General features: G+C 65.3%; 52 protein-coding genes and 1 pseudogene (1 of these 53 only partly in view). 22 read left to right on the plus strand and 31 right to left on the minus strand.

Annotated elements, in window-relative coordinates:
- Positions 1-343: 343 nt before the first annotated feature.
- Entirely contained in the window at positions 344-1768 is a 1425-nt protein-coding gene (gene zwf, locus BLS61_RS22480) for a glucose-6-phosphate dehydrogenase (RefSeq protein WP_244157999.1), read from the minus strand.
- A gap of 331 nt (positions 1769-2099) precedes the next feature.
- Here zwf and hexR point away from each other — a divergent pair, with 331 nt between their 5' ends.
- From hexR to BLS61_RS22500, 4 genes are all read left to right on the plus strand, one after another.
- Positions 2100-2966, plus strand: a complete 867-nt coding sequence (gene hexR / locus BLS61_RS22485) for a transcriptional regulator HexR (protein WP_090435027.1) — start codon at positions 2100-2102, stop codon at positions 2964-2966.
- A 98-nt stretch (positions 2967-3064) separates the two neighbouring features.
- Complete coding sequence (locus BLS61_RS22490) at positions 3065-3277, plus strand: PA3496 family putative envelope integrity protein (RefSeq protein WP_090435030.1); 213 nt, start codon at positions 3065-3067, stop codon at positions 3275-3277.
- Between the two features lie 211 nt (positions 3278-3488).
- The gene (locus tag BLS61_RS22495) at positions 3489-3947 is read left to right on the plus strand and encodes a (2Fe-2S)-binding protein (protein ID WP_090435032.1); all 459 of its coding nucleotides are present in this window, start codon (positions 3489-3491) and stop codon (positions 3945-3947) included.
- 14 nt (positions 3948-3961) lie between these two features.
- Entirely contained in the window at positions 3962-6199 is a 2238-nt protein-coding gene (locus tag BLS61_RS22500; RefSeq protein ID WP_090435159.1) for a xanthine dehydrogenase family protein molybdopterin-binding subunit, read from the plus strand.
- A gap of 356 nt (positions 6200-6555) precedes the next feature.
- Here the strand turns inward: BLS61_RS22500 and BLS61_RS22505 are convergent, their stop codons facing one another.
- Together BLS61_RS22505 and BLS61_RS22510 are read right to left on the minus strand one after the other, a co-directional pair.
- Positions 6556-7743 carry an XdhC family protein gene (locus BLS61_RS22505; RefSeq protein ID WP_090435035.1) on the minus strand — a complete coding sequence of 396 codons (1188 nt, stop codon included), beginning with the start codon at positions 7741-7743 and terminating at the stop codon, positions 6556-6558.
- Positions 7744-7810: 67 nt separating this feature from the next.
- Positions 7811-8785, minus strand: a complete 975-nt coding sequence (locus BLS61_RS22510; protein ID WP_090435038.1) for a LysR family transcriptional regulator — start codon at positions 8783-8785, stop codon at positions 7811-7813.
- A 155-nt stretch (positions 8786-8940) separates the two neighbouring features.
- Here BLS61_RS22510 and BLS61_RS22515 point away from each other — a divergent pair, with 155 nt between their 5' ends.
- From BLS61_RS22515 to BLS61_RS22530, 4 genes are all read left to right on the plus strand, one after another.
- Entirely contained in the window at positions 8941-10356 is a 1416-nt protein-coding gene (locus tag BLS61_RS22515) for an acetyl-CoA carboxylase biotin carboxylase subunit (protein ID WP_090435041.1), read from the plus strand.
- A gap of 97 nt (positions 10357-10453) precedes the next feature.
- Positions 10454-12265 (plus strand): sodium-extruding oxaloacetate decarboxylase subunit alpha, encoded by a 1812-nt coding sequence (gene oadA / locus BLS61_RS22520; protein WP_090435044.1) that lies wholly within the window; start codon positions 10454-10456, stop codon positions 12263-12265.
- Between the two features lie 353 nt (positions 12266-12618).
- Positions 12619-13560, plus strand: a complete 942-nt coding sequence (locus BLS61_RS22525) for a sodium-dependent bicarbonate transport family permease (protein WP_090435047.1) — start codon at positions 12619-12621, stop codon at positions 13558-13560.
- A 1-nt stretch (position 13561) separates the two neighbouring features.
- Positions 13562-13864, plus strand: coding sequence for a P-II family nitrogen regulator (locus BLS61_RS22530; RefSeq protein ID WP_090435049.1), 303 nt, complete (start codon positions 13562-13564; stop codon positions 13862-13864).
- Between the two features lie 215 nt (positions 13865-14079).
- Here the strand turns inward: BLS61_RS22530 and BLS61_RS22535 are convergent, their stop codons facing one another.
- The 4 genes from BLS61_RS22535 to BLS61_RS22550 all read right to left on the minus strand — a co-directional run bounded on the left by BLS61_RS22535 (position 14080) and on the right by BLS61_RS22550 (position 17641).
- Positions 14080-14808, minus strand: coding sequence for a carbonic anhydrase (locus BLS61_RS22535; protein ID WP_090435052.1), 729 nt, complete (start codon positions 14806-14808; stop codon positions 14080-14082).
- A 145-nt stretch (positions 14809-14953) separates the two neighbouring features.
- Entirely contained in the window at positions 14954-16015 is a 1062-nt protein-coding gene (locus BLS61_RS22540; protein ID WP_090435055.1) for a PA0069 family radical SAM protein, read from the minus strand.
- 72 nt (positions 16016-16087) lie between these two features.
- A complete protein-coding gene (locus BLS61_RS22545; RefSeq protein WP_090435057.1) occupies positions 16088-16591 on the minus strand; it encodes a hypothetical protein in 504 nt (167 codons plus the stop codon).
- Positions 16592-16645: 54 nt separating this feature from the next.
- Positions 16646-17641 (minus strand): bile acid:sodium symporter family protein, encoded by a 996-nt coding sequence (locus BLS61_RS22550; RefSeq protein ID WP_090435060.1) that lies wholly within the window; start codon positions 17639-17641, stop codon positions 16646-16648.
- 81 nt (positions 17642-17722) lie between these two features.
- Here BLS61_RS22550 and BLS61_RS22555 point away from each other — a divergent pair, with 81 nt between their 5' ends.
- Positions 17723-18514 (plus strand): AraC family transcriptional regulator, encoded by a 792-nt coding sequence (locus BLS61_RS22555; RefSeq protein WP_090435063.1) that lies wholly within the window; start codon positions 17723-17725, stop codon positions 18512-18514.
- A gap of 459 nt (positions 18515-18973) precedes the next feature.
- Here the strand turns inward: BLS61_RS22555 and BLS61_RS22560 are convergent, their stop codons facing one another.
- Together BLS61_RS22560 and prlC are read right to left on the minus strand one after the other, a co-directional pair.
- Positions 18974-19261 carry a YheV family putative zinc ribbon protein gene (locus tag BLS61_RS22560; RefSeq protein ID WP_003241128.1) on the minus strand — a complete coding sequence of 96 codons (288 nt, stop codon included), beginning with the start codon at positions 19259-19261 and terminating at the stop codon, positions 18974-18976.
- Positions 19258-21306, minus strand: coding sequence for an oligopeptidase A (gene prlC / locus BLS61_RS22565; RefSeq protein WP_090435065.1), 2049 nt, complete (start codon positions 21304-21306; stop codon positions 19258-19260). The genes BLS61_RS22560 and prlC overlap by 4 nt, the downstream gene beginning before the upstream one ends.
- A 136-nt stretch (positions 21307-21442) precedes the next feature.
- Here prlC and BLS61_RS22570 point away from each other — a divergent pair, with 136 nt between their 5' ends.
- Together BLS61_RS22570 and BLS61_RS22575 are read left to right on the plus strand one after the other, a co-directional pair.
- On the plus strand, positions 21443-21985 hold the full coding sequence (locus BLS61_RS22570) for a gamma carbonic anhydrase family protein (protein WP_090435068.1): 543 nt from the start codon (positions 21443-21445) through the stop codon (positions 21983-21985).
- Entirely contained in the window at positions 21982-22473 is a 492-nt protein-coding gene (locus BLS61_RS22575) for a GNAT family N-acetyltransferase (RefSeq protein WP_208598836.1), read from the plus strand. Before BLS61_RS22570 ends, BLS61_RS22575 begins: the two co-directional genes overlap by 4 nt.
- A gap of 190 nt (positions 22474-22663) precedes the next feature.
- Here BLS61_RS22575 and BLS61_RS22580 read toward each other — a convergent pair whose 3' ends face one another.
- A complete protein-coding gene (locus BLS61_RS22580; protein WP_244157998.1) occupies positions 22664-23212 on the minus strand; it encodes a type I-F CRISPR-associated protein Csy1 in 549 nt (182 codons plus the stop codon).
- Positions 23213-23488: 276 nt separating this feature from the next.
- On the opposite strand from BLS61_RS22580, the gene BLS61_RS22585 reads away from it, so the two are divergent.
- From BLS61_RS22585 to BLS61_RS22600, 4 genes are all read left to right on the plus strand, one after another.
- Positions 23489-23830, plus strand: coding sequence for a helix-turn-helix transcriptional regulator (locus tag BLS61_RS22585; RefSeq protein ID WP_090435071.1), 342 nt, complete (start codon positions 23489-23491; stop codon positions 23828-23830).
- Positions 23830-25095, plus strand: a complete 1266-nt coding sequence (locus BLS61_RS22590; protein ID WP_090435074.1) for a type II toxin-antitoxin system HipA family toxin — start codon at positions 23830-23832, stop codon at positions 25093-25095. The genes BLS61_RS22585 and BLS61_RS22590 overlap by 1 nt, the downstream gene beginning before the upstream one ends.
- 494 nt (positions 25096-25589) lie before the next feature.
- Positions 25590-26561 carry a hypothetical protein gene (locus BLS61_RS22595; protein ID WP_090435077.1) on the plus strand — a complete coding sequence of 324 codons (972 nt, stop codon included), beginning with the start codon at positions 25590-25592 and terminating at the stop codon, positions 26559-26561.
- A 60-nt stretch (positions 26562-26621) separates the two neighbouring features.
- Positions 26622-27269, plus strand: coding sequence for an HAD family hydrolase (locus BLS61_RS22600; protein WP_090435080.1), 648 nt, complete (start codon positions 26622-26624; stop codon positions 27267-27269).
- Positions 27270-27343: 74 nt separating this feature from the next.
- On the opposite strand, the gene BLS61_RS22605 is transcribed toward BLS61_RS22600, so the two are convergent.
- Positions 27344-27574: a DUF1161 domain-containing protein gene (locus tag BLS61_RS22605; RefSeq protein WP_090435081.1), complete on the minus strand. Its 231-nt coding sequence runs from the start codon at positions 27572-27574 to the stop codon at positions 27344-27346.
- Positions 27575-27638: 64 nt separating this feature from the next.
- Positions 27639-28700, minus strand: coding sequence for an aminopeptidase (locus BLS61_RS22610; RefSeq protein WP_090435083.1), 1062 nt, complete (start codon positions 28698-28700; stop codon positions 27639-27641).
- Positions 28701-28803: 103 nt separating this feature from the next.
- On the opposite strand from BLS61_RS22610, the gene BLS61_RS22615 reads away from it, so the two are divergent.
- On the plus strand, positions 28804-29226 hold the full coding sequence (locus BLS61_RS22615; RefSeq protein WP_090435086.1) for a PA0061/PA0062 family lipoprotein: 423 nt from the start codon (positions 28804-28806) through the stop codon (positions 29224-29226).
- 49 nt (positions 29227-29275) lie between these two features.
- Here BLS61_RS22615 and BLS61_RS22620 read toward each other — a convergent pair whose 3' ends face one another.
- The 5 genes and pseudogenes from BLS61_RS22620 to BLS61_RS22640 all read right to left on the minus strand — a co-directional run bounded on the left by BLS61_RS22620 (position 29276) and on the right by BLS61_RS22640 (position 35197).
- On the minus strand, positions 29276-29701 hold the full coding sequence (locus BLS61_RS22620; protein WP_090435089.1) for an OsmC family protein: 426 nt from the start codon (positions 29699-29701) through the stop codon (positions 29276-29278).
- 83 nt (positions 29702-29784) lie between these two features.
- The gene (locus BLS61_RS22625; protein WP_090435092.1) at positions 29785-30786 is read right to left on the minus strand and encodes an LLM class flavin-dependent oxidoreductase; all 1002 of its coding nucleotides are present in this window, start codon (positions 30784-30786) and stop codon (positions 29785-29787) included.
- Between the two features lie 114 nt (positions 30787-30900).
- A pseudogene (locus tag BLS61_RS22630) lies at positions 30901-32498 on the minus strand (methyl-accepting chemotaxis protein).
- Positions 32495-34735: a putative bifunctional diguanylate cyclase/phosphodiesterase gene (locus tag BLS61_RS22635; RefSeq protein ID WP_090435095.1), complete on the minus strand. Its 2241-nt coding sequence runs from the start codon at positions 34733-34735 to the stop codon at positions 32495-32497. Before BLS61_RS22635 ends, BLS61_RS22630 begins: the two are co-directional and overlap by 4 nt.
- Positions 34736-34879: 144 nt before the next feature.
- Positions 34880-35197 (minus strand): hypothetical protein, encoded by a 318-nt coding sequence (locus BLS61_RS22640; RefSeq protein WP_090435098.1) that lies wholly within the window; start codon positions 35195-35197, stop codon positions 34880-34882.
- Between the two features lie 223 nt (positions 35198-35420).
- Here BLS61_RS22640 and BLS61_RS22645 point away from each other — a divergent pair, with 223 nt between their 5' ends.
- From BLS61_RS22645 to BLS61_RS22655, 3 genes are all read left to right on the plus strand, one after another.
- Positions 35421-36392 (plus strand): TAXI family TRAP transporter solute-binding subunit, encoded by a 972-nt coding sequence (locus tag BLS61_RS22645; protein ID WP_090435101.1) that lies wholly within the window; start codon positions 35421-35423, stop codon positions 36390-36392.
- A gap of 148 nt (positions 36393-36540) precedes the next feature.
- Entirely contained in the window at positions 36541-39099 is a 2559-nt protein-coding gene (locus tag BLS61_RS22650) for a TRAP transporter permease (RefSeq protein WP_090435104.1), read from the plus strand.
- Positions 39100-39365: 266 nt separating this feature from the next.
- Complete coding sequence (locus BLS61_RS22655; protein WP_090435107.1) at positions 39366-40880, plus strand: uracil permease; 1515 nt, start codon at positions 39366-39368, stop codon at positions 40878-40880.
- Here the strand turns inward: BLS61_RS22655 and BLS61_RS22660 are convergent, their stop codons facing one another.
- From BLS61_RS22660 to BLS61_RS22675, 4 genes are all read right to left on the minus strand, one after another.
- Positions 40881-41462 (minus strand): hypothetical protein, encoded by a 582-nt coding sequence (locus BLS61_RS22660; protein WP_090435110.1) that lies wholly within the window; start codon positions 41460-41462, stop codon positions 40881-40883.
- Between the two features lie 115 nt (positions 41463-41577).
- Positions 41578-42828, minus strand: a complete 1251-nt coding sequence (locus BLS61_RS22665; protein WP_090435113.1) for a peptidylprolyl isomerase — start codon at positions 42826-42828, stop codon at positions 41578-41580.
- A complete protein-coding gene (locus BLS61_RS22670) occupies positions 42829-43818 on the minus strand; it encodes a phospholipase C/P1 nuclease family protein (RefSeq protein ID WP_090435116.1) in 990 nt (329 codons plus the stop codon).
- Positions 43819-44041: 223 nt separating this feature from the next.
- Positions 44042-45172, minus strand: a complete 1131-nt coding sequence (locus BLS61_RS22675; protein WP_090435119.1) for a PilT/PilU family type 4a pilus ATPase — start codon at positions 45170-45172, stop codon at positions 44042-44044.
- A 187-nt stretch (positions 45173-45359) separates the two neighbouring features.
- Here BLS61_RS22675 and BLS61_RS22680 point away from each other — a divergent pair, with 187 nt between their 5' ends.
- Positions 45360-46100 carry a substrate-binding periplasmic protein gene (locus BLS61_RS22680; protein WP_090435122.1) on the plus strand — a complete coding sequence of 247 codons (741 nt, stop codon included), beginning with the start codon at positions 45360-45362 and terminating at the stop codon, positions 46098-46100.
- Positions 46101-46128: 28 nt separating this feature from the next.
- On the opposite strand, the gene BLS61_RS22685 is transcribed toward BLS61_RS22680, so the two are convergent.
- Complete coding sequence (locus BLS61_RS22685) at positions 46129-47034, minus strand: AEC family transporter (RefSeq protein ID WP_090435125.1); 906 nt, start codon at positions 47032-47034, stop codon at positions 46129-46131.
- A 68-nt stretch (positions 47035-47102) separates the two neighbouring features.
- Between BLS61_RS22685 and BLS61_RS22690 the strand changes: the two genes are divergently transcribed.
- Entirely contained in the window at positions 47103-47507 is a 405-nt protein-coding gene (locus BLS61_RS22690) for a GFA family protein (protein ID WP_090435128.1), read from the plus strand.
- Between the two features lie 79 nt (positions 47508-47586).
- Here BLS61_RS22690 and BLS61_RS22695 read toward each other — a convergent pair whose 3' ends face one another.
- The 9 genes from BLS61_RS22695 to BLS61_RS22735 form a co-directional block, all read right to left on the minus strand.
- Positions 47587-49542, minus strand: a complete 1956-nt coding sequence (locus BLS61_RS22695; protein WP_090435130.1) for a DUF7844 domain-containing protein — start codon at positions 49540-49542, stop codon at positions 47587-47589.
- Positions 49539-49859 carry a DUF2388 domain-containing protein gene (locus BLS61_RS22700; protein WP_090435133.1) on the minus strand — a complete coding sequence of 107 codons (321 nt, stop codon included), beginning with the start codon at positions 49857-49859 and terminating at the stop codon, positions 49539-49541. Before BLS61_RS22700 ends, BLS61_RS22695 begins: the two co-directional genes overlap by 4 nt.
- Positions 49860-50004: 145 nt before the next feature.
- Positions 50005-50328, minus strand: a complete 324-nt coding sequence (locus BLS61_RS22705) for a DUF2388 domain-containing protein (RefSeq protein ID WP_090435135.1) — start codon at positions 50326-50328, stop codon at positions 50005-50007.
- Between the two features lie 81 nt (positions 50329-50409).
- Positions 50410-50613: a DUF1127 domain-containing protein gene (locus BLS61_RS22710; RefSeq protein WP_090435137.1), complete on the minus strand. Its 204-nt coding sequence runs from the start codon at positions 50611-50613 to the stop codon at positions 50410-50412.
- Positions 50614-50836: 223 nt separating this feature from the next.
- Positions 50837-51052 (minus strand): DUF1127 domain-containing protein, encoded by a 216-nt coding sequence (locus BLS61_RS22715; RefSeq protein WP_090435140.1) that lies wholly within the window; start codon positions 51050-51052, stop codon positions 50837-50839.
- Between the two features lie 358 nt (positions 51053-51410).
- Positions 51411-52847, minus strand: a complete 1437-nt coding sequence (locus BLS61_RS22720; protein WP_090435143.1) for an NAD(P)(+) transhydrogenase (Re/Si-specific) subunit beta — start codon at positions 52845-52847, stop codon at positions 51411-51413.
- A gap of 3 nt (positions 52848-52850) precedes the next feature.
- Complete coding sequence (locus tag BLS61_RS22725; RefSeq protein ID WP_090435146.1) at positions 52851-53162, minus strand: NAD(P) transhydrogenase subunit alpha part 2; 312 nt, start codon at positions 53160-53162, stop codon at positions 52851-52853.
- Between the two features lie 11 nt (positions 53163-53173).
- Positions 53174-54295 carry a Re/Si-specific NAD(P)(+) transhydrogenase subunit alpha gene (locus tag BLS61_RS22730; protein ID WP_090435148.1) on the minus strand — a complete coding sequence of 374 codons (1122 nt, stop codon included), beginning with the start codon at positions 54293-54295 and terminating at the stop codon, positions 53174-53176.
- Between the two features lie 470 nt (positions 54296-54765).
- The gene (locus BLS61_RS22735) at positions 54766-55662 is read right to left on the minus strand and encodes a LysR family transcriptional regulator (RefSeq protein ID WP_090435150.1); all 897 of its coding nucleotides are present in this window, start codon (positions 55660-55662) and stop codon (positions 54766-54768) included.
- Positions 55663-55842: 180 nt separating this feature from the next.
- Here BLS61_RS22735 and BLS61_RS22740 point away from each other — a divergent pair, with 180 nt between their 5' ends.
- Positions 55843-56052, plus strand: the 5' portion of a protein-coding gene (locus BLS61_RS22740; protein ID WP_090435153.1) for an acyl-CoA dehydrogenase. 969 nt of this gene lie beyond the right edge of the window; only the first 210 of its 1179 coding nucleotides appear in the window; its start codon is at positions 55843-55845; the stop codon falls past the right edge of the window.

Raw genomic sequence — 56052 nt, forward strand, 5'->3', positions numbered from 1 at the left:
GCCAGCGGTGATCAGACCTTGTTTGGTGCCTTCGAGGGACAGATACGCGGGTGTTGGCATGAGTGCTCTCCTTGCCTGGGTCATGGATCGTGATCGATCCGGGAGCCAGACCTATAGCGAGCGGCGTGCCAGGTATTAAAATTTCAACAAGATCAATAAGTTGAAGTGACCATCAAATCACTCGTGGTCATATTGAGCGGTGTCGCACAGATTGTTGCGCAAAAAGTTGCGCAGTGCTGTGCAAGTTTTTGCGCAGTGTCATGCAGGCCTTTGAGTGCTTGGCCTGTAGCGATATATCCACAGGCTTATCCACATTTTGCTGTGCAAGAAGTTGCCAGAACGCTCACTCGGCCCAGTGCCGGCCGTGGCGCTCCAGCAGGTGCTGCAGCTGCTCCGGGCCGTCACTGCCGGCCGGGTAGGGGCGCGGGCTCTGGTAGTGCTGGTGCCAGCCCTGCAGGATGGGGTCGACCCACTGCCAGGCGGCCTCCACTTCGTCGCGGCGCATGAACAGCGTCGAGTCGCCTTCGATCACGTCCAGCAGCAGCCGCTCGTAGGCGTCCCAGCGGCGTTGCTGGTGGAAGGCAGCGGCGAGGTTGAGGTCCAGCTCGACGGGTTTGAGGTGCATGCCCTTGCCGGGATTCTTGGCCATCAACTGCAGGCTGATGCGCTCCTCGGGCTGCAGGCGGATCAGCAGCTGGTTGGCCTCGCCCTCATGGAACAGGCGGTGCGGCACCGGCTTGAACTGGATGAGGATCTCCGAGGTCTTCTTCGCCAGGCGCTTGCCGGTGCGCAGGTAGAACGGCACGCCGGCCCAGCGCCAGTTGTCGATCTCCACCTGCACCGCGACGAAGGTTTCGGTGTCGCTGTCGTTGTCGACGTTCTTCTCGAAATAGTAGGCCGGCACATCGTGGCCGCCGATCTTGCCGGCGGTGTACTGGCCGCGCACGGTCTTGTCCTGCACGTCGAGGCCGCTGATCGGCTTGAGCGCTTCGAGGATCTTCACCTTCTCGTTGCGCACCGCTTCGGCGTCGAAGCGCACCGGCGCTTCCATGGCCACCAGGCAGAGCAACTGCAGCAGGTGGTTCTGGATCATGTCGCGCATGGCGCCGGCCTTGTCGTAGTAGGCGCCGCGGTTTTCAACGCCGAGGGTCTCGCACACGCTGATCTGCACGTGGTCGATGTGCCCGGCGCGCCATACCGGCTCGAACAGGGCGTTGGCGAAGCGCAGCGCCATCAGGTTCTGTACGGTTTCCTTGCCCAGGTAATGGTCGATACGGAATACCCGCGCCTCGTCGAACACCGCACCGATGGCGGCATTGATTGCCCGCGCCGACTCCAGCGAGTGGCCGATGGGCTTTTCCAGCACGATGCGCGCCGCCGGGCCGGCCAGGCCGGCATTGGCCAGGTGGGCGGCGATGTCTTCGAACAGGCTCGGCGCGGTGGCCAGGTAATAGACCCGCACGCGTTGCTCGTCACGCCCCAGGCGCTTGGCCAGACGGCCGAAGTCGGCGCTTTGTGCGGCATCCATGGCGAGGTAGTCGAGGCGTGCGGCGAAGCTGGCCCAGGTGTCGGTGGAGAAGTCGGCGCGCGCCACCTGTGCGCGGCAGTGACGCTCGGCCAGCGCCTGGTAGGACTCGCGGCTGTGGTTGCTGCGAGCCAGGGCGAGGATGCGCATGTCGGCATGCAGGCGACCTTCGCGGTGCAGGTGATAAAGCGCCGGCAGCAACTTGTGCAGGGCCAGATCGCCCGTGCCACCGAAGACCAGCATGTCGCAGGGAATACTCAAGGGAACACTCCGACTCGTTTTGGCGGACCGTTACACATCGGGCACTGTTCGACCAGTGCCCGACCTTCGTTCGGCGATTTTTCGCACAGCCCTTCGGGCCGTGGCAAAACCGCTGCAAAGAATGCCTGTATTCTGCGGCGCGTCTGCGCTCTCTGAAATATTCGTTCAGCTAATTGGCAGCCGCCCGGCTGTGCGTGGGCGCGAGCTATGTAGTATAACTACAAGGTCACTACAACCGCCGCCCACCGATCATAACCGAGCCATGATCGGCCAAGTGCCGCGGTAGACCCTTTTCCGCATAGAGCCTATCTCAGTGAACCTGTTGCAACACATCGCCCAGTCGCGCCACCTGCTGCGCAAGTCCGAGCTCAAGGTGGCCGATCATGTCCTGCTCGATCCCGCATCGGTGATGCACAGCTCCATGGCCGAGCTGGCGCACAGCGTCGGTATCAGCGAGCCGACCATCGTGCGCTTCTGCCGCGCCATCGGTTGCAGTGGTTTCCAGGACCTCAAGCTGAAGCTGGCGCAGAGCCTGGCCGCCGGTGCCAGCTTCGGCCAGTTCGCCATTCACGAGGACGACTCGGTCGCCGACTTCAGCCTGAAGATCTTCGACACCACCCTGCATACCCTGATGGAGGTGCGCGAGAAGCTCGACCCCGAGGCGTTGCAGCGCGCCATCGCCGCCTGCTCCAAGGCCCAGCGCGTGGAGTTCTACGGTTTCGGTGCATCCGGTGCCGTGGCCGCCGATGCCCAGCACAAGTTCTTCCGCCTGCTGCTCAATGCTGCGGCCTATTCCGACCCGCACATGCAGGCGATGAGCGCGGTGACCCTGCAGCCGGGCGATGTGGCGGTGTGCATCTCGCAGTCCGGGCGCTCCAAGGACCTTTTGATCACCGCCAACCTGGTGCGTGAGTCCGGTGCCAACCTGATTACCCTGTGCCCGAGCCAGACCCCCCTGGCCGAGCTGGCCACGGTCAACCTGGCCATCGACGTGCAGGAAGACACCGAGATCTACACTCCGCTGACCTCGCGCATCGCCCACCTGGTGGTGATCGACGTGCTGGCCATGGGCGTGGCCATGGCGCGCGGGCCGAGCCTGGTCAACCACCTCAAGAGCGTCAAGCGCAGCCTGCGTAGCCTGCGCCTGTCGCCCAAGTCGCTGCGCAATAGTGAGGATTGAGTGCAGGCGGTTTCACCGCCTGTTCATCTTCTCGCCGTCAAAGCGTCATCTCCCAGGACGAAGCTGGGTTCTCCAGTCCTCGTTCCGGGAGAACCGAGATGCCTCGTATCTTCGATGACGCGCAACTGCACGACCAACCTGACGCCAAGACCCGGCGCAAACTGCAAGACCAACGCCGCATGGCCTACCGCCGGGCCATCGAGCACTACGCCGAGCAGTGCCAGCTGCAACGCGAACTGGCCGATTTCCCCGAGCTGGTGTCTGCCGGCTACTTGCAGCACGCCGAGCGCTCCTCGCGCCGCGCCGCCTGACTCTCTCTCACCGCCCTGCCTGGGCAGGGCGGTGGGCTTGCCCGATTCTACGAACTTATTGCCCGGTTCTGCCGATCTCGGCGGCAGGCGGCGACATCCAGTTTTACGCCCACTACAGTGATGATCCGGCACCCTCTGTACGGGGCTGACCGTGACTGCCGGCACGCCATGCCGGAACCATCAGACACCATCAGAACAAGGTGGGCAGACCATGATTACCCTGAATCTCAACGGCCAGGACCATGAACTGGACGTGGCGGGCGATATGCCGCTGCTCTGGGTCCTGCGTGACGTGGCCAACCTCACCGGCACCAAGTACGGCTGTGGCATGGCGCTGTGCGGCGCCTGTACGGTGAACGTCGACGGCCAGCCGACCCGTTCCTGCATCACCCCGGTATCGGCTGTGGCCGGCAAGCGCATCACCACCATCGAGGCGGTCGGCGAGGACGCCGTGGGCAAGGTGGTCCAGGAGGCCTGGCGCCAGCTCGACGTGGTGCAGTGCGGCTACTGCCAGTCCGGGCAGATCATGGCCGCCACGGCGCTGCTCAGCGGCAACAAGGCGCCGAGCGACGCCGATATCGACGCGGCCATGAGCGGCAACATCTGCCGCTGCGCCACCTATGTGCGGATTCGCGCCGCCATTCACGACGCTGCCGGCAAGCTGGCCTGAGGAGGCGCATGAACATGGGCAAGATCGAAACCCCCGATGGTGTCACTCGCGGCATCCTCAACGTCAGCCGCCGCAGCCTGCTCAAGGGCGTCGGCGGCCTGGCCCTGGGCATCTTCTTCGCGCCGCTGCTGCGCGGCATGGATGCACTGGCGGCAGGTGGCCCACTGGAGCCGAACGCCTTCGTGCGCATCGACCTCGACGGCACGGTGACCGTGCTGGCCAAACACCTGGAGATGGGCCAGGGCAGCTACACCGGCCTGGCCACGCTGCTGGCCGAAGAGCTGGATGCCGACTGGGACCAGGTGCGCGTCGAAGGCGCGCCGGCCGACGTCAAGCGCTACAACAACCTCGCCTTCGGGCCGATGCAGGGCACCGGCGGCAGCACCGCCATGGCCAACTCCTGGGAGCAGATGCGTAACGCCGGCGCCACCGCCAAGGCCATGCTGGTGGCCGCGGCAGCGCAGCGCTGGGGTGTGCCGGCCAGCGAGATCAGCGTCAGCCAGGGCGTGGTCAGCCATGCCGCCTCCGGCCGCAGCGCCGGTTTCGGTGAGCTGGTCGAGGCCGCTGCGCAACTGCCGGTACCGGAGCAGGTGCAGCTCAAGGATCCCAAGGACTTCAAGCTGATCGGCAAGCGCGACCTGCGGCGCAAGGACAGTGCGGACAAGACCGACGGCAGCGCCCTGTTCACCCAGGATTACAAGCTGCCGGGCATGCTGGTGGCCATGGTCGCCTACCCGCCGCGTTTTGGCGGCGTGCCGCGCAAGGTGGACAGCAGCAAGGCCAAGGCGGTGCGCGACGTGGTCGAGGTGGTGGAGTTTCGCGACCTGCCGCATGGCCGCGCGGGCGTCGCCGTGCTGGCGAACAACACCTGGGCCGCGCGCCAGGGCCGTGACGCGCTGGTGATCGAGTGGGACGAGAGCCAGGCCTTCACCCTCGGCAGCGAGGAGATGTTCGCCCAGTACCGCGACAGCGCTGGTCAGCCGGGCCTGCCCGCCACGAGCAAGGGCGATGCCGAGGCGGCACTGGCGCAGGCGGCGAAAACCGTCGAGGCCGAGTACGAATTCCCCTACCTGGCCCATGCGGCGATGGAGCCGATGAACTGCCTGGTCAAGCTGTCCAGTGACCGCTGTGAAATCTGGAACGGCGAGCAGTTCCAGACCGTCGACCAGGCCATCATCGGTGGCTACCTGGGCCTGGCGCCTGAGCAGGTGTCGCTGACCCAGCTTTACGCCGGCGGCAGCTTCGGCCGTCGCGCCAGCTCGGTGTCCGACTACCTGCTGGAGGCGGTGGCCATCGCCAAGGCCGCGCGCGACAAGGGCGTCGATGCGCCGGTGAAGATGGTCTGGACGCGCGAGGACGATACCCGTGGCGGTTACTTCCGGCCGGCGTATCTGCATCGCGTGCGCATCGGCCTGGACCAGGCCGGCAAGCTGCAGGCCTGGCACAACCGCATCGTCGGCCAGTCGATCATCGCCGGCACCTCGATGGAGCCGTTTCTGGTCAAGGAGGGCATCGACCACACCTCGGTCGAGGGCATCTCCAACCTGTCCTATGCGGTGCCCAACCTGCAGGTGGAACTGAGCACGCCGACCAATATCAAGGTGCCGGTGCTCTGGTGGCGCTCGGTAGGCCATACCCACACCGGCTATGTGGCCGAAACCATGATCGACGAGGCTGCCGTGGCCGCGGGCCAGGACCCTTACGCTTTCCGTCATGCGCTGCTGGAAAGCCATCCGCGCCACCGCGCTGCGCTGGAGCTGGCTGCCAAGGAGGCTGGCTGGGACAAGCCGCTGGCTGCCGGCGCCGAGGGTGAGAAGCGCGGGCGTGGTATTGCCGTGCACGAGTCGTTCGGCTCGTTCGTGGCGCAGGTCGCCGAGGTCACGGTGAAGGCCGATGGCAGCTACCGTCTGGATCGTGTGGTGTGCGCCGTGGACTGTGGCATCGCCATCAACCCGGATGTGATCCGCGCGCAGATGGAAGGCGGCATCGGCTTCGCCCTGGCGGCTGCCAGGCACAGTGCGATCACCCTGAAGGAAGGGCGGGTCGAGCAATCGAACTTCCATGACTTTCAGGTGCTGCGCATGAACGAGATGCCCAGGGTCGAGGTGCATATCGTGCCGTCCGCGGCGAACCCGACCGGCGTCGGTGAGCCTGGCGTGCCGCCGCTGGCACCGGCGCTGGCCAATGCGCTGTTCGCCGCCACCGGCGTGCGCCTGCGCAAGTTGCCGTTCCCGGCGCAGATCAAGGTCTGACGCCTGATAGTGGAAACAGGAACGCCCGGGATGATCCCGGGCGTTCCTGTTTATGGCGGCTATTTTCCCGGATTGCATCTGGGTTACGGTGGTAACGCGAATCAAGCGGGGCCCGCCTTTTGCTCCTGCAGGTGGATCAGACTCAGCTCGTGGGGGGCGGCGCTCCGCGTCGGCCCGGCAGCCATGGTGGGCTGAAGCCCACCCTACCAGGCTGAGTCCGGCGGTTGAGTGGATGCAATTGAACTGCAGGCCGTAGGGTGGGCTTTAGCCCACCAATTGTGGTCGGCGTGGACTAAAGGGATCACCGCCCGGCCCACCCTTCAGGTCTGTAGCCCGGATGCAATCCGGGGCTTTTATCAGGAGGCGGTACGTCTACTCTCGGGCTCGATCTCGCTGCAATCCTGCGCCGTTGGCGTGTGGATCGCCGCCTGGCGGTGCTTGAGCATGCCGCCTGTGCGCTGGTTTATCGCTGCGGTCATCTCGGCGAGGATCGCCGTGGCCACGCTTTCCGGCGTATCGCCGCCGATATCCAGGCCGATGGGGTAGTGCAGGCGCCCCAGTGCCGGCAAGTGCGGGCTGTGCTGGCGGATCTCGTCCAGTAGTCGCTCGGTACGATCGCGTGGCCCCAACTGGCCGATATAGGCGGGCGAGCCCTGCAGCACGCTGCCAAGCCAGTGGCGATCCTGGCTGTAGCTGTGGGTCATGATCGCCACCATCGCGCCATCGGTGAGTGTGTGCAGGTCATAGGGCGGTCGCGCATCGACCTGAAGCACGGCGTCGGCGTCGGGAAAGCGTTCGGCGCGGGCGAAATGGGCGCGGCCGTCGATCACGGTGACGTGCCAGTCCAGCAGTTTGGCCATATGCGTCAGCGGCTGGGCATCATGCCCGGCGCCGAAGATCACCAGACGTCGCTGCGGCGCCAGGTATTCGCAGAACACCTCGATCTCGCCGCGCTCATCACGGTAGCTGCGCAGCGAGGAGTGGCCGTCGCTCAGGGTGCGCTGCAGATCGGCGCGCACCTCGGCGTCGAGTGCCGCATCGAGCAGGCGGCCACCGTCACCGAGCGAGGGATGCAGGGACAGGCGATCACCGACGCGCACGCGGGCGTTGCGATAGCTGCCGATCACCGTGGCCACCGCGCCGGCCTGGCCGCTTTCGCGCACCTGGCGCAGCAACTCGAGCACCGCCAGTGGCCTATCCGCGCTGTGGCGTTCGAGCAGCACGTGCACGGTGCCGTTGCAGCCGAGGCCGAAGGTGAGTGCAGCGTCCTGGTCGTCATCGTCGTCCTGGGTGGCGGTGCTGTAGCGGCGAATCACCGGCTCGCCACTGTCGGTCAGCCACCAGGCCTTTTTCGCCACTTCCGATTCCAGGCAGCCGCCGCTGATGGTGCCCACGGTGGCGCCGTAGAGTGGAATCAGCATACGCGCGCCGGGGCGGCGGTAGGCCGAGCCTTCGACCTTGACCACGGTGGCTAGCACGGCCTGGCCATTGTCGCGTTCCAGCGCGCGAAGGGCCTCGAGCAGGGCGCTGATTCCCGACAGCATAGGTTTCTCCCAGGCAGGTTTTGTGACGATCCCAGAATGCAATTTCCCTTATCTCGGTGAGCAAGGGTTAGGCCGATCCTGCGAGATTATTGCCCGATCCTGCGCTGGCGGCCTGAAAGCGCTCGGCCAGTTTGACGATGTGCGCGCGCTCGGTACGAATGAAGTCGACGAAGGCCTGCGCCACCGGCGACAGGCGCCGGCCGCGGATATTCACCACACACCAGCTGCGCTGCAGCGGCAGTTCGGCCACCGGCAGCTCGCGCAGCAGGCCGTGCTGCAGTTCCAGGCGCACGGCGTGGCGTGGCAGCAGGGCGATGCCGAGGCCGGCCAGCACCGCTTCGCGCTGCGATTCCAGCGAGCCGATCTCCAGCGTATGGGGGAAGTGCGCGCGTTTCTGGTGGCAGTACTCCTCGCAGGCACGACGCGTGCCCGAGCCGCTTTCGCGAATCAGCAGGGGGTAGGCGGTGAGATCCTGCAGGTGCAGGTCGCCGGCTTCGCACAACGGATGATCCGGCGGCGCGACGGCCACGATGGGGTTGTCGAGAAAGGGCATGAAGTCCAGCGCCATGTCCTGCGGCACCTGGCTCATGATCATCAGATCGTCGCGGCTGAGGGTCAGGCGGCGCACCACCAGGGCGTGGTTGACCACCGTGAGGTTGAGGCTGACTTCCGGGTAATGACGGCGAAAATCGGCGAAAAGGTGGGGTACGAAATACTTGGCGCTGGATTCGACGCACAGGTTGAGCTGCCCCTGCAGCGAGCCCTGCAGGTCCGACAGCTGCATGTCCAGGCTTTCCAGGCGACCGAAGATATCGCTGCTGGCGCGGCGCAGCGCCTCGGCGGCTTCGGTCAGGTAGAGCTTCTTGCCGACGTACTCGAACAGCGGCTGGCCGACCAGCTCCTCCAGTTGGCGAATCTGCAGGCTCACGGCCGGCTGGGTCAGCGCCATTTCGTCAGCCGCGCGGCTGTAGGAGCCGTGCTCGCACACCGCTCGGAACACCTGAAGCTGGCGCAAGGTCATGCGCAGCAGGGTTTTACGCATGTTTTCGTCCTCGTTCGATCAATGCATAAGTAATTACTTATGCACGATCAAATAATTATTCATTTTGGTTAATTCGTATAGCCGGATAGGGTTTCACCACGTTTTGCAACCAAGTGTTGCAGCGAACCTTGCAGCGCTGTGCTGAGGATTGGATCGTGATAAGAAAAATACTGATCGCCAACCGTGGTGAGATTGCTGTCCGCATCGTGCGGGCCTGTGCCGAAATGGGCATCCGCTCGGTGGCCATCTATTCCGAAGCCGACCGCCATGCGTTGCACGTCAAGCGTGCCGACGAGGCGCATAGCATTGGCGAAGACCCGCTGGCCGGCTACCTGAACCCGCGCAAGCTGGTCAATCTGGCGGTGGAAACCGGCTGCGATGCGCTGCACCCCGGCTACGGTTTCCTTTCCGAGAACGCCGAACTGGCAGAGATCTGCGCCGAACGCGGGATCAAGTTCATAGGCCCGAGCGCCGAAGTCATCCGCCGCATGGGCGACAAGACCGAAGCCCGCCGCAGCATGATGGCCGCCGGCGTGCCCTGCACCCCCGGCACCGAAGGCAACGTCGCCGACCTGGCCGAGGCCCTGCGTGAAGCCGAGCGCATCGGTTACCCGGTGATGCTCAAGGCCACCTCCGGTGGTGGCGGCCGCGGCATTCGTCGCTGCAACAGCCGCGAGGAGCTGGAGCAGGCCTATCCGCGCGTCATCTCCGAAGCGACCAAGGCTTTCGGCAGCGCGGAAGTCTTCTTGGAAAAATGCATCGTCAATCCGAAGCACATAGAGGCCCAGATCCTCGCCGACAGCTTCGGCAACACCGTTCACCTGTACGAGCGTGACTGCTCGATCCAGCGCCGCAACCAGAAGCTGATCGAGATCGCCCCCAGCCCGCAGCTGACCCCCGAGCAGCGCGCCTATATCGGCGACCTGGCCGTGCGCGCGGCGCAGGCCGTGGGCTACGAGAACGCCGGTACCGTGGAGTTCCTGCTCGCCGGCGGCGAGGTGTACTTCATGGAGATGAACACCCGGGTGCAGGTGGAGCACACCATCACCGAGGAAATCACTGGCATCGACATCGTCCGCGAGCAGATTCGCATCGCCAGCGGCCTGCCGCTGTCGGTCAAGCAGGAAGACATCATCCACCGTGGTTATGCCCTGCAGTTCCGCATCAACGCCGAGGACCCGAAGAACAACTTTCTGCCCTCGTTCGGCAAGATCACCCGTTACTACGCGCCCGGCGGCCCTGGCGTGCGCACCGACACGGCGATCTACACCGGCTACACCATTCCGCCCTATTACGACTCGATGTGCCTGAAGCTGATCGTCTGGGCGCTGACCTGGGAAGAGGCGATGGACCGCGGCCTGCGCGCGCTGGACGACATGCGCGTGCAGGGCGTGCGCACCACCGCACCCTATTACCAGGAAATCCTGCGCAATCCGGAATTTCGTAGCGGCCAGTTCAATACCAGCTTCGTCGAAAGCCACCCGGAACTGACCCAGTACTCGATCAAGCGCAACCCGTCGCACCTGGCCATCGCCATCGCCACCGCCATCGCTGCCCACGCGGGACTATAAAGCGGCTGCGGGCTACAGGCCCCAAGCTACAGGCAAGCGCCAAGGTGCCTTGCCTGCAGCCTGAAGCCTGAGGCCTGTAGCTCTGAAGGAGAATCTGATGAGCAAGAAGATCACCGTTACCGATACCGTCCTGCGCGATGCCCACCAGTCGCTGCTGGCCACCCGCATGCGCACCGAGGACATGCTGCCGATCTGCGACAAGCTCGACCGCGTCGGCTACTGGTCGCTGGAAGTCTGGGGTGGCGCCACCTTCGATGCCTGCGTGCGCTTTCTCAAGGAAGACCCCTGGGAGCGCCTGCGCCAGCTCAAGGCCGCGCTGCCCAACACCCGCCTGCAGATGCTCCTGCGCGGGCAGAACCTGCTCGGCTACCGCCACTACAGCGATGACGTGGTGCGCGCCTTCGTCGCCAAGGCCGCGGTCAACGGCATCGACGTGTTCCGCATCTTCGACGCGATGAACGACGTGCGTAACCTGCGCGTGGCCATCGAGGCGGTCAAGGCCGCCGGCAAGCATGCTCAGGGCACCATCGCCTACACCACCAGCCCGGTGCACACCATCGACGCCTTCGTCGAGCAGGCCAAGGCCATGCAGGCGATGGGCATCGACTCCATCGCCATCAAGGACATGGCCGGTTTGCTCACGCCCTATGCCACCTTCGCGCTGGTCAAGGCGCTGAAGAGCGCGATCGATCTGCCGGTGTTCATCCACAGCCATGACACCGCCGGTCTCGGCTCGATGTGCCAGCTCAAGGCCATCGAAGCCGGTGCAGACCATATCGACACCGCCATTTCCAGCCTGGCCTGGGGTACCAGCCACCCCGGCACCGAGTCGATGGTCGCCGCGCTCAAGGGCAGCGAATACGACACCGGCCTGGACCTGGAACTGATTCAGGAAATCGGCATGTACTTCCATGCCGTGCGCAAGAAGTACCACCAGTTCGAGAGCGAGTTCACCGGCGTGGATACCCGCGTGCAGGTCAACCAGGTGCCGGGCGGGATGATTTCCAACCTGGCCAACCAGCTCAAGGAGCAGGGCGCGCTGAACCGCATGAACGAAGTGCTGGAGGAGATTCCGCGCGTGCGTGCCGACCTCGGCTTCCCGCCGCTGGTGACGCCGACCTCGCAGATCGTCGGCACCCAGGCGTTCTTCAACGTGCTCGCTGGCGAGCGCTACAAGACCATCACCAACGAGGTGAAGCTGTATCTGCAGGGCCGCTACGGCAAGGCGCCGGGCAAGGTCGACGAGCAACTGCGCAAGCAGGCCATCGGCAGCGAGGAAGTGATCGACGTGCGCCCGGCCGACCTGCTCAAGCCCGAGCTGGCGCGCCTGCGTGAAGAGATCGGCAGCCTGGCCAAGTCCGAAGAGGACGTGCTGACTTTTGCCATGTTCCCCGACATCGGGCGCAAGTTCCTCGAGGAGCGCGCCGCCGGCACCCTCAAGCCGGAAGCACTGCTGCCCATGCCCAACGGCCAGGGCAAGGCGGCGCCGGTCGGTGGCGAAGGCGTGCCAACCGAGTTCGTGGTCGACGTGCATGGCGAAAGCTACCGCGTGGACATCACCGGCGTGGGCGTCAAGGGCGACGGCAAGCGCCACTTCTACCTGTCCATCGACGGCATGCCGGAAGAAGTGGTGTTCGAGCCGCTCAACGAATTCGTCGCAGGCAGCGGTGGCAAGCGCAAGCAGGCCGGGGCACCGGGCGACGTGTCCACCACCATGCCGGGCAACATCGTCGATGTGCTGGTCAAGCAAGGTGATGTGGTCAAGGCCGGCCAGGCCGTGCTGATCACCGAAGCGATGAAGATGGAGACCGAAGTGCAGGCGCCGATTGCCGGCACCGTCAAGGCCGTTCACGTGGCCAAGGGCGACCGCGTCAATCCGGGCGAAGTGCTGGTGGAAATCGAAGGTTAACCTCTACGGAGCCCGGCCTGTTGGATGGGCAAGTTTGACGGGGCGTAACCCGGGCTCCTTTTTTTATTCCGCGCTAAGGCGCACTTATGTCCCGGGGGCCGCAAGGCTCCCTTTTTTTGAGTGGCCGCCAGGTGGCCAGGCCGGGCATGCCGGCTAAGCTTTCCGGTCATGCCCCGATGCCTCGCCAGTGGCGAGGCAAGGCAGGGTGATCAGCACCGCCCCGCCGGGGCATGGCCTTTTCCTTTGCGTGCATGTGGCCGTCCGGGTAGGGTGCGCCCTGTGCACCGAGATGGGTGGTGAATAGGGTAGCGGGTGCGCGCAACGCACCCCGAGATGTTGGGGGAGGAGCTGAGGTGGGTCTGGATCCGGTGGTGCTGTTCTTCGTCTTCGGCCTGGTCGCCGGCTTGCTCAGGAGTGAGCTGAAGCTGCCGGCGGCATTGTACGAGACGCTGTCGATCATCCTTCTTCTGGCCATCGGCCTGCATGGTGGCGTGGAGCTGGCCGAGCAGGCCAGCCTGCAGCTGCTCGGCCAATCGGCCCTGGTGCTGGCGCTCGGCGTGCTGCTGCCGATCCTGGCGTTCGTCCTGTTGCGCGGGCTGCGCTTCGACCGCATCAATGCGGCTGCGGTGGCGGCGCACTACGGCTCGGTCAGTGCCGGTACCTTCGCCGTGGTGGTCGCCTACCTGGTGGCGCGCGAGGTGGCCTTCGAGAGCTACATGCCCTTGTTCGTGGCCATTCTGGAGATTCCGGCGATCCTGGTGGGCATTGTCCTGGCCAAGGGCATTACCCGCGACACCCACTGGGGCGAGCTGGGCCGCGAAATCTTTCTCGGCAAGAGCATCATGCTGCTGCTCGGCGGCCTGGTGATCGGCGCCATCGCCGGCAAGGAGGCGATCAAGCCGCTGGAGCCGCTGTACACCAGCATGTTCAAGCCGGTGCTGGCGTTCTTCCTGCTGGAGATGGGACTGATCGCGTCCGGTCAGCTCGGTGCGCTGAAGCAGTTCGGCCTGCGCCTGGCCGGCTTCGCCCTGCTGATGCCGCTGCTCGGTGCGCTGATCGGCGCCTTGCTGGCGCGCTTCATGGGCCTGAGCCTGGGCGGTACGGCGATGCTCGCCACCCTGGCGGCCTCGGCTTCCTATATCGCGGTGCCGGCGGCCATGCGCCTGGCCCTGCCCGAGGCCAATCCGTCGCTGTCGCTCACGGCCTCGCTGGGCATCACCTTTCCATTCAATATCCTGATCGGTATTCCGCTGTACCTGGCGCTGGCCGAACGACTGATCGCCTGGGGGTTCTGAGATGAACGCACATAGCCGCACCCTGCTCACCGTGATCTGCGAGGCGGCGCTGGAGAAGCGCCTGCTGGCCGATCTGGAAACGCTCGGCGCACCCGGCTGGACCATATCCGATGCCCGTGGCCGCGGGCACCGCGGCGTGCGCAGCGCCGGCTGGGACACCGAGGGCAACATCCGCCTGGAAATCATCTGCAACCGCGAGCTGGCCGAGCGCATCGCCGAGCATCTGCAGGTGCGCTACTACGACCACTTCGCCATGGTCTGCTACCTGGCGCAGGTGGAAGTGCTGCGTGGGGAGAGGTTCTGAGCGGCGGCTCGTAGGGTGCGTTGTGCGCACCGGCTACGGAGACGCTTTAGGATAAGAGCGTCGCGGCTACGACCGCATGGATGCAGGAGGTAGAGCGAGGCAGGATGCCCGAGCCGAAAGCCCCCCACGGTCACGGCGCGTTTTGTGGGAGGGGCTTTAGCCGCGACCGGGTGAGGCTCGGTGCGCACGGCGCACCTTACGGCTCACGGTCGCCTTCAGCTCTGCGGATAGCGCGCGCGGGGGGTGGCCATCGGCACCTTGTCACCATCGAGCGGCAGGAAGCTGCCCAGCTCGGCGTCATAGGCCTTGATCTGGCTGGTTTCGATGTCATACACCCAGCCATGGATGAACAGCTGGCCGCGCGCCAGCTTGGCCGCCACCGAAGGGTGGGTGCGCAGGTGGTCGAGCTGGGCCACCACGTTCTCCTCGGTCAGCACGGCCAGCGCTTCCTGGTCACTGCCGCAGTTGCAGTTCTCCGCCACCACGGTACGAGCGACCTCGGCATGGCGCAGCCAGGCCTTGACCGTGGGCATGGTTTCCAGTGATGCCGGGTTGAGTACCGCCTTCATCGCGCCACAGTCGGAGTGGCCGCAGATGACGATGTGCTGCACGCCCAGGGCCATCACCGCGTATTCGATGGCGGTGGAGACGCCGCCCATCATCTGCCCGTAGGCCGGCACCACGTTGCCGACGTTGCGGTTGACGAACAGGTCGCCCGGCGAACTCTGGGTGATCAGCTCGGGCACCACGCGCGAGTCGGCGCAGGTGATGAACATGGCGCGCGGGTTCTGGGCGGTGGCGAGCTTCTTGAACAGTTCTTCCTGCTGCGGGAACACCTCATGACGAAAGCGTTTGAAACCATCGACGATGCTCTGCAGCGCCTGGTCGGCGGTTTCGTTGCCCTCGTGGGCCTGAAGCGGAATCACCTGATGTTTGTAAGGCATGCCCTGAACCTCTGTTATCTGAAAGACGCTGCTAGAACGACAGCCGCTGCCGGGGAGGAGTCACACGCAAGTGTCACCTTCGGCAGGCCGAGCGACAACCGGCGGGTTGTTCCAGGTGCAGGGTGAGGACTGTCGTGGCACAGGTTCACAGCAGGCTCAGTTGCGCGCCGGGCGGGCAGAACTGCGAGCAGTCGAGCGTGACGCTGTCGCGGCGGTCCAGGCCGAGCTTGCGCCGTGCCAGGCGAAAGCGTTGCGCGAGCAGCTCGGCGAACTGGCCCTCGCCGCGCATGCGGCTGCCGAAGCGGCTGTCGTAGTTCTTGCCGCCGCGGCTCTGGCGGATCAGGCTCATGACATGGGCGGCGCGCTCGGGGAAATGCACCTGCAGCCACTGCTCGAACAGCTCGGCGATCTCCAGCGGCAGGCGCAGCAGCACGTAGCCGGCCGAGCGCGCGCCGGCATCGGCTGCGGCTTCGAGCAGGGCTTCGAGCTCCATGTCATTGATCATCGGAATCATCGGCGCGCACATCACGCTCACCGGCACACCGGCCTCGTGCAGCGTGCGCATGGCGCGCAGACGGGCGGCCGGCGCTGCGGTACGCGGCTCCATGATGCGTTTCAGCTCGTCGTCCAGGGTGGTCAGGCTGAAGGCGACGCTGACCAGGTTGTGGCTGGCCAGCTCGCTGAGCAGGTCGAGGTCGCGCAGGATCAGCGAGCCCTTGGTGATGATGCTCAGCGGGTGCTTGTAGCGCAGCAAAATCTCCAGCGCCTGGCGGGTCAGGCGCTGTTCGCGCTCGATCGGCTGGTAGGCGTCGGTGTTGATGCCCAGGGCAATGGGTTGCGGTACGTAACCCGGCTTCTGCAACTGCTCTTCCAGGCGCTCGGCCAGGTTGGTCTTGGCGATCAGGCGGGTCTCGAAGTCGATGCCCGGCGACATGTCCCAGTAGGCATGGCTGGGCCGGGCGAAGCAGTAGATGCAGCCGTGCTCGCAGCCACGGTAGGGGTTCACCGAGCGGTCGAAGCCGACATCCGGCGAGTCGTTGCGGGTGATCGCCGTCTTCGCCTTTTCCTTGCGCACCTCGGTGGCGCGGCTTGGTGGGGTTTCGTCCTGATACCAGCCGTCGTCTTCCTGCTCCGAGCGGGTCGGCGCATAGCGGTTGTGCGGGTTGCTGGCGGTGCCGCGACCGCGCGTGGGCAGATTCAGGGCCATGGGAAACGCTCCATATACTGTATGGATAAACAGTATATGGATTGATCGGTCCGCGCCAGTGCTGCGCGTCGCTCAGTCGTCCTCTGCGACAGGTGGAGGCGGCGGCGTGAACGGCTCGATCAGGTACTGGCGGCCATGGCGGCGGCAGTCTTCCAGGGTGCCGTTGGCGTCGCGACGGGTGACCAGGAAGGTGCTGCCCTGCGGATCATCGGCGTCGATCACACCTGTCTGCAGATCGACGGCCTTGTTGAGGTACCACTCGAATTCATCGTCTGCCCAGTCGCTGCCGCCATGCCAGCGCAGGATCAGGCCGCCCTCGCGCCAGTGCACGGAGGCGAACGCCATGCCGTCGGGCCAGCGGTAGCCGAGCATGCAGAAGTGGTTGCGGGCGCCATGTGCCTTCTGCGACTGCAGCAGGACGCGCGGTTCGGACTCCGGGTTCTGGTAGGGCGGCGTCGTCGCGGTATCGAAGCGGGCGGTCATCCCGGCGTAGATCGAGGGGCCGAAATCGGTGGCGATGGCGAGCGGCGCGGCACCGAGCAGGGCCGCGCCGACCAGGCGTGCGAGCGTGCGCATGGACATCCTTGTGAGGGTGATCGATGCCCGCACGCTAGCGCATCGCGGGGGTGTTCAGGAAGCCGTCCTGGCCTCGATCACCTCGGCTTCCGGGCGGCGCGCATAACGCTGCGCCAGTACCGCGCAGACCATCAGCTGGATCTGGTGGAACAGCATCAGCGGCAGGATCAGCACGCCGATGGTACTGCCGGCGAACAGCACCTGGGCCATGGGCACGCCGGTGGCCAGGCTCTTCTTCGAGCCGCAGAAGAGGATGGTGATGCGGTCTTCCTGATTGAAGCCCAGCCACTTGCCCTGCAGATGGGTGAGCAGCAGTGCCAGGGCCAGCAGCACGCAGCAGGCGAGCACCAGAGCGAGCAGGGTGACCAGCGGCACTTCCTGCCACAGGCCACCGATCACCGCGGCGCTGAAGGCGGTGTAGACCACCAGCAGGATCGAGCTCTGGTCCACGTACTTCAGCCAGCTCTTGTTGCGATTCACCCAGCCGCCGATCCAGCGCTGGGCGATCTGCCCGAGCACGAAAGGCAGCAGCAATTGCAGGCTGATCTTGCCGATGGCATCGAGGGTCGAGCCGCTGTCGCCTTCCACGCCCATCAGCAGCGCCACCAGCAAGGGCGTGAGGAATATGCCCAGCAGGCTGGACGCTGCTGCGCTGCAGATCGCCGCCGGGATGTTGCCGCGTGCCAGCGAGGTGAAGGCGATCGCCGACTGCACCGTGGCCGGCAGTGCGCACAGATAAAGCATGCCCAGGTACAGCTCGTTGCCGATCAGTGGTGCCATCAGCGGTTTGAGCAGCAGGCCGAGCAGGGGGAAGAGCACGAAAGTGCAGGTGAACACCAGCAGGTGCAGGCGCCAGTGCCCGGCACCAGCGAGGATGGCCTGGCGTGACAGCTTGGCGCCATGCAGGAAGAACAGCAGGGCGATGGCCAGGTTGGTGATCCACTCGAAGACCACGGCGACCTGGCCGCTGGCGGGCAACAGGGTGGCGATCAGCACCACGGCGAGCAGGGTCAGGGTGAAGGCATCAGGCAGCAGACGGCGCAGGAACATGGCGAATCTCGGGCTTGCGATACAGGAGGACGCCAGACTATCGTCGTCGAAAAATTCCGGCTAACGCCAAAGAGCCAGCAAGTGTCGCCAAACAGACATCCGGATACCGTCCATCGCAGCCTGCCCGAGCTGCCCAGCCTGCCCCGACCGCTCTATGGGCGGGTCGAGTCGCTGACCAACCGGGCGCTGACTTTCCGCCATACGCATCCCTGGGTACAGCTGTCCTATGCCATCGCCGGGGTGCTCGAGGTGCAGACCGCCGGAGCGCGCTTCGTCGCCCCGCCGCAGCGCGCGGTGTGGGTGCCGGCTGGCGTCGAGCACCGCGTGTTCAGTTCGCCGCGCACCGAGATGCGCAGCCTGTATATCGACAGCGGCGCGGTGCCCTGGGGCCCGCACGAATGTCGGGTGTTGGCAGTCAGCCCGCTGCTGCGCGAACTGATCCGTCGCTTCAGCGCTCTGCCGGCCGAGTACGACGAACAGGGCGCGCCGGGTCGGCTGGCCGCGGTGTTGCTGGATGAGCTGCAGGCCGCGCCGGCAGTGGCGCTGATGTTGCCGCTGCCACAGGACGCGCGGCTGCGCGAGGTGTGCCAGGGACTGCAGGATGCGCGCCTGCGTCAACTGGGGCTGAGCGAATGGGGCGAGCGCCTGGGGGTTTCGGAAAAGACCCTGAGTCGGCTGTTCCTGCGTGAAACCGGCCTGAGCTTCCGCGCCTGGCGCCAGCGTCAGCGTCTGCTCGATGCCTTGACCCCGCTTGAGCAGGGCGAGCGCGTCACCGACGTGGCGCTCGCCTGCGGTTACGACTCGCTCTCGGCCTTTATCGCTGCATTTCGCCGCCAGTTCGGCGCAACACCGGGAGAGTTTTTTCGCGAGTAAGGTCGAGGTAGGTGCAACTCGCCTGCATCATCGGCGCAACGCGTTCCATCGTCTGGTGGGTTACGCGACGCGCGACCTCTATTGGTGCTTGCGAGATCGATGCTAGGCGCCACTAACCGCCCTACGAATATGCATGCCGCCAAGGCAATATGCGGCATGCCATCCCCGGATTGCATCCGGGCTACGCGCTGTATCGATCACCACGATTAGTAGGGTGGGTTAGCCGCTTGTCCCGGGGGTTGAAAAAACCGCTGTGTCTGCTGCGGCGTAACCCACCATCGGCGCAACGCGATCCATCGCCTGGTGGGTTACGTGGGGCGGCCATCCGAGCGCGCCACCTTTATCGGCGCTTGCGGAATCGGCGTTCTGCGCCGCTAACCCACCCTATGGAACTACCGAGCGGCCGCTGTGTAGCCCGGATGCAATCCGGGGCAGCGTACCGAGCATTTCCCTACATCGTTACTCGCTGGGTTTCTTCAATTTGGGATTGGGGAAGAACTGCACCGCCTGCACATTGGGATCGGCCGCCTTGGGCTTGAGGCCGCTGACGTTGACCCGGGTCGGCAGCTCCTTGGGCACCGAGTTACCGCGCGCGTCCAGGGTGTCGGCGTAGCCGCACTTGACGCATTCGCGGTGCGGCACGCCGTCGACGTTCCACATCTTGATGCTGTCGGTCTCGCTGCACGCCGGGCACACGGCTCCCGCGATAAAGCGTTTCGGGGTGCTGTTCACAGGCGCATCGCTCATGCGGCCTCCTGGCTCAGGCCGAGGTGGCGCAGCAGGGCGTCGATGCTCGGCTCACGGCCGCGGAAGTCGACGAACAGCACCATGGGTTCCTGCGAGCCGCCACGGGCGAGGATCGCTTCGCGGAAGGCACGGCCGGTATCGGCGTTGAACACGCCTTCTTCCTCGAACTTGGAGAAGGCATCGGCGCTCAGCACTTCGGCCCACTTGTAGCTGTAGTAACCGGCCGCATAGCCGCCGGCGAAGATGTGCGCGAAGCCGTTGGCGAAACGGTTGTAGGCCGGCGGGCGCAGTACCGAGACCTCATTGCGCACGCCTTCGAGCACGTCCAGCACGCTGCGGCCGTCGCCGTGGCTGGCGTGCAGCTCGAAGTCGAACAGCGAGAACTCCAACTGACGCACCATCATCAGCCCGGACTGGAAGTTCTTCGCCGCCAGCATCTTGTCCAGCATGGCCTGCGGCAGCGCCTCGCCGGTTTCATGGTGGCCGGAGATCAGCGCCAGGCCTTCGGGCTCCCAGCACCAGTTCTCCATGAACTGGCTGGGCAGCTCGACCGCATCCCAGGCCACGCCGTTGATGCCCGAGGCGCCGGCGTGCTCGATGCGGGTCAGCAGGTGATGCAGGCCATGGCCGAATTCGTGGAACAGGGTGGTGACCTCGTCGTGGGTCAGCAGCGCCGGCTTGCCGCCGACCGGCGGGGTGAAGTTGCACACCAGGTTGGCCACCGGGGCGATCAGCTGGCCCTGGGCGTCGCGGCGCTTGTCGCGGGCGCCGTCCATCCAGGCGCCGCCGCGCTTGTTGGCGCGGGCGTAGAGGTCGAAGAAGAAGCGCCCGACGTGCTGGCCGTTCTCGGTGATCTCGAACAGGCGCACGTCCGGATGCCAGGTGTCGAAGCCCTTCAGCTCGCGAATCTCGATGCCGTAGAGCTTCTGCACGATGGCGAACAGGCCGCTGAGCACCTTGTCCACCGGGAACCAGGCGCGCACCTCTTCCTGGGAGATGCTGTAGCGCTGCTGGCGCAGCTTCTCGCTGTAGTAGCCGACGTCCCAGCTTTGCAGGTCATTCAGGCCCTGCTCGGCGGCGAAGGCTTTCAGCTCGGCCAGGTCCTGCTCGGCGAAAGGTTTGCTGCGCACCGCCAGGTCGCGCAGGAAGCTCAGCACCTGGTCGGTGGATTCGGCCATCTTGCTGGCCAGGCTCAGCTCGCTGTAGTTGGCGAAGCCGAGCAGGCGCGCCAGCTCCTGGCGCAGGTCGAGAATCTCGGCCATCAGCGGGCCGTTGTCGTTCTGCCCGGCGTTCGGCCCCTGGTCGGAGGCGCGGGTGCAGTAGGCGGCATACACCTCTTCGCGCAGGGCGCGGTCGTCGGCGTAGGTCATCACCGCGTAGTAGCTGGGGAATTCCAGGGTGATCAGCCAGCCATCCAGGCTCTTGGCCTCGGCGGCCTGCTTCATCTGCGCCTTGGCCGAATCGGTCAGGCCGCTCAGCACGGCTTCGTCGGTGATGTGCTTGGTCCAGGCCTGGGTGGCGTCGAGCAACTGGTTGGAGAATTTGCTGGTCAGCTCGGACAGACGCATCTGGATTTCACCGTAGCGCTTCTGCTGCTCGGCCGGCAGGTCGATGCCCGACAGGCGAAAATCACGCAGGGCGTGTTCGAGGATGGTCTTCTGCGCCACGTCGAAACCGGCGGCCGCCGGGCTTTGCGCCAGCGCCTCGTAGGCCTGGAACAGCGGCTTGTTCTGGCCCATTTCGGTCCAGTACTCGGACAGCTTGGGCAGGCAGGCCTCGTAGGCGGCGCGCAACTCGGGGCTGTTGCACACCGAGTTGAGATGGCTCACCGGGCTCCAGGCGCGGCCCAGGCGTGCGCCCAGTTCGTCCAGCGCCAGCACCAGACCGTCCCAGCTCGGGTTGGCCTGCTGCGCCTCGAGCAGCTTGGCGATGGCGGCGCGGCTGTCCGCCAGGATCTGGTCGACGGCGGGCTCGACGTGCTCCGGTTTGATCTGCGAGTAGGGCGGCAGGTCGAAGTCTTGCAGCAGGGGATTGTTCGCGGTCACGACGAGGCACCTGTGGCGAATGAAGATAGGATTGTGACCCCGGGGCCTTGCTGAATAATCCCCAGGGAGATGACAACCGACATGGGGCTCATCTTAATTAGTATCAAGCCTTCCCGCAGCCTTGGAGATTTCTATCGTGGCGATTCGCAGTTTCCAGCAACACACCCCGCAGCTCGGTGAACGGGTCTTTGTCGACGCCAGCGCGGTGGTGCTGGGCGACGTGGAAATCGGCGTCGACAGCTCCGTGTGGCCGATGGCGGTGGTGCGCGGCGACATGCACAGCATCCGCATCGGCGCGCGCAGCAGCGTGCAGGACGGCAGCGTGCTGCACATCACCCACGCCGGGCCGTTCAACCCGGCCGGCTATCCATTGATCATCGGTGACGAGGTCACCATCGGCCACAACGTCACCCTGCATGGCTGCACCCTGGGCAACCGCATCCTGGTCGGCATGGGCAGCATCGTCATGGATGGCGCGGTGGTCGAGGACGAGGTGGTGATCGGCGCCGGCTCCCTGGTGCCGCCGGGCAAGCGCCTGGAAAGCGGCTACCTGTACGTCGGCAGCCCGGTGAAGCAGGCACGCGCGCTGACCGAGCAGGAGCGCAGCTACTTCGCCTACAGCGCGGCCAACTACGTGCGGCTGAAGGACCTGCACCTGGTCGAGGGGTATGACGGTTGATCGACATCCGCCCCATCACCGCCGCCGATTTCGATCAGGTCTGGCCGATCATCCGTGACGTGGTGCAGGCGCAGGAAACCTACGCCTTCGACCCCGACATGGATAGCGACACGGCCTGGAAGCTCTGGGTCGAACTGCCGCGCGCCACCTTCGTCGCCGCAGAGGCTGGGCAGATTCTCGGCACCTACTACATCAAGGCCAATGCCGCAGGTCCCGGTGACCATGTGTGCAACTGTGGCTATATGACCGCTCCGGCTGCACGCGGTCGCGGCATCGCCAGCCGGCTCTGCGCCCATTCACTGGAAGTGGCGCGCGAGCTGGGTTTCAGCGCGATGCAGTTCAACAGCGTGGTGGCGACCAATACGGTGGCTGTGGCGTTGTGGCAGAAGCACGGTTTCGAGATCGTCGGCACCCTGCCCAAGGCCTACCGCCATGCCAGGTATGGGTTGGTGGATTGTTATGTGATGTTTCGCAGTTTGGTGGATTGACTGGGGCCGCAGACCGCACCTGCGCGTAAACCGAGCAAATGAGTAGCCTGGCTTGAGCACCACGAAGCCCGGGGAGCCCAACGTGGGTATCGTTTCGCTCCGACCCAGGCTACAGGTCTGACGCCGAACATCGACGCTGGACACAGTAGGGCGGGCTTAGGAGCGAAGCGCACACCCCGCCAGGTGTTGCCTATGTAGCAGTGAACGACGAAGCCAACCAGTGCGACGGCTTTCCGTATGGGTGTGGAAGGCCAGGCTGTCGCGCGCGCACATAGCAACGGGGAAGGCTCCGGTGCTTGTCATCTGTATGCAGTGCGGCAATGGCATCGGCATCTGCGGCCAGCAGCAGGTCGAGCGGTGTCTGGCCGTCGTGCTCCAGCTTGAGCAGCTTGTAGACATCCAGCGCGGCGGCATTGCCCACCACATCGCCGGCAAAGTCGTCGCCCAGGCAATGGCTGCCGACCAGCGCATGCTGCGGCAAGCTGTTCGGCAGGCAGTAGAGGTTGGTGCCCTTGGCATCCGGATGAATGGCCTTGAGCGTATGGGTCACCGCCCGGATCTGCCCGGCGCGGCGGGCGGCATCTGCCAGCCAGGCTGCCGGCTGGTATTGCTCGAGCAGGGTGGCGCGCTTGGGGTCATCATTGGCCAGACCTTCGAGCTTGGTGGCCAGGCGTTCGGCGATAAAACCTTGGATGAGATTGCGGATTTCGCTTTGTCGGTGTGGGGACGGGTCGTGCATAGCAGCGTGTCCTTATGCTGGGAGGCAATACGAAACGTAGCATTGTTTTGCCAGTATTTTTAATTGCCACCTGACTCAGAACCATTGAGCTATTTATGCTGCATTCACTTTTAAAAGCAGCATCTATACTGCAAAGAAATGCTTGTGAAGCTTAAAAGCTTCATTCAATAATGAAGCACATATGATTCGAATAAAATTTCTTTGCAGTACATAAGGCTCTTTTTATCCAATAGAGTCTTATGTGCTGCACTCTGGATAGAGCGAGTGAGGAGGCCCATGCGCAGCACAGTGCTGACCCAGATCAAACGCCGACGCCTGCAACTCGGCCTGAAAGGCACGGATATGCCGTTGCGGGTGGGGTTGAATCGCCAGCAGTACGGCAAGATCGAGAAAGACGGTAACCCCAGCCTGGCCACCCTGGACAAGATCGCCGAAGGCCTGGACGCCACTCTGATGCTGATCCCCAAGGAGCTGGCACGTCAGGTCGAGCAACTGCTGGAGGCCGGTCCCGCCAAGGCACAACAGAACTACGCCATGGACCGCTCGCCATCGTCTGCGCCTGGCGCTGGCGTCAAGGAAACCATCGAAGATCCCTGGCAAGAGCTGGGTGACGACTGATGGCCGGCGAGCAGGTTTCGGCACTCAGGCTGACGTTGCATGGGCAGTTGGTGGGTTACGTGGCCGGCTATGCACATAACCGCTCGGTGTTGTCGCTGGCGCCGTCGTTTGTTGAGGATGCCAACCGCCCTGCGCTGACCCTGTCACTGGCCAACCCGGCCACCTTCGCGGCCCGTGCGGGCAAGAGTTTCCCGGTGGCGACCAATATGCAGTTGCACCCGCTGCTGAGTAACCTGCTGCCCGAAGGCGCGTTGCGCCAGCTGCTGGTCCAGCGCTTGAAGGTCCATGAGCACAACGAGTTCCCGCTGTTGGTGCATCTGGGTGGCGACCTGCCCGGTGCGCTAATCGCCGAGCCGGTTGCTGCCGAGGCTATCCCGGATGCGGCCTTCGGTGACCGTGGGCGGCTCGACCGAGTGGCGGTGGATACCGTGGACCGGGTGGCGCATTTTTCCCTGGCGGGGGTGCAGATGAAGTTTTCCATGCACCAGCGCGATGGCCGTTACCAATTGGGGGATGCGGCGGCGCCCGGTGACTGGATCATCAAGACGCCCTCCACGGTGCATGATCATGTGCCGCTCAACGAATACACCTGCATGCACCTTGCGGCGCTGGCCGGCGTGGAGATACCGGAAATCCGCCTGGTAGAACTCGACAAGCTCGAGCGTCTGCCGCAGATCAAGCTGCCGGATGAAGGCTATGCCTATGGCATCCGTCGTTTCGACCGGGCCGAGGGCAAGCGCGTGCATGCCGAGGACTTCGCCCAGGTGCTGTTCGCCTATGCGGCGGACAAGTACCAGAAGGCCAGTTACGAACAGATCGCCCGGCTGACCTATCAGAACACCTACAGCGGCCAGCGCGACGCGGTGCAGATGGCTGTGCGCTTGCTGGTCAACATCCTGCTGGGCAACGGCGACGCGCATCTGAAGAACTGGAGCATTCTCTATCCCGATGGCGTGAACCCGGTGTTGTCGCCGGCCTACGACATCCTCTTCACCAAGGCCTATATCCCTGCCGAGCAGCAATACGCGCTGAACATGGCGCAGACCAAGCAGTGGTACGAGGTATCGCTCGAGCACTTCCGGCGCTGGGCCAAGCGTGCGGACCTGCCGGAATCGCCGATTCTCTACAACCTCAAGGCCGCCCTCGATAAGGCTCGCGCGCTATGGCCGGCAGCCCTGCGCGACAGCCCCATGCACGAAGCGCACAAGGCCGTATTGCGTGAGCACTGGCGGGCGCTGCATTCGGACTTTCGGATCGAAACTTAGGTTCGTTTCCCTATTGCGCTATCCAGCATCGACGCTGCTACCAGGAGCAGCGCCGCGCGGCGAATGTCGTGCAAACCGTCGTTTCTGCTGAATGGCTGCAATCGCTTCGGCCCGAGACGGGACTCCGACGGTGTCCGCTGGTGCATCGGCCGTCGGTAGCCTGAGGCGAGCATAGCGACGCCCAGAGCATCTTCTTCCGGGTATCGTTGCGGTGAATTTCTGAGCTGCCTACACGGCAGTGAAGTAGAGACCATAGCGGGCAATCCATTGCTTCTCAACGGATAAGCTTGTATCGCGGCTGTAGACCCTTTTCTCTGACCTATCGCCAAGTGCTTGATTTTCAAGGCTTGCAAATTGGCGGGCGGAAAAGGGGAGGCCGGTAAGGGTAAGGACGATAGGCGTATCGCATGTAGGGCCTGTCGTGCTTTTTACCGGACGGTCTGGCCGCTATCCTCCTGCATCTCTCTGGACATCACCCACGACAAGGATTTCCCATGACCCAGTCCAACCCATTCGCCCCCGAACAATCCGTGCCTAGCGCCGCCTTGCGACAACCGCCTGCCCTGCCTTTGCAACTGGCTGGCGTGATTCTGGCGGCGGGCCTGATCGGTGTTCTGGTTTCGCTGATCGGCGGGTTGGTCAACGTTGGCCTGAACGACTCCGGTGCCTGGTTGCGCTATGCGGCGGTGTACTGGATCACCCATCTGTTGATGGCCGGGCTGGGTGCCTATTGGCTGGAGCAGGCCTATCTGGAGCGTCATGGTCTGGAGGGCTATCGTCTGCCGGCTGGCTTGCTGGCCTGTTATGGCCTGACCTACCTGCTGCTGGGCTGGGCGATCGGTCATGTGAACGGTCTCCTCTATATGTGGATTTACGATCAGGTGGGCTTTCATGGTCTCCGACACTGGCTGGTGAATCTGGGCATGTGGTCGTTCGGTTTGCTGGGCTTCTGTCTGCAAGTGTTGTTGCCGCTCTGGCTGCTTTTGCATCTGTTGCGCGACAAGGTCGAGGCAGCCGTCGGCGCTGTACAGCTTTCGGCGGTCAGGCTGGCCTGCTGTTTCGCCTTGGCCCTGGCGGTGGCGTATCTGCAACTGGCGGGTCTGGCCACGCGTTTGTTAAGTGGGATGAACACTGGCTACTTGCTGGAGGGCTGGGAGGGTGCGATCAATCTGGCGCAGACAGTGGTCGTCGCACTGGTGGCATTCTTCGCAGCGCGCTCGGCGTTGCCGGAGCAGGTGCGCGGTTTCAGAGGCGGTCGCCTGGCGCTGGCAGTGCTGATCACGCTCGCGCTGTGGATAGGCAGTGCGCTGCTCGGCGCGATTGCCCTGGTGGCGCTGGTGCTGTTCGGCGGCGCCGGCGAGATCTTTCTGCTGCTGGCACTCGGGGTACTGCAACTGGCGCTGCTATGGCCATTCACCCGTCTCGGGCTGCGCTGGGGCTATCGCGCGCAAGCCGCGCAGGCGTGAATGGCTGGGCAAAGACGGGTATCCTTCGCCACCGCTCCAGTTGCGAATAGGCGCTCGCACATGCATCACTCCACCCTCCTCTTCGACCTAGACGGCACCCTCACCGATCCGCGTGAGGGCATCACCCGTTCGGTGCAGTACGCCCTGGCCAAGTTGGGCATCGATGAGCCGGACCTGACCGCGCTGGAGCATTTCATCGGCCCGCCCTTGCTGCAGTGCTTCATGGCCACCTATGCGCTGGACGAGGCCACCGGCTGGCAGGCGGTCAATCATTACCGCGAGCGTTTCCGGGTCACCGGTCTCTACGAGAATCGCGTGTTCGACGGTGTCGAGGCGCTGCTCCAGGCGCTGGTGGCGCAGGGGCGGACGCTGTATATCGCCACCAGCAAGCCGACGGTGTTCGCCGAGGAAATCGCCCGGCACTTCGGTTTCGACCGCTACTTCAAACGCATCTACGGCAGCGAGCTGGATGGTACGCGCACCAACAAGGTCGAGCTGCTGGCACATCTGCTGGAGTCGGAACAGCTAGCGCCCGGCTCAGCGCTGATGATCGGCGACCGCAAGCACGACCTGATCGGCGCGCGCAGCAATGGTTTGCAGGCTGTGGCGGTGGGCTATGGCTTCGGTAGTCGCGAGGAGTTGCTCGGCGAGGCGCCGGCCTTTCATTTCGAGACGCTGGATGAGATGCACCGAGCGTTCGGCTGCTGAGAACTGTAGGAGCGAGCTCTGCTCGCGAATGAAAGCGAAAGCTTCGCGGGCAAGCCCGCTCCTACAGGGGAGTATCAGCCGTTACGCTGATAAATGATCTTCTTGGTGCCGCCGTCGCAGCTGCCGACGACCATGCTCTGATCCTGAACGTCGGCGTTGGGCACGATTTCCAGGGTGTAGCTGGGCACGTTGTTGGCCTGGATCTTCACTTCGATCTCCTGCTTGAGTTCTTCGCAGGGCTTCGGCGCGGCGAGCGCGCCACCAGCGAGGAGCATCAGGGCCAGGGCGGGAATCAGTCGTTGCATCGCTTGTACCTCCGGTGTTGGGCGAAAACCTGAATAGGTTGGACTGGCAATATGCCAAGCAGTTCTAGTCGTTTTGCAGCAGGCTTGCCAATCTGGCCCGACGATCTGCGTCCGGCAGCCGACCGAGCGCGGCCACGGCCGCATAGAATGCATGCCAATCCCGTCCCTGCTGCTCGAACAGCGCCGCGAAAGCCGGCACCCACTGGTCATAGAGACCGAAGGGCAGCAGCTTGGCGTTGTTCAGCGGGCTTTCGATCCAGGCGTCGTAGCGACCCTGGCCTGCCCATTCACGCTGGCGCAGGGCGCGGTAGTCGCGGCGCAGGCGCTCGAATTCGGCCTGCTTGGCGGCGCGCATGGCTTGCTCCGGCAGGTCGCTGGCATAGAGCTGCTGCAGGCGTTCGCGGCTGGCCAGCACCAGTTCGATGAACTGCTGGCGCTGTCGGTCATCGCCGGCCGGTGGGGTTTCCCCGCGTGCGGCATGCCACTGGCGCAGGCCTTCGCGCTCGACGAAGGTGGCGAAGGATTCGTTGAAGGCGGTATCGCCCGGCAGGTAGTACTGCTGGTGCGCCAGCTCGTGAAAGATCACCGCGACGAAGCGTTCGTCACTCCAGCGCAGCATGGTGTTGAGCAGCGGATCGTCGAACCAGCCCAGCGTCGAATAGGCCTCTACGCCGCCGATATAGGTGTCCAGACCCTGTTGTTGCAGCAGCGCGGCGGCACCGCGGGCGCGGCCCTGCTGGTAGTAGCCGCGGTAGGCGACGCAGCCGGCGATGGGGAAGCAGTGCAGCTCGGGCTCGAGGGAGAACTCCGGCGTGGCGAACAGGTTCCATACCACGAAGGGACGCCCCAGGTCGGCGTATAGCCGGTAGCTGCGGTTTTCCGGCAGCTGCAGCTGCGTACTGGCGAAGTCCCTGGCCTGTTGCGAGAGGCGCAGGCGGCGGGCCAGATCGGCATCGGTGGCAGGGTCGGCGAGCAGGCGCTCGACGGGCTGGCGCGCATGCAGCAGCTGCCACTGGCCCTGGCCGAGGTGCGCGTAGTAGTCGATGGTCGAGCAGCCGCCCAGGAGCAGGGCGAGCAGGGGAACCGCGAAGCGGCGCAACAGGTCGATAGGGCAGGTGTTGGGCATGCCGTCACGCTAGCCGATCGAGTGGTTTGTCTCCAGCCCCTTTCGCCTCGGTTTTGCCCGCCTTCCGGTGTAGGCTGGTAGCGAACCCCTATCGGAGGTCGCCATGCGCGCCCTGCTTCTCGTTCCCGCCCTGATGCTGCTCGGGGCCTGCGCCTCGCCCCTGCCCGAGCCTGACCCGCAGCAGGCCTGGGTGGAGCTGTATTCCACTGCCGATACCCTGCTGATGGCCGATCGCCTGGACGGCAAGCGCTGGCCGGATGGCCGCTACTTTCAGGTGACGCCTGGCCAGCATGAGCTGGAAACGCGCTTTCAGTTCGAGGTGCGCGGTGGCGGGGGCCTGGGCATGCAGAGCGAGCCGCTGCGCCTGACCTGCGAGATTCGCCTGCGTTACGACGACTTCGCCGCGGGTCGGCGTTATCGCCTCGAGGCGCGTCAGCAACTGATGAAGGCGCAGGCCTGGCTCTATGACGAGCAGCGCAACGTGCTGGCGCGTGGCGAGGTGCTGCGCTGCGGCTCGGCGATCTGAAGGCGCGCGGTGCACCCGAGCAGGCCTCGGGTGCGGTGCAGGCCTGGGCTCAGGCTTCGAGTATGCCTTCCAGGGTGATGGTGGCGTTGAGCACCTTGGACACCGGGCAGCCGGTCTTGGCCGCTTCCACGGCCTTCTCGAAGGCCGTGCGCTCGGCGCCCGGAATCCTCGCGCGCAGCGTCAGGTGCACTGCGCTGATTTCGAAACCACCCTCGACCTTTTCCAGCGTCACCTGCGCCGTAGTGTCGATGCTCTCGGCGGTCATGCCGGCTTCGCCCAGCTCCTTGGACAGGGCCATGGAAAAACAGCCGGCGTGGGCGGCGCCGATCAGCTCCTCGGGGTTGGTGCCGGGCTTGTCCTCGAAACGGGTGTTGAAGCCGTAAGGGGAATCCTTGAGCGCGCCGCTCTGGGTGGAGATGGTGCCCTTGCCGTCCTTGATGCCGCCCTGCCAGTGGGCCGAAGCTGTCTTCTTCATATGCGTCTCCCAGTGAATGAACGAAGCCGCCGGTCTGGCGGCCTGTTCTGTTTCAGAGGGTTGTCGCGCCTACAAGTTCGCACTTAGCCGCGTTGCAGCTCGGCCAGAATGTCGAAGGCGTGCAGGCGGTCGGCGAAGTCGTACAGGTCGCAGGTGAAGATCAGCTCGTCCGCCTCGGTTTGTTCGAGCAATTGTTCCAGGCGCTGGCGTACGGTCTGCGGCCCGCCGATGGCGGCCAGGCCGAGGAACTCGCCGACGGCCTGGCGTTCGTGCGGCAGCCACAAGCCGTCCATGCTCGCTACCGGCTTGCGCTGCACCAGGCTCTGGCCGCGGATCAGCGCGAGAATGCGCTGGTAGGCCGAGGTCGCCAGGTGCTGCGCCTGCTCGTCGCTGTCGGCAGCCAGCAGCGGCACGCCGAGCATCACGTAGGGCTTGTCCAGCACCTCCGAGGGGCGGAAATGGTTGCGGTAGATGCGGATCGCCTCGTGCAGGTAGCGCGGTGCGAAGTGCGAGGCGAAGGCGTAGGGCAGGCCCTTGATACCGGCCAGCCGGGCGCTGAACAGGCTGGAGCCGAGCAGCCAGATCGGCACGTTGGTGCCGGCGCCGGGCATGGCGATCACCCGCTGGCCTTCCTGGCGCGGGCCGAGGTAGGCCTGCAGCTCCTCGACATCATTGGGAAAGTCGTCGGCGCTGCCATCGCGGCTGCGGCGCAGGGCATGGGCGGTGTATTGGTCGGCACCGGGCGCACGGCCCAGGCCCAGTTCGATCCGCCCGGGGTAGAGCGTGGCCAGGGTGCCGAACTGTTCGGCGATCACCAGCGGCGCATGGTTGGGCAGCATCACCCCGCCGGCGCCGAGGCGGATTCTCGAAGTGCCAGCGGCCAGGTAGCCGAGCAGGACGGACGTGGCGGAGCTGGCGATACCGTCCATGTTGTGGTGTTCGGCGACCCAGAAGCGCTCGAAGCCGAGGCTTTCGGCATGCCGAGCCAGTGCCAGCGAATTGTGCAGTGCCTGGGCGGCGTCACCGTCATCGCGGATAGGCGCCAGGTCGAGGGTGGAGAGCTTGATGGAGGCCAGTCGGCTCATGGGGTGTCTCCTCGTTGCATGGCCGACTACTCTAACCCCTCGCCTCCAGGCTACGCACGCCGCGCGCGGGCATAGTCATCATCGACGCGGATGATGCGCCGAGGCGTGCGCGGCTCATCCCGGCCGGCCCTGGCGCTGGCTCCAGAACTGCTCGGCGAGCAGCTGCAGGCGTGCGGCGAGATCGGCGAGCTGCTCGGCGCTGCCGTGGCTGCGGGCGCTGGCTTCGGCGTTACTCTCGCAGGCCTGGCGGATGCCCTGCAGGTTGCGCTGGATGTCGTCGCCGACCGCGCTCTGCTGCTCCACGGCACTGGCGATCTGCAGGTTCATGTCGCTGATCCGGCTGACCCGCTCGGTGATCCCGCCGAGTGCCTCGGCGGCCCCTGTTGCGCCTGGGCGGCGATGGCCTGGGCGTGTTGCTGGCTGTCGGTCATCGCGGCGACGCTGCCGTCGATGGTGCCCTGCAGGCCGCCGATGATGGCCTCGATCTCGGCGGTGGCCGCCTGGGTGCGCCGTGCCAGCGCCCGCACTTCGTCGGCGACCACGGCGAAGCCGCGACCGGCATCGCCGGCGCGTGCCGCTTCGATGGCGGCATTGAGCGCGAGCAGGTTGGTGCGCTCGGCGATGTCACCGATCACCGTGAGCACCGTGCCGATCTTGCGGCTGCTGTCGGCCAGCTGGCACACCTGGGCATGGCTGGCCTGCAACGCTTCGGCGAGGCTGGCGATCTGCCTGCGGGTGTCTTCCACCAGCTGGCGGCCGTCGCCGGTTTCCTGATCCGCGGCGCTGGCCGCGCTGGCGCTGAGCTGGGCGTTGCGCGCCACTTCCTGAACGCTCACCGCCATCTGCCCCATGGCGCTGGCGACCTGTTCGGTTTCCTGGCGCTGCTGCAGGGTGGCGTTGTTGTGATGCTCCACCGCGCCGGCCAGTTGCCCGGCTTCGCCGCTGAGCTGCCGCGCCGAGTCGGCGATGCGTCCGACCACGGCACCGGCTTCGGCCTGCAGGCTCTGCAGGGCGAAGGCGATGGCACCGAAAGCGTCACGTCGGCTGCTGTAGAGGTACTGGCTCAACGGGTTGTCGGCGTGCTGGCGTGCCTGCTCGGCCAGGCTTTGCAGCGGCCGCAGGCCATGCTCGATGATCCCTGCCAGCAACAGACCCAGCAGCGCAGCAGGCGCCAGCTGCGGCAGTAGCGGCAGGTTCAGCGCCAGGCTGGTGAGCAGCGCGCCGCTCGGCGGCAGCAGCAGGCCGAGCAGGGCGAGGCGCCGGCCCGGCTCCAGCAACGGGCGGCGCAAGGCCCTTGGCCTGCGGCCTGCACGCAGCTCGGCATACAGCGCTTCGGCCGCCGCGATCTGCGCTGCGCTGGCGGCGGTGCGCACGGACTGGTACTCGACTACCTGGCCGTCGCGGCGCATCGGCGTGACGTAGGCGCTGACCCAGTAGTGGTCGCCATTCTTGCAGCGATTCTTCACCAGGCCCATCCACGAGCACCCGGCCTTGAGCGTCTGCCACAGGTGGGCGAAGGCGGCGGGCGGCATGTCCGGGTGGCGCACGATGTTGTGGTTGTGACCGATCAGTTCGTCTTCGGTGAAGCCGCTGAGGGCGACGAAATCCGGGTTGACGTAGGTCAGCGCGCCCTTGAGTTCGGTGGTGGAGAGGATGTTGGTCTGCGGCGGTACCGGAATCTGGCGGCCGCTCACCGGCAGATTGCGCTTCATGCCTGCACGCCCTCGGCCGGCAGCGGGCACCAGAGCCCATCGAAGCAGTCCTCGCCGTTGAGCAGGCGCTGCAACTCGTGCGGCGCGCGTGGCCGGCTGAACCAGTAACCCTGGGCATAGTGACAGCCTTCGCCACCGAGAAAATCGAGCTGCGCCTGCTTCTCCACGCCTTCGGCCACCACTGCCAGGCCCAGGCTGTGGCCGAGGCCGATGATCGCCCGGCTGATGGCCAGCGACTCGCCATCCTGCGGTGCGCCGGCGATGAAGCTCTTGTCCACCTTGATGATGTGCAGCGGGAAGCGCTTGAGGTAGCCGAGCGAGGAGTAGCCGGTACCGAAGTCATCCAGCGCCAGCTGAATGCCGAGGCTGGCCAGTTCGCGCAGGCAGGCCAGGTTCTGGGCGCTGTCCGCCATCAGCTGGCTTTCGGTGATTTCCAGCACCAGGCTCGAGGGCGGCAAGCCGCTGTGCCGAAGGATATCGGCGACGCGTGCGGCGAAGTCGCTCTGCTGCAACTGGCGGCTGGACAGGTTGACCGAGCAGCGCAGCTGCGGCTGTCCATTCAGCTGCCAGCTGCGCACCTGGCTGCAGGCCTGCTGCAGCACCCAGTCGCCGACCGCGAGGATCTCGCCGGATTCCTCCAGGCAGGGGATGAACTCCAGCGGCGAAATATCGCGTCCCTGGTGTTGCCAGCGCAGCAGGGCCTCCACGCCGATCAACTGGGGCTGGTTGCCGTCCAGCTGGCAGATCGGCTGGTACACCAGGCGCAGCTCGCCGCGCGCACTGGCCTGGGCGAGGGCGCTTTGCAGTTCCAGCTGGCGCTGCGCCTGCTGCTGCAGTTCGTCGCTGTAGCGGGCGAACTGGGCCTTGCCCGCGCTCTTGGCGCGGTATAGCGCCAGATCGGCCGCCTGCAAGGGGTCCAGTGGCTGGCCGCTTTCCTGCAGGCCGGCGATGCCGATGCTGGCGCTGACCGACAGCGTCTGTTCCGGCAGCCGCAGTGGCAGGTGCAGGCTGTCGAGCATGCGCTGGGCGACCCGCTCGGCGTCGCCCATGCAGGCCAGGTCGTCGAGCAGGGCGACGAACTCGTCACCACCGAAGCGTGCCAGGTGATCCCCGGGACGCAGGCAGTGGCGCAGGCGTTCGGCCACCTCCACCAGCACGCGGTCGCCGGTCTGGTGGCCGAGGCTGTCGTTGATCAGCTTGAAGCGATCGAGGTCGATGAACAGCAGGGCGGCCTCGCGGGCGCCCGGGCGCTGGCGGCGCTGCACGGCCTGCTGCAGCTGCTCGCTGAGGCGGGCGCGGTTGGCCAGGCCGGTGAGCGGGTCGTGGCGCGCGGCATGGTGCAGCTGCTCCTCGGCAGCGCGGCGCTGGCTGATGTCGCTCTGCGAGCCGGCGATGCGCCGCAGACCGCTGCTGCAGGTATCGGCAACGCCGCGTACCAGCACCCAGAGGTAGCTGCCGTCGCGGCGGCGGATGCGGTATTCGTGATGGAGAAAGGGCGACAGGCCGCGCAGGTGGTTGTCGATGGCCTGGCGCAGACCGGGCAGGTCGTCACTGTGTACGCGGCCGAACCAGCTCTGGCTGGTGGGCGAGAGGCTGTCGCGGTCGAGGTCGAGCATGCGAATCCAGCGCTCGGAGAGGTACAGCTGATCCTGCTCCAGCTGCCATTCCCACAGCCCGTCGTTGGCGCCGCGCATGGCGCGGGCATAGCGCGCCTCGCTGTCCTGCAGCGCCTTGCGCTGAGCGGCGCCGTAGCTGTCCAGGGCCAGGCCTATGTCGAAGAACACCTTCTTGATCAGGCTGGCGAAGCAGTCGCTGGCCACCGAGCAGCCGAGCAGTTCGCCGAGCAGGCGATCCAGGTACAGGCGGTAGGCGCCCAGGTACCACTTCAGGTCGACCCCCACGCGCTGGTGAACCCAGCCGATGCGCAGGCGCTCCAGCACGTAGGCCTCATCCAGCGGGCTTTGCCAGAGGCCGCGGTAGTAGTCGGCCTGGCGCTGCTTGAGGCGCTCGATCACGGCCCTGTCGCCGAGGATGGCGGCCGGCGCCGGATAGTCGGCGAGTTCCTGGTAGAGAGTCTCGACGAAGTTCTGGTTGGCACGTTCGACCCGCTGCGCGCAGCGTGCCAGGCGCTCGTTGTCGGCCTGGCTCCAGTCGAGAAAACGCAGACGCTGGCGCAGTTCGTCCAGGTCTGGAGCGATGTGTTGGAGCAGGTCTTGGAATTCTTGTTCGTTGCCCATCTCAGCCTCATGCTTTTCTTCGGCGCAAAAAAAAGCGCCGCTGGCCGCCCTCCTCGAAGGAAAGCGGCCAGCGGCGCTCTGTCTTGCAGGCCCTGTGTCCTGCCCGGCAAAGCCGGTCTCCGCGCGGGGCGGAACCTACTGCGCTTAGCTTTTACCGCATTGCCCAAGGGCGGACAACTCCTCACGCAGTCGGCTCAGGCGCTTGCGCAGCTCGGCCAGCTGCACCGACTTGAAGGCGTGCCGGGTGCCTTCGAGCACCTCGATGGCATCGTCGAGGCTGCTTTGCACCTCGCCGAGGCTGCCCGCCGGCAGGCGTTGCAGCCAGCGACACAGCGGCCGCTGCTGGCAGCTGTCGAGGCCATCGATGATCTCGCAGTGAGGCGCCTGGCGGCGCAGCAAATGAGCGATCTGCCGGCTGGAGGCCGTGTCCGGCAGGCTGAGCAACAGGTGAGTGCGGGGCATGACGGTCGCGCTGTATGGCAATTGGCTAGCAATACTAGAGGGGCGCGGCTGGTGATTTATTGATCAGGATCAGTTCGGATCACCAGCGCGGATCTTCACACAAGGCGTTACGACCGCCTGGTCATCAGTGCGTGCATATTCGGCGCAAGCGGTTAGACTTCCCACCCGGACGTCGCTCACAAGGCGCGCTCGCTCAAAAACAACAGAAAAAAGGAGATTTCCCATGAAAGGCAAATCCTTGGCATGGGTCCTGTCCGCCGCGCTCGCGGGCACTGCCCTGAGTGGCATGGCACAGGCTGAAGAAAAATTCGTCACCATCGGCACCGGTGGCCAGACAGGCGTTTACTACGTGGCCGGTCAATCCATCTGCCGCTTCCTCAACCGTGGCTCGGCCGAACACGGCATCAAGTGCAACGCACCGGCCAGCGGCGGTGGCGTGGCCAACGTCAACGGCATTCGCAGTGGCGAGTTCAACTTCGGCATCATGCAGTCCGACCACCAGTTCAAGGCCCTCAACGGCGCTGCGCCGTTCGAAGCCGAAGGTGCGATGAACGACATCCGTGCGGTGTTCTCGCTGCAGAGCGAAGTGTTCACCGTGCTTGCCCGTCGTAGCGCCAACATCAAGAGCTTCGACGATCTCAAGGGCAAGCGCGTCAACGTCGGCAACCCGGGTTCCGGTCAGCGTGACACCCTGGAAGAGATCATGGCCGTCAAGGGCTGGGATCGTTCCGCCTTCGCCCTGGCTGCCGAGCTGAAGCCGGCCGAACAGGCCAGCGCCCTGGGTGACAACAACATCGACGCCATGACCTACTTCGTCGGTCATCCCAACGGCGCGATCCAGGAAGCCACCACCACCACCGACGCCGTGCTGGTTCCGGTGACCGGCGCCGAGATCGACAAGCTGCTGGCCGAGAAGAGCTACTACACCAAGGCCGACATCCCCGGTGGCCTGTACAAGGGCAACGATCAGCCGACCCCGTCCATCGGCGGCAAGGCCGTGCTGTCCACCAGCGCCAAGGCCGACCCGGAAGTGGTCTACCAGCTGGTCAAGTCGGTGTTCGACAACATCGATCGCTTCAAGCGTCTGCACCCGGCCTTCGCTGACCTGAAGGAAGAGGACATGATCAAGGTCGGCCTGACTGCCCCGCTGCACGAGGGTGCCGAGCGTTACTACAAGGAACGCGGCTGGCTGTAAGCCCTGCGCCCCGGCGGCCGGCTCGCCGGGGCCATACGGGACGCGCCGCCAGGCGCAACACCCGATTCGTTTCTAGTGTCAAACAGACCCGCAGGTTCAGGCCTGCGGGTTTTGCCGTTCTCCGATTACTCGAATGCAGGTTCGCCCCATGCATGACAAGCAACTTTCCACCGAGGAACTGATCGCCCAGGATGTCGGCGCGCGTACGCCGGTCGGCCTGATGGCCCAGGTGATCGCCGGCCTGGCCCTGCTCTGGTCGCTGTTCCAGCTGTGGATCGCCTCGCCGTTGCCGTTCATCTTCGGCTTTGGCGTGCTCAACGATACCCAGACCCGTGCCATTCACCTGGCGTTCGCCTTGCTGCTGGCCTTTCTCGCCTACCCGGCGTTCAAGCGTTCGCCGCGTGATCGCGTACCCCTGCTGGATATCGCCCTGGGCCTGGTCGCCGCTGCCAGCGCCGCCTATCTGTTCATCTTCTACCAGCAGCTGGCCCTGCGCCCGGGCAGCCTGACCACGGGCGACCTGGTGACCGCCTGCATCGGCATTCCCCTGCTGCTGGAGGCCACGCGCCGAGCGCTCGGCCCACCCCTGGCGATCATCGCCCTGGTCTTTCTCATCTACAGCCTGGCAGGCCCCTACATGCCCGGCCTGCTGGCGCACCGCGGGGTCAGCTTCAATGCGCTGGCCAACCACCAGTGGATCACTACCGAAGGCGTGTTCGGGATCGCCCTGGGCGTGTCCACCAGCTTCGTGTTCCTCTTCGTTCTGTTCGGCGCATTGCTCGAACGTGCCGGCGCCGGGCATTACTTCATCCAGCTGGCGTTCAGCCTGCTCGGCCACTTCCGTGGTGGCCCGGCCAAGGCAGCGGTGCTGGCTTCCGGCCTGACCGGGATGATCTCCGGCTCGTCGATCGCCAACGTGGTGACCACCGGTACCTTCACCATTCCGATGATGAAGCGCACCGGCTTCTCCTCGGAGAAGGCTGGCGCGGTCGAGGTGGCCTCTTCGGTCAACGGTCAGATCATGCCGCCGGTGATGGGCGCTGCGGCGTTCCTGATGGTCGAGTACATCGGCATGTCCTATGTCGAGATCATCAAGCATGCCTTCCTGCCGGCCGCGATTTCCTACATCGCGCTGCTCTACATCGTCCATCTGGAATCGCTCAAGCTCGGCCTGCAGCCCATCGGCGGCCATCAGCCCAAGCCCTGGCTGCGCCGTCTGACCGGCTTCGCCTTCGGTGCGGCGCTGATCAGCGGTCTGTCGCTGGCGGTCTACTATGGCCTCGGCTGGCTCAAGCCGGTGCTCGGTGAGTACGCCCTGCCGGTGATCGGCGTGCTGCTCGCACTGGTGTACCTGGCGCTGCTGAAAGTCGCGGCCAGCGTACCGGTACTGCCGCCGGAAGACCCCAACGCGCCGCTGGAAGAGCTGCCGCAGACCCGCGCGGTACTGCTGTCGGGCCTGCATTTCCTGCTGCCGGTGGTGGTGCTGGTGTGGTGCCTGATGGTCGAGCGCCTGTCGCCCGGCCTGTCGGCCTTCTGGGGCAGCGTGATGCTGATCGTCATCCTGCTGACCCAGCGCCCGCTGCTGAGCTGGATGCGTCGTGATGGCAGCCATGAGCATGGCACCTTCATCGATGGTGTGGTCGACCTGCGTGAAGGCCTGATCGCCGGTGCGCGCAACATGATCGGCATTGGCATCGCCACCGCGGCGGCCGGCGTCATCGTCGGCGCGGTTTCGCAAACCGGTGTCGGCCTGGTGCTGGCCGACCTGGTCGAGCTGCTGTCAATGGGCAACCTGCTGCTGATGTTGGTGCTGGTGGCGGTGTTCAGCCTGATCCTCGGCATGGGCCTGCCGACCACCGCCAACTACATCGTGGTGTCCAGCCTACTGGCGCCGGTGGTGGTGGCGCTGGGGCAGCAGAATGGTCTGATCGTGCCGCTGATCGCGGTGCACCTGTTCGTCTTCTACTTCGGCATCATGGCCGACGTGACGCCGCCGGTGGGGCTGGCCTCGTTCGCGGCGGCGGCGGTGTCCAAGGGCGACCCGATCAAGACCGGCCTGGTGGCGTTCTTCTACAGCCTGCGCACCGCCGCGCTGCCGTTCCTGTTCATCTTCAACACCGACCTGTTGCTGATCGACGTGGACTTCTGGCACGGCGTGATCATCTTCATCGTGGCGACCATCGCCATGCTGATCTTCGCCGCCGGTACCCAGGGTTTCTTCCTGGTGCGCAGCCGCTTGTACGAAAGCGCGCTGTTGTTGCTGGTGGCCTTCACCCTGTTCCGCCCGGGCTTCTGGATGGACATGCTGCACGATCCCTACCAGGAGGTGCCGCCGGCGGAGCTGGCGCAGGCCCTCGATGGCGTGGAGGACGGCAGCTCGCTGCGTCTGCGCGTGCTCGGGGAAAACGCCGTGGGTGATCCGCGCGAGTTCACCGTGCTGCTGCCGGTGCCCGACGGCGCTTCGGGCCAGGAGCGCCTGGAGAAGCTCGGCCTGAATCTCTACGAGGAAGGCGACAAGATGCTGGTGGACAGCGTCACCTTCGGCAGCATGGCCGCCGATGCCGGCCTGGAGTTCGACCAGCAGATCCTCAGCGTGCGGGCACCGACCGACCGCTGGATGAAGGAGCTGATGTGGATTCCGGGCTTCCTGCTGTTCGGCCTGATCGTGCTGCTGCAGCGCCGTCGTCAGGTGGCGCAGACCGCGTAACGCCATGCTTGGCACCCCAACAAGGCAGCTTCGGCTGCCTTGTTCGTTTATTGACCATGCCCCCATTTGTGTAGGAGCGGCGCCCCGCCGCGAATCCGGGCGACGCAGATTCAAGAGCTTCGCCCCGGGGCGGGGCTCCTGCGCAAGAGGGGAGTTGCGAAGCCTATCTGACAGGCATTGAGCTTCGGCTGCCTTGTTCGTTTATGCCCAGGCGGCGGATTGCTAGACTCGCCGGCCTGACCATTCAGACAAGGACCCAGCCCGTCATGTCGACGCCGCGCGTGCATTATCCCTGGTACAAGAAGGAGGACACCGACGCCTTCTTCGCCCTGTTCCAGAACAACATCGCCAACTTCGTGATCATCGCCATCAGCATGCTGGGCATGGGCTTTCCCGCCGAGATCGTGTTCGGCCAGGTGTTGCCCGGTGCGGCGTTGGCGGTGATGGCCGGCAACTTCTACTACGCCTGGAGCGCCGCGCGCCTGGCCCGTCGCGAGAACCGCGCCGACGTTACCGCGCTGTCCTACGGCATCAGCACACCGGTGATGTTCGTGTTCCTGTTCGGCGTGCTGCTGCCGGCGAAGAACCTCACCGGCGACGCCGAGCTGGCCTGGAAGGTGGCGGTGGCGGCCTGCTTCATCAGTGGTCTGATCGAGGCCGCCATCAGCCTGATCGGCAACTGGGTGCAGCGCCACCTGCCGCGTGCTGCCATGCTCGGTGCGGTGGCCGGCGTGGCGCTGACCTTCATCGCTGGCGAGATGCTGTTCAAGACCCTGGAAATCCCGGTGATCGGCCTCCTGGTGCTGGCCATCACCATCGTCGGTCTGGTGGCGCGGGTGAGCATGCCATTTCGCCTGCCGGCCTCGCTGTTCGCCATCGTTGTCGGGACGGCGCTGGCCTACCTGATCGGCGCGGCTGACGGCAGCAAGTTCAGCGATGCCTTCACCCACCTCGGTTTCTACCCGCTGTTGCCCAACCTGGCCTGGTACGAAGGCCTGGGCCTGCTGTTCACCACCCTGCTGGCGCTGATGACGGTGATCCTGCCGATCACCCTCTACAACGCCATCGAGACCATGAACAACGTCGAAGCCATGAGCGCCGCCGGGGACAGCTACAGTGTGCGCGAGTGCCAGGCCGTGGATGGTCTCGGCACCTCGCTCGGTGCCCTGTTCGGCGGCGTGTTCCCGACCACCGTGTACATCGCCACCGTGGGTTCGAAGTGGATGGGCGCCGGGCGCGGTTACAGCCTGCTCAACGGCGCGGTGTACGGCCTGGCGACCATGTTCGGCCTGATCGCCTTCATCGCCGCGCTGATCCCGGTGGCGGTGGTGGCGCCCATTCTGGTGTTCGTCGGCATGTCGATGATCGCCACCGCCTTCAACAGCAACCATGCCCGTTACTACCCGGCCGTGGCGCTGGCGATGCTGCCGTATTTCGCCAACTACCTGGCGACTCGTTTCAACCGCGGCGCTCCCGAGGTGGTCGAGGGCATTTCCAGCGCCATCGGCGCGCTGGGGCAGGGCGCCATGTTCAGCGCCATCCTGCTCGGCGCCATGTGCGTGGCGGTGATCGATCGCCAGTTCCGCCAGGCCACCGTGTTCGCGCTGGTGGCCGCCGGCATGGCCTTTGTCGGCCTGATGCACGCACCGAAGCTGGCCTGGTACGCCGCGCCGGACTTCGTCCACGGCTACCTGTTGATGGCGCTGTTCTTCGCCTGGTATGCCTGGCGCGGGGTGGAGCCGGCGCCAGGCCCAGCGGGCCGTGCGCCGGCCGGGGACTGATCAGGGCAGCAGTTCGGGGGCCTCGCGCTGCAGCTTGCTTTGCAGCATCTCCAGCTGTTGCAGGGCGGCGCGGGCCTCGTCGATCTCCTCGGCGCTGCGACGCCCGGCCTGGGCCTCTTCTTCGATGCGCTGGCGGATCGCCGGAATCTGCTCGATTCCGCCGGTGTAGGCCTTGATCAGGGCGCGGCTGTGCTGTTCCTCGAAGTCGCGGTATTGCGCGGGGTCGGCCAGCTGCGCCGCGCTGGCCGCCTGGCGTGGCTGACGCTGGCCCAGGGCCGGGCTGCGCGGGTCGCCCTGTTCGGCCATCAGCTGCATCAGCATCTGCGCTTCCGGCACGCTCAGGCTGGGCGCCTGTTCGGCGTCTGCAACCGGCTCGCGGGGTGCCGGTTGCGCGAGCGCTGCAGCCGGCAGGACGGCGGCTGCGGTTGGTGGCGCTGGCGCCAGGTGCGCCGTGCTGGCGGGCGCCAGCGCCGGGGCGAGTGCCTGGGTTGGTCGCGCATCCTGCCCATCCAGGCTCCACCAGGCCGCCAGGCCGACCGAAGCCGTCAGGCACAGCAGGGCGCCGAATAGCCAGGCTCTCATCGCGACCACCCGCTGCCGGCAAACGCCAACCCGCAGGGTGCGCCATGCGCACCAGTAGCGGCATGGTTTCGCTGCGCATGGCGCACCCTACCCGGCATCAGGCCGAACGCACGGCTCATAGCCCTTCCACCCTGGCACCGGCCAGCAAGGCATCGACGCGCGCCTGGAACTGCCGGGTCAGCTGTTCCTTGGCCACCGCCTGGTTCACTTCATAACGCACGCTGGGGTCGCTCAGCGGCAACTGGCGATCCTCGCGCACGCGCACTTGGACGATCTCGAAGGCATCGTCGATCCACATCGGCTGCGAGAGGCTGCCGGCCTTCTGCAGCAGGGCGGTCTTGCGCAGGAAATCCAGGCCTTCGGCATCGGCGCGAATCTCGCCCAGATCCCCAGGCGGATTCAGCGCCTTGCTCGGCGCGAGCGAGTAGCGCTGCACCGCCTCGGTGAAGTCCAGGCCCTGCTGCAGCTCGGCGTGCACCCGGTCTGCCGTGGCCTGGTCGGCCAGGCGGATATGCGCCGCCTGGACCCGGGCGACGTTCTGGTACTGCTGCCTGTGGCGCTGGTAGTAGGCCTCGGCCTCGGCGTCGCTGACCTGGCTGGCCAGTTCGCGCAGACGCGGGGTTTCGTGGTGGAAGTCGCTGTGCAGGCCGATCTGGTGCAGATACTGGTGACGCACCAGCTTGTCCCGTACCAGCTGGCGCAGGCCGGTCAGTTCGTCGCTGCTGAAGCCCTGCTTGTGTTGCAGTTGGTGCCAGAGGAAATCGCGCCAGGCATGCTGGCGCACCGCCTCGGCGAGGTACTGCAGATTGCCCTGCTGCAGTTCCACCCGACCCTGCACGTTGTCGCCCTGGTACAGCTGCAGCAGGTCGAGCTGGCGCTCGGGGCCACCGGGGAACTGCCAGTGGATCAGCACCAGCGCCCCGGCCTGCGTCTGCTGCTGTGCGCTGAGCTGCAGGCTGTCGAGCACCAGGCCCTGCTGTGGCGCACCGAGAATCGTGCGCAACTGCCGACCGCTCACCGGTTGCGGCTGACGCAGGTAGGGGCGCACGTCCTGTTCGAAGCGACGACCGTATACCTGGTCGATCAGGCTGGCCGCCTCCGCTTCCACCAGGGCATCCAGTTCGCGGCGGTAGCCGGCCTGCAGCTCGTTCTCCACGTCACGCGCCAGCAGGTGGTTCTCTGCCAGGCCCAGGCGCAGACGGCGCAGGTCGGTATTGAACTTGACCCGGGTCATGGCCTGCTCCAGCAGGGCCACGCTCCTGCCGGGCAGGCGCTGCTCGTCGATGCGCAGGTCCTGGGCGGCCAGGGCCGCCGGGCAGATGCCCGCCAACCCCAGCGCCAGCAGGGCGCCAGCCAGATACCGCACCTACAGGCCGCCCTGGCCGTGGAAGCTGTTGGCGCCCTTGGTCAGCACCGCCACGGTCAGGGCGATGGACTCGGGGATCAGCTCCCTGGCCACGCGCAGGCGGGTGGCATAGCTGGTGTCGTACAGCGGCTCGGGGCGCTGGTAGGCGACCCTGGCGGTCTGGCGCAGCAACTCGCGGATCGGCTTCTGCGGGTCATAGCTGCCGACCCGGCTGGCCACCGCCGCGCTGTCGTTCAGCCCTTCGCGGAAATAGTGATCGTCCACCCAGCCCTCCCAGCCGGCATGGCCGTTACCGGAGGTCACCCAGGCGTGGTGTGGCTGGGCCACGTCGCCGGTGGCATGCAGGGCATAACCGATGGTCTGCAGCGAGGGTGCGCTTCTGAACTGGTCGAACCAGTACTTGGCCAGGTTGTCGATGGGCTGGAAGGCGGCGGTCTGGAAGTCGCCGTAGTGTTCCTGCCAGTTGGAGTAGCTGCCCTGGCGGTAGTGCGCCTCGGTGGTGTCGAAGTCGCTCTTCTTCAGCTCGCGGTTGTACAGGTAGACCATGGCGTACCAGTCCACGTCGCCGCTCCAGCTGCCATCCACCTTGCGGTAGCGATAGTCGTAGCCGCCATGAGCATTGCCGTGGGCGTCGCCCTGGCGCCCCATGTTGATGAAGTGCCAATAGGAGGTGTAGTTGACGATGGAGGCTGCCGCGCCCGCCACCGGTGCGTGCTCATAGCCGACCCACCAGCCACCCAGGCGCGTGTCCTTGAAGTCGTCCACGTCGTACGCCGCCTGCCCGAGCACCTCCGCCGCGCGGGCCTCGCTGCCGGCGGCACCGACATAGAACTGGTAGGCGCGACGCATGTCGGCCGTGGCGTGGGCCGAATTCATGAACGCCAGGGCGTCCTTGACGATGTTCTTGTGGGTCGGTTGCGACCAGGCGCTGGCCTGGCTGCTGGCGACAGCGAGGCCTAGACCAAGAGCCAGGGTGCTGAGAATTTTCATGGGAAGGGCGCTCTTTTATTGTTGGTGTTGAGCATTACTAGCGGGAGTTGATGGCAAAACTATTGCAATTTCGCCCATCCACTAAAGCTTCATCCAGCTTTGTGACGCCACCCAACTTTGGTTTGGAGGTATAGACCAGTGGCGCCGATCGTCTGCCCCAGGTCGCGGCTGCGGCGCCTGCTTCCGATACCGAGTGGCCGCCGAGCGATAGCGCATGCGCCAGTCAGCCGTCGCGCAAGACCTTGAGTTCGGCGTCGTCGGCAGAGAAGCCGCGTTCGAGCTTGAACTTGAGGCTGAGGTCGGTGCGCGAGTCGGCGTACTTGAGCGCTTCGGCCAGGCTGATGCGGCCGGCCTCGAGCAGGGCGAACAGGTGCTGGTCGAAGGTCTGCAGGCCCTGCTCGGCAGCGCGTGCGATGGCCTCGCGCAGCTCGTCCAGCTCATCGCGCTGGATCAGGTCGCGGATATAGGGCGTGCCCAGCATCAGCTCCACCGCCACCACGCGCTTCTGTTCGATACCGGGCACCAGGCGCTGGCCGATCACCGCCAGCAGATTGTGCGCGACATCGGCCAGCACCTGCCTGCGGGCGTCGTCGGGAAAGAAGCGGGCAATCCGTTCGATGGCGTGGCTGCTGCTGGTGGCGTGCAGGGTGGCCACGCACAGGTGGCCGGTTTCGGCATAGTGCAGGGCGTGCTGCATGGTGGCGGCGTCGCGGATTTCGCCGAGCATGATCACGTCCGGTGCCTCGCGCAGCACATTGCGCAGGGCATCGGCGAAGCTGTGGGTATCCAGGCCCACCTCGCGCTGATCGATGATCGAGCGCTGGTGGCTGTGGAGGAACTCGATGGGGTCCTCGATGCAGACGATATGTCCGCTCCTGTGGCGGTTGCGAAAGTCCAGCATGGCCGCCAGGGTGGTCGACTTGCCCGAACCGGCCGCGCCGGTGACCAGGATCAGCCCGCGATCCTGCATGGCCAGCTTCTCCAGCAGCCTGGGCAGGCCGAGCGCTTCGAAGCTGGGAATCCGGCTCTTGATCAGGCGCACCACCATGGCCACTTCGCCGCGCTGGTAGTAGACATTGACCCGGTAGCGGCCGGCGCCCTGCAGGCTGACGGCCAGGTTCATCTCCAGGTCGCGCTCGAACTCGGCGATCTGCTTCTGCGTCATCAGCTGATAGGCCAGCTGCTGCACTTCGCCGGCCTTCATGATGCGCTGGCCGACCGGCTGGCTCTGCCCTTCTACCTTCATGTGCGGCGGTGCGCCGACGCTGAAGAACAGGTCCGAGCCGGCATGCTGATGCATCAGCTGCAGGTAGGGAAAAACATCGGGCTGGTCGTTGGCACTGGTGTCGTTCATCGGCTTGCCGCAGTTCGTTCGTGGTAGGGCAAGGATAGTCGGCGGCGTGCAGGCCCCCTTGTTCCGCGTCAAGAGATCGGGACGAATTGTCGCCCTATGAGCCTTTGCACTGGACAGCTTCGCTCCTGAGAGCAAGAGTCAATGGTCAGGGGCACCCAGGCGGTTGCACGCCGGTAATTGGAGATCGATGGTGAGATTTTGCGGAGCGGCTCTGCTGAGCCTGCTGTTGTGTGCCTCGTTGCGCGCCGAGGTGCTGCACCTGGCCACGGGCGATGACTACGCGCCGTTCACCGGCAAGGCATTGCCCGGTCAGGGCATACTCACCCAGGTGGTGCGCGCGGCGCTGGCCGAGCAGGGGATGGCGATCACGCTCGACTGGCTGCCGTGGAACCGCGGTTATCTGCAGACCCGGCGCGGCGATTACGATGGCACCTTTCCCTACGTGCGCTCGGCAGAGCGCGAGGCGGACTTTCTCTACTCCGCGCCGCTGTACGTCACCGCGCAGCATCTGTTCAGCCGCAGCGAGGACCGCATCGAAGTCGACGACCTGCCTCGCCTGGCGGGACGCCGCCTGTGCTACCCGCTCGGTTGGCAGCCGCCACGAGCGATCCAGGAACTGGTCGATGCCGGGGTCCTTCAGCGCCACTCACCGCTCGGGCTCAAGGAGTGCGCGCAACTCTTGCTGCTGCAGCGCGACGACCTGTTTCTCGCCGATCATGATCTGGGTGAAAGCGCACTGCGCGCGATCGGTGCCGAGACCGGCCAGTTCCACCGCTCCACCACCACGCTCGGCAACAACACCCTGCATTTCATCGTCTCCAGGCGGCATCCGCGCGCCGCGGAGCTGATCGCACGCTTCGACCTCGGTCTTGCCGCGCTCAAGGCGCGCGGGGAGTATCAGCGGCTGATCGAGAGCAACCTGGAATAGCGGCAGCGCTACCCAGCCTGCAATAGCCTCAGGCCAGCAGCCCCATGATCGCCACCAGACTGCCCGCCGCCAGCAGTGTCTGCAGGGTGATGATGCCGGCCATCAGCTGGCTGTCGCCGCCCAGCTGGCGGGTCAGTACGTAGGCGGTGGGCGCCGTGGGCAGGGCGAAGAACAGTACCAGCACGGCGCTTTCCATGGCCGGCAGCGCCAGGGCCCAGGCCACGCTCCAGGCCAGCAGCGGCATGGCCAGCAGGCGCAGCGCCGTGTTCCAGCCCAGCGCGGGAATCTCACCGCCCAGTTGCTCGGGCTTGAGCGCCGCACCGACGCAGAGCAGGCCCAGCGGCAGGCTGGCCGCCGCCAGCAGGCTGAGCAGGCGATCCGTACCGCCAGGCAGGCCGATGCCGGTCAGGTTGAACAGCGCGCCGCCGAGGCAGGCGAGGATCAATGGATTCTTGATGATCGGCAGCAGCAGGCTGCGTGCGCTGACGCCGCGCTCGGCGGTCAGCGACCACACCGACAGCACATTTACCGTCGGCACCATCAGCGCCAGCATGATGGCCGCCAGGGTCAGGCCTTCCTGGCCGAACAGGCTGCCCACCGCGGCCAGGCCGAGATAGGTGTTGAAGCGCAGGATGCCCTGGGTGAAGGCGCCGAAACGACCGGCCGGCCAGCCGCGCAGGCGCCGCAACACAAGCAGGGCAAGCCAGACGATACCCAGGCCGAGCAGCACCGCCAGGCCCAGGCGCGGCAGCGCCGGATTGCTCAGTGGTGCCTGGGCCAGGCTGGAGAACAGCAGGGCGGGGAACAGGATGAAATAGTTCAGACGCTCGGCGCCGGGCCAGAAGGCCTCGCTGGGAAACTCTCGCAGGCGCAGCCAGTAGCCAGCAACTATCATGGCGAACAGCGGCCACAGGGCCAGCAGCAGGTCTGTCACGGGAACCCCCGGTGGTGGTGAGCGGCTATCTTGGGCAGCGGCGCAGGGCAATGCAAGGCGGAGGCGGGATGAAGGTCGAACATCAGGGCGGCTGCCAGTGCGGCGCGCTGCGTTATCGGATCGATGCGCCGCTGACGGATATCGCGCACTGCCACTGCTCGATCTGCCGGCGCAGCAGTGGCGGCATTCTCACCACCTGGGTCACGGTGCCGCGCAATGCTTTCCAATGGCTGCGCGGCACACCCAGGGCCTTCGCTTCGTCGGCCAGTTGCACGCGCTATTTCTGTGGTGACTGTGGCGCCCATCTGGCGTTGTTCACCTCGCTAAGCCCGGACACCCTGGATGTAACCGTCGCCACGTTGGATGAGCCAGATCTGGCTCCTGCGGATCGGCATATCTGGGTAGGCAGCCGGCTGTCCTGGCTGACGGTCGACCCGCAATTGCCGGAAGAGGATCAGGAGTTGATTCCGTAGGGTGTCGACCGTAGCCCGGATGCAATCCGGAGACTGGGCAGAATGATGTGCCGGATTTCCTCTGGGGCTGCTCAAAAGGCTAGGGCAGCTCCAGGCCGCCACTGGCCTTGTGCAGCGCGCGCAGGTGCTCGCCCAGGGCGAGCAGATTGGCCTCGTTGGCCTCCAGCTCGGCCAGGCGCTCGGGCTGCAGCAGGTTGCGCACCTCGTCGTCGAGTTCGTCGCTCAGCTGGCGCAGCTGCTGCTGGCGGTCACGGCTGCTGGCTTCGAGGCGCTCCCATTCCTGCTGCTGCGGCAAGCCGTAGCCGCCTTCGAGTAGCTCCGCCGGGCGGCTGAGAAAGCCGCTGCCCGCGAGAATCTGCTCCAGGGCGGCGCCAGCCTTGTTCAAACTCGGATCCCCCGCCGCGCGACCGCTGAGGTAGCGGCGTTTGAGTTCGTCCTGGGCCAGCAGCAGTTGTCGGCGCAGTCCGGCCTGTTCCAGCAGCAAGAGGGCTGCGCTGGCGCGCAGGTCGGCCTTGGCGAACCACTGGCTGCGATCCTGTGCAGGCTGCTCCAGCCAGGCCTCGACGCTGTCCTGAGTGATCGGCAGACGTTCGCGCAGAACGCGGAACATCGCCTGGTAGCGCTCGCGGAAGGAGTCGAAGCGATAGCCCAGGCGCAGTGCTTCACGTGGGTCGTCGAGCACGCTGGTGTCGGCCAGGCCGCGAGCATCCATCAGCTCCAGCAGGCCGTTGGGCAGGATGCTGTCCAGCGCATGCAGGCGCGGATTGCCGGTGCCGCTGCGCAGCAACTTGAGGGTTTCCACCGCGCAGTTGTTGGAGACGAAGTAGTAGTCGCCGTCATAGCTCCAGTGCTGTTCGGCGGCACGCACCACCAGTTGTTCGAGCTCATCGCGCGACAGGCGCAACGGCACCGAGGCCAGGCTGCGCAGTTCGACCTTGGTGTATTCGTCGATCACCTGCTCCAGCGGCAGGACGAACAGGCGTGAGGGATAGACGCCGGTCAGGCCATCCCAGCTCGACAACTGCACATCGCCGACGAAGGCACGGTAGGAGAGCACCAGGTGATGGTCGAGATCCAGGCGACAGTCCGGGCCGCGCGGTCGGCCTGGCGCGCAGACCACCAGGCGCAGCATGCTGTGGCCCCAGCGGCTCATCCAGGCATCGTTGGCCTCGGCGAGCAAGTAATCGACCTCATACACGCGCTCCGGGTCGAGTCGCCCCAGGGGCTGAACGGCGAAATCGCGCCCGGCGTTGAGGTAGGGAAGGTCGCTGGCGCAGGGCGCGCTGGCCGGTGTCCAGTCGAAGTGCTCGCGAAAATAGCGCGCCAGCGAGGGGCGGCGACAGGCGTAGCTGGGGTCGAGCAGGAAGTATTCGAGGTTGACCGCGACGAACTCCAGCGCATTGGTCAGCTCGTAACTGTCCGGGCTGCGCGCGACCTGGCCGTTCTTGGAATCGCGCGTGCCGCGCTGGCCGACGCGCTGCTGCCAGCCGGCCAGGTCGAGCAGTCGCGGATCGTCGCTGAGGGTGAAACGCCGTTCGGTCTGGCCACGGCAATCTTCCGGCAGCCCGACCAGGCCCAGCGCACTGGCGCGTTGTCGGCAGTGGCTGAGATGCCGGCGCTCGGCCGCCGACCAGAGACGGGCGCGGTCGTAGAGATGGGTCAGCTCGTGCAGCAGGGTCGCCAGCAACTCCTGGCGCTGGGTGCCGTGCGGGCGACCGGTCTGGTTGCGGGCCGCCGAGCCATCGACCAGTTTGGGCAGCAATTCGGCATTGAGTTCGATACCGCTGAAGCGTCCGACCTGGCCGTAGACCTCCGAGGGCAATCCGGTGCGCCAGCTGACCTTCACTTCACGATCCAGTCGCTGGATGAAGCGAGGTGGCAGTGCCGCCATCGCCTCGTCCAGAAGGGACTGGCTCGCCGGGCGTTCAGCGCTGTTCAGAGCGCTGTCGTCCAGCGCCAGACGCAATTGCGCCTGGACGACGCCTGCGGCCAATGCCAGCAGCGCGCCGCAGCACCAGGCGACGAGGTGGGTCACAGGGCGAGAATGGCTTCGGCCAGTTGCAGGTCGCTGGCGCCCTGCGCTTCAGGCAGTTGCTGGCGAATGGCTTGCAGCGCGGCCTCCAGTTGCGCGCCGCGAATTTCACCGGCGCTGGCGACAAAGCTGGCGGCGTCGTCACGCGCCTGCACCACGGCTTTCATGTCGCGCAGCGAGGTGGTGGTGTCGGAGGTGAAGTTGATGCTGCGATCCAGGGCGCGCACCACGATGTTGCTGGTGGCGACCACGGTTTGCGCCTGGGCGATACCGCTGAACAGGGCGCAGGCGGTGAAGGCGATGGCGAATGAACGACGCATGATGAGTAGCTCCGAGAACGGCAGAACGGACGATTTGACGTAGACAGGCCGGCGCGGTTCCCCGCGGCCAGGCAGGAGGGCGAAGTTTACGGGGCCAGGCTGCGGCGGTCAGCAGCGAGTCATTCGCCAGACGTGTGCAAAGTTTTCACAGGCCGAGGATGGCCTGGGCCAGAGCGAGATCATCGGCGTGCGCCAGCTCGGCGTCGTGGCTGCGAATCTGCCGCAGGGCGGCTTCGAGACGGGCGCTGCGAATGGCGCCGGCGCTGGCGACGAAACTGGCGGCGTCATCACGGGCCGCACGCACTTGCTTCATGTCTCGCAGCGAGCTGGTTGCGTCGGACAGGCCCTCGGCGGTGCCCGCCAGGGCTCCCCCCAGGGTGTCGGTGGTCGCGACCAGGCTGCTGGCGCAAGCGCCGCCCGCCAGCCCTAGCGATAGCAGCGCGGCAATCAGGGATTTGTTCAGGTGCATTGGGTCACTCCTGTGCTCGGGTCGAAATGCTGCCCGCAGCCGAAGCTTAGCCCAACGCCCCCTTGCAGCTCCATTGCTGGCTCAGCGCCAGAAAGGCTTGGCCAGCTCCTGCTCGCGCTGGGCGCTGCTGATGCCGGCGTCGGCCAACTGCCGATCGTCGAGCAGGGCGAGCTGTTGGCGGGTGCGTCGGTTGCGTTGCCACTGGCGCAGCCGTGCGTAGAGGTTTAGCCAGCGCAGATCGCTGCCGTGTTCAGCTTGCGCGAGGTGTTGCTGAGTGCGTTCCATGGCGTTCTCCCGTCGACAGACAAGGGTGGCAGTGCATGGTCGCGCAGGCGCGCTCAGGGGAGCAGATACAAACGAGGAGAATTGTGCGGGGGCAGTGGCGGTTTTATCGCAACTGTATCGCTCGCTCGGGCGATGACTGTTGCAGATAAAACGAAAGCCCCACCGCAGCAGAGACGGTGGAGCTCTCAGAAGATCCCAACTTGGGATGGAGCAAAGCGGTGTATCAGCGCCAGAACGGCTTCTGCAGTTCGACGTAGCGCTGGTTTTCGGTGATACCGGCGTCGGCCAGCAGGCGGGCATCCAGTCGAGCCAGTTGACGACGGCTGACGATGCGGCGCTGCCACAGGCTGAGGGTGGCGATCACGCGGAGCGGCCAGGCCGATTTGTCGCTGGCGGCACTATGAGTCTGAAGCAGGGCGGAACTGAGGGTACGTTCCATGGTGGTCATCCTTCCGCTTGTGGCGGGTCTGGTGTTTGCTTTCGATGGGCAAATTATCCCGAGTGCAGGCGGGACCCAGTAGTCACAGCTGGATGAAATTGTTGTGCTATTAGATAGGTTGCTTTGTAACTGTTCGGTCAGGAATTGAGAAAACTGTACTGGCCATAAGTTGAAAAACTGGGTGCAACCGGTTTATACGAGATTTTTAACTGGGTGCAACCCAAAAATATCGGTTTTTCAAGCGGTACAGTTCTGAATTGATCTGTTGCGGTCGTTGACCTGAAAATCAATTTTTTAGCTGGTGCCGAAAATGAGAAACCCGGCACATGGCCGGGTTTCCTGTCTGACTGGTCAGGCCTTATTCCACGGCCTTGACCATGTCCTCGATGACCTTCTTGGCATCGCCGAAGACCATCATGGTCTTGTCCATGTAGAACAGTTCGTTGTCCAGGCCGGCATAGCCGCTGGCCATCGAGCGCTTGTTGACGATCACGGTCTTGGCCTTGTACGCCTCGAGGATCGGCATGCCGGCGATCGGCGACTTCGGATCGTTCTTCGCTGCCGGGTTGACCACGTCGTTGGCGCCGAGCACCAGCACCACGTCGGTCTGGCCGAACTCGGAGTTGATGTCCTCCATCTCGAACACCTGCTCATAGGGCACTTCGGCCTCGGCCAGCAGCACGTTCATATGGCCCGGCATACGGCCGGCTACCGGGTGGATCGCGTACTTCACGGTCACGCCGCGGTGGGTCAGCTTCTCCGCCAGTTCCATCAGCGCGTGCTGGGCGCGGGCCACGGCCAGGCCGTAACCGGGCACGATGACCACGGTGTCGGCGTTGGTCAGCAGGAAGGCGGCGTCGTCGCTGGAGCCCGACTTCACGCTGCGCTGCTCCTGACTGCCGCCAGCGGCAGCCGCGTCGGCATCGGCGCCGAAGCCGCCGAGGATGACGTTGAAAAACGAGCGGTTCATCGCCTTGCACATGATGTAGGAGAGGATCGCGCCCGAGGAGCCCACCAGGGAGCCTGCGACGATCAGCATCGAGTTGTTCAGCGAGAAACCGATACCGGCCGCGGCCCAGCCCGAGTAGCTGTTGAGCATCGACACCACCACCGGCATGTCGGCGCCGCCGATCGGGATGATGATCAGCACGCCGATGACGAAGGCCAGTGCCACCAGGATGGCGAAGGAGGTGATGTCGCCGGTGAAGGTGTACGCCAGGCCCAGGCCAAGAATGGCCAGGCCGACAGCCAGGTTGAGCAGGTGCTGGCCCTTGAAGACCACCGGCGCGCCCTGGAACAGGCGGAACTTGTACTTGCCCGACAGTTTGCCGAAGGCGATCACCGACCCGGAGAAGGTGATGGCGCCGATGGCTGCACCGAGGAACAGTTCCAGGCGGTTACCGGCCGGGATCGGGTCGGCCATGCTGGCAACGATGCCCAGCGACTGCGGCTCGGCCACCGCGGCGATGGCGATGCACACGGCTGCCAGGCCGATCATGCTGTGCATGAAGGCGACCAGCTCGGGCATCTTGGTCATTTCCACACGCCTGGCCATGACCGTGCCGATGCTGCCGCCGACCAGCAGGCCGACGATGACGAAGCCCAGGCCCTGCACGGCCAGCTCGCTGCCCAGCTTGTGAATCAGGCCGACCGTGGTGACGATGGCGATGGCCATGCCGATCATGCCGAACAGGTTGCCGCGCCGCGACGTGGTCGGGTGCGACAGGCCCTTGAGCGCCTGGATGAAACACACCGAGGCGACGAGGTAGAGAACAGTGATCAGGTTCATGCTCATCGATTACTTCTCCACCTGGGCCTTCGGGGCCTTCTTCTTGAACATTTCCAGCATGCGCCGGGTTACCAGGAAGCCGCCGAATACGTTGACCGCGGCCAGGGCCACGGCCAGGGTGCCCATGGTCTTGCCCAGCGGGGTGACGGTGAGAGCGGCGGCCAGCATGGCGCCGACGATCACGATCGCCGAGATGGCATTGGTCACGGCCATTAGCGGGGTGTGCAGGGCCGGGGTGACGTTCCATACCACGTGGTAGCCGACATAGATGGCCAGCACGAAGATGATCAGGTTGTAGATGCCGTCGGAAATCAGGTCCATGTCCCTACTCCTTAACCGTTCTTGCGCACGACTTCGCCGGCATTGCACATCAGGCAAGCCGCGACGATGTCGTCTTCGAGGTTGAGCTGGAACTGGCCTTCCTTGTCGATCACGAGCTTGAGGAAGTCCAGCAGGTTGCGTGCATACAGGGCGGAAGCGTCCGCCGGTACCAGTGCGGCCAGGTTGGTGTGGCCGACGAGGGTCACGCCGTGCTTGACCACCACCTGGTCGGCCTCGGTCAGCGGGCAGTTGCCGCCTTGCGCTGCGGCCAGGTCGATGACCACCGAGCCCGGCTTCATTTCGGCGACGGTGGCCTCATGCAGCAGCGTCGGTGCCTTGCGGCCCGGAATCAGCGCGGTGGTGATGACGATGTCGGCCTGCTTGGCGCGCTCATGCACGGCCTTGGCCTGGCGTTCCATCCAGGATTGCGGCATGGGACGGGCATAGCCGCCGACGCCTTGCGCGCACTCGCGCTCCTCATCGGTCTCGAACGGCACGTCGACGAACTTCGCGCCGAGCGACTCGATCTGCTCCTTGACCGCAGGACGCACATCGGAGGCCTCGATCACCGCACCCAGGCGCTTGGCGGTGGCGATGGCCTGCAGGCCGGCGACACCGGCGCCGAGGATCAGCACGCGCGCGGCCTTCACGGTACCGGCAGCGGTCATCAGCATCGGCATGAAGCGCGGGTAGTGGTTGGCAGCGAGCATCACCGCCTTGTAGCCGGCGATGTTGGCCTGCGAGCTCAGTACGTCCAGGCTCTGCGCGCGAGAGGTGCGCGGCGCGGCCTCCAGGGCGAAAGCAGTGATGCCGCGGGCATTCATGCGCGCGATGGTGTCGTTGCAGAACGGGTTGAGCATGCCCACCAGCACGGCGCCGGCTTTCATGTGTGCCAGTTCGGCCTCGGTTGGGGCGACCACCTTGAGCACCAGGTCTGCGCCAAACGCGGCAGAATCGTTGCCAATGGTCGCGCCAGCAGCCTGGTATGCGCTGTCCGGAATGCTGGCGCTGATGCCGGCGCCGGCCTGCACGGTCACCTGATGACCTTGGCCGACCAGCTTCTTGATGGTCTCCGGGGTTGCGGCAACCCGCGTCTCCCCGGCATGGGTTTCGAGAGGAACACCGATGTGCACGTCTAATCTCCTGCGTGATCTTTTTTGTGAACCGGTGCACTGCGCTGGCACGCCGGCGATTGGGGATCAGCACAAAACCTGCCCGAACTCGACGGGCGCGGCGATTGTGCAATCGATCGCGGACCCTTACAAGAAGTTATGGAGTAAAAAAAATGGATTACTACAAGTAATGGGTCTATGAGGGATTTTTATACTGGGCGCAGGCCCCGCCATATCTGGGGGAGAGCAGAGCCAGCGGGCGTTGCAGGCCCAATGGAGCATTCATGCAGCGAATAGCCGTTGGTCGCTTTTACTGCCTTGTGAAAAGTAGCGAACGGGGCGTTCGAAATAGTTGAATGCCCCGAAAGTACTGGTGTGACGCGGATTGATGCACAGGAGGCGTTGTAGTGTGACCGCCGCTTCGCTACCCGTTTCGTTTCTGCTCTCAGCAGGCGCGCCCTGTGCAGTGGCGATGCGCATGCCGGGGGGCTTCATCCTTCGCGGTAGGCCGCGGCCTGCGCCAGTAGCCAGTCGCGGAAGGCCTTGAGCGCCGAGGACTCGGCCTTGCGCTCCGGCACCATCAGGTAATAGGCGCGGTCGTTGTTGGGCACGGCGCGGTCGAGGGCGATGACCAGGCTGCCTTCCGCCAGTTCGCGCTGAATCAGGAAGGGCGGGATCAATGCGACGCCCATCTCATGCCGTGCTGCCTGGGCCAGCATGGAGAACAGCTCCAGGCGCGGGCCGGTCATGTCGCGCGGCACGCTCATGCCCTGGGCGGCGAACCACTGACGCCAGGCATAGGGGCGAGTGGTCTGCTGCAGCAGCGGTAGCGCAGCGATGCGTTCGGCTGTGGCGGGCTTATCGCCCAGCAGCGCCGGGCTGCAGACCGGCAGCAGATGCTCGTGCATCAGAAAGTGCGCCTCGGTACCGGACCATTCGGCATCGCCGTAATAGATCGCAGCATCGAAGTGGGTATCGGCGAACAGGAACGGGCGGGTGCGGTTGGTCAGGTGTACCGTCACTTCCGGGTGCAGTTGCTGGAAGGCGCGCAGGCGCGGCACCAGCCATTGCGTACCGAAGGTCGGCACCACCGCCAGTTCGATACTGGTCGTGCCCTGATTACCCATCAGCGCCAGGGTATCGCGCTCCACTGCATCGAGTTGCGCCGCCACCTTGCGGCTATAGGCGACACCGGCCTCGGTCAGCACCACCCCGCGCCGTGAGCGGCGGAACAGTTCGACGTTGAGAAAGCTTTCCAGCCCGCCGATCTGCCTGCAGATCGCGCTCTGCGTCAGGTTGAGCTCGTCGGCCGCCTTGGTGAAGCTCTGGTGGCGGGCAGCCGACTCGAAGGCGATCAGGGCGGCGGTGCTGGGAATCTTGCGGCGCATTTATGCGTAAGCCTCACTCATGGGCGACAGATACGGCCATTTAGGCTATCTCGAAGTGAGTGAAAAGCACAGGACTGTGCGAAATCTGCGTTTGTCCCTTGCGCTAAGCCGGCCTAGGATCAGTGTCATTCAGGGTCGGCAGTGTCGACCGCTCACTTCACCGCTTCGAGGTTTCTCGCGATGGCCAAGGCAAGCTTCAACTGGATCGACCCGCTGCTGCTGGATCAGCAACTGACTGAAGAAGAGCGCATGGTGCGTGACAGTGCCCAGCAATTCGCCAATGACAAGTTGGCACCGCGCGTGCTGGAGGCATTCCGTCATGAGCGCACCGATCCTGCGATCTTCCGCGAGATGGGCGAAACCGGTCTGCTCGGCGCGACCATTCCCGAG

Source organism: Ectopseudomonas guguanensis (assembly GCF_900104265.1).
GTDB lineage: Bacteria > Pseudomonadota > Gammaproteobacteria > Pseudomonadales > Pseudomonadaceae > Aquipseudomonas > Aquipseudomonas guguanensis.

What these genes read in the sequence shown, in the direction of transcription:
- zwf (WP_244157999.1), bottom strand. Translation starts at nt 1,768, where the DNA reads ATGCTGGTCTTCGGTGGCACGGGCGATCTGGCCCTGCACAAGTTGCTG.
- BLS61_RS22490 (WP_090435030.1), top strand. Translation starts at nt 3,065, where the DNA reads ATGCCTCGTATCTTCGATGACGCGCAACTGCACGACCAACCTGACGCC.
- BLS61_RS22495 (WP_090435032.1), top strand. Translation starts at nt 3,489, where the DNA reads ATGATTACCCTGAATCTCAACGGCCAGGACCATGAACTGGACGTGGCG.
- BLS61_RS22500 (WP_090435159.1), top strand. Translation starts at nt 3,962, where the DNA reads ATGGGCAAGATCGAAACCCCCGATGGTGTCACTCGCGGCATCCTCAAC.
- BLS61_RS22505 (WP_090435035.1), bottom strand. Translation starts at nt 7,743, where the DNA reads ATGCTGTCGGGAATCAGCGCCCTGCTCGAGGCCCTTCGCGCGCTGGAA.
- BLS61_RS22510 (WP_090435038.1), bottom strand. Translation starts at nt 8,785, where the DNA reads ATGCGTAAAACCCTGCTGCGCATGACCTTGCGCCAGCTTCAGGTGTTC.
- oadA (WP_090435044.1), top strand. Translation starts at nt 10,454, where the DNA reads ATGAGCAAGAAGATCACCGTTACCGATACCGTCCTGCGCGATGCCCAC.
- BLS61_RS22530 (WP_090435049.1), top strand. Translation starts at nt 13,562, where the DNA reads ATGAACGCACATAGCCGCACCCTGCTCACCGTGATCTGCGAGGCGGCG.
- BLS61_RS22535 (WP_090435052.1), bottom strand. Translation starts at nt 14,808, where the DNA reads ATGCCTTACAAACATCAGGTGATTCCGCTTCAGGCCCACGAGGGCAAC.
- BLS61_RS22540 (WP_090435055.1), bottom strand. Translation starts at nt 16,015, where the DNA reads ATGGCCCTGAATCTGCCCACGCGCGGTCGCGGCACCGCCAGCAACCCG.
- BLS61_RS22545 (WP_090435057.1), bottom strand. Translation starts at nt 16,591, where the DNA reads ATGCGCACGCTCGCACGCCTGGTCGGCGCGGCCCTGCTCGGTGCCGCG.
- BLS61_RS22550 (WP_090435060.1), bottom strand. Translation starts at nt 17,641, where the DNA reads ATGTTCCTGCGCCGTCTGCTGCCTGATGCCTTCACCCTGACCCTGCTC.
- BLS61_RS22560 (WP_003241128.1), bottom strand. Translation starts at nt 19,261, where the DNA reads ATGAGCGATGCGCCTGTGAACAGCACCCCGAAACGCTTTATCGCGGGA.
- BLS61_RS22580 (WP_244157998.1), bottom strand. Translation starts at nt 23,212, where the DNA reads ATGCACGACCCGTCCCCACACCGACAAAGCGAAATCCGCAATCTCATC.
- BLS61_RS22585 (WP_090435071.1), top strand. Translation starts at nt 23,489, where the DNA reads ATGCGCAGCACAGTGCTGACCCAGATCAAACGCCGACGCCTGCAACTC.
- BLS61_RS22590 (WP_090435074.1), top strand. Translation starts at nt 23,830, where the DNA reads ATGGCCGGCGAGCAGGTTTCGGCACTCAGGCTGACGTTGCATGGGCAG.
- BLS61_RS22595 (WP_090435077.1), top strand. Translation starts at nt 25,590, where the DNA reads ATGACCCAGTCCAACCCATTCGCCCCCGAACAATCCGTGCCTAGCGCC.
- BLS61_RS22600 (WP_090435080.1), top strand. Translation starts at nt 26,622, where the DNA reads ATGCATCACTCCACCCTCCTCTTCGACCTAGACGGCACCCTCACCGAT.
- BLS61_RS22605 (WP_090435081.1), bottom strand. Translation starts at nt 27,574, where the DNA reads ATGCAACGACTGATTCCCGCCCTGGCCCTGATGCTCCTCGCTGGTGGC.
- BLS61_RS22610 (WP_090435083.1), bottom strand. Translation starts at nt 28,700, where the DNA reads ATGCCCAACACCTGCCCTATCGACCTGTTGCGCCGCTTCGCGGTTCCC.
- BLS61_RS22615 (WP_090435086.1), top strand. Translation starts at nt 28,804, where the DNA reads ATGCGCGCCCTGCTTCTCGTTCCCGCCCTGATGCTGCTCGGGGCCTGC.
- BLS61_RS22620 (WP_090435089.1), bottom strand. Translation starts at nt 29,701, where the DNA reads ATGAAGAAGACAGCTTCGGCCCACTGGCAGGGCGGCATCAAGGACGGC.
- BLS61_RS22625 (WP_090435092.1), bottom strand. Translation starts at nt 30,786, where the DNA reads ATGAGCCGACTGGCCTCCATCAAGCTCTCCACCCTCGACCTGGCGCCT.
- BLS61_RS22635 (WP_090435095.1), bottom strand. Translation starts at nt 34,735, where the DNA reads ATGGGCAACGAACAAGAATTCCAAGACCTGCTCCAACACATCGCTCCA.
- BLS61_RS22640 (WP_090435098.1), bottom strand. Translation starts at nt 35,197, where the DNA reads ATGCCCCGCACTCACCTGTTGCTCAGCCTGCCGGACACGGCCTCCAGC.
- BLS61_RS22645 (WP_090435101.1), top strand. Translation starts at nt 35,421, where the DNA reads ATGAAAGGCAAATCCTTGGCATGGGTCCTGTCCGCCGCGCTCGCGGGC.
- BLS61_RS22650 (WP_090435104.1), top strand. Translation starts at nt 36,541, where the DNA reads ATGCATGACAAGCAACTTTCCACCGAGGAACTGATCGCCCAGGATGTC.
- BLS61_RS22655 (WP_090435107.1), top strand. Translation starts at nt 39,366, where the DNA reads ATGTCGACGCCGCGCGTGCATTATCCCTGGTACAAGAAGGAGGACACC.
- BLS61_RS22660 (WP_090435110.1), bottom strand. Translation starts at nt 41,462, where the DNA reads ATGAGAGCCTGGCTATTCGGCGCCCTGCTGTGCCTGACGGCTTCGGTC.
- BLS61_RS22670 (WP_090435116.1), bottom strand. Translation starts at nt 43,818, where the DNA reads ATGAAAATTCTCAGCACCCTGGCTCTTGGTCTAGGCCTCGCTGTCGCC.
- BLS61_RS22675 (WP_090435119.1), bottom strand. Translation starts at nt 45,172, where the DNA reads ATGAACGACACCAGTGCCAACGACCAGCCCGATGTTTTTCCCTACCTG.
- BLS61_RS22680 (WP_090435122.1), top strand. Translation starts at nt 45,360, where the DNA reads ATGGTGAGATTTTGCGGAGCGGCTCTGCTGAGCCTGCTGTTGTGTGCC.
- BLS61_RS22690 (WP_090435128.1), top strand. Translation starts at nt 47,103, where the DNA reads ATGAAGGTCGAACATCAGGGCGGCTGCCAGTGCGGCGCGCTGCGTTAT.
- BLS61_RS22700 (WP_090435133.1), bottom strand. Translation starts at nt 49,859, where the DNA reads ATGCGTCGTTCATTCGCCATCGCCTTCACCGCCTGCGCCCTGTTCAGC.
- BLS61_RS22705 (WP_090435135.1), bottom strand. Translation starts at nt 50,328, where the DNA reads ATGCACCTGAACAAATCCCTGATTGCCGCGCTGCTATCGCTAGGGCTG.
- BLS61_RS22710 (WP_090435137.1), bottom strand. Translation starts at nt 50,613, where the DNA reads ATGGAACGCACTCAGCAACACCTCGCGCAAGCTGAACACGGCAGCGAT.
- BLS61_RS22715 (WP_090435140.1), bottom strand. Translation starts at nt 51,052, where the DNA reads ATGGAACGTACCCTCAGTTCCGCCCTGCTTCAGACTCATAGTGCCGCC.
- BLS61_RS22720 (WP_090435143.1), bottom strand. Translation starts at nt 52,847, where the DNA reads ATGAGCATGAACCTGATCACTGTTCTCTACCTCGTCGCCTCGGTGTGT.
- BLS61_RS22725 (WP_090435146.1), bottom strand. Translation starts at nt 53,162, where the DNA reads ATGGACCTGATTTCCGACGGCATCTACAACCTGATCATCTTCGTGCTG.
- BLS61_RS22735 (WP_090435150.1), bottom strand. Translation starts at nt 55,662, where the DNA reads ATGCGCCGCAAGATTCCCAGCACCGCCGCCCTGATCGCCTTCGAGTCG.